Raw genomic sequence first — 56,944 nt, forward strand, 5'->3', positions numbered from 1 at the left:
GATCGGTTCCAAATTTTAGACCGCTTGGCCAATGAAAAGGTTTTAAAAGAAGCTGGACTTGGTTTGGATGTTCCCACTGACACTGCCACCTTGCGGAAAATAGGTGATGTTTTGAAACTCGATGTCATCATCACGGGAATTGTGACACCATACCAAGACGGAGTTTTTGTCAATACCAGACTGATCGAAATCAAATCCGGGCTCATCCTCAAAGCGGATGAAGTTTATGTCCGTATTGACGGCTAAAAAAGATACTGGTTCTCACAAGTGACCCAAATTTACTGATTTTACTACTTGTAGTTTAATTTTCGATTGATTCCCTTTTTTCCTGCGGTCTGATAGGTATAAGAGGTTCAGATGGCATTTGATATAGAAATGATTGCGGCGCGTTATTCCAAAATGGAAGCGGCCATCGCACAAGCCAGGAAGGTAGTGGGTCGACCCCTCACACTTACAGAAAAGATTTTATACAACCACCTTTGGGATGGAAATCCAACAAAGAGTTTTGGGCGCGGTGTTGATTATGTTGACTTCGCACCAGACCGAGTGGCAATGCAAGATGCAACAGCGCAGATGGCGCTTCTCCAATTTATGCAAGCTGGTCGTAAAAAAGTAGCGGTTCCTTCCACCGTTCACTGTGACCACTTAATCACGGCAAAAGACGAATCCGGTGTGGATCTTGGTATTGCTGTCAAAGAAAACAAAGAAGTTTATGATTTTTTATCCTCCGTTTCTAATAAGTATGGAATTGGTTTCTGGAAACCAGGTGCCGGTATCATCCACCAAGTGGTTTTAGAAAACTATGCTTTCCCAGGTGGGATGATGATCGGAACAGACTCCCATACAGTAAACGCTGGGGGACTTGGAATGGTTGCCATCGGTGTTGGTGGAGCTGACGCTTGTGATGTGATGGCGGGACTTGCTTGGGAACTCAAATGGCCAAAAGCCATTGGTGTCAAACTCACTGGAAAGTTAAATGGTTGGACATCCGCAAAAGACGTAATCTTAAAAGTAGCAGGTATCCTCACCGTGAAAGGTGGAACTGGTGCGATTGTAGAATACTTTGGTCCTGGTGCCGAAGCCCTATCTTGTACGGGAAAAGGTACAATCTGTAACATGGGGGCAGAAATTGGTGCCACCACTTCTACTTTTGGTTACGATGAATCCATGGAACGTTATTTAAGATCCACTAACAGAAGTGATGTGGCAGATCTTGCTAACAAATACAAAGCTCACTTAACAGCTGATCCAGAAGTATATGCAGATCCTTCCAAATACTTTGACCAAGTGATTGAAATTGACCTCAACACGTTAGAGCCTTATGTAAATGGTCCATTCACTCCAGACCTTGCGACTCCAATTTCCAAAATGAAAGAAGAAGCTGCAAAAAATGGTTGGCCACTCAAAGTAGAAGTAGGCCTCATCGGATCTTGTACAAACTCTTCTTACGAAGATATCTCAAGAGCTGCTTCCCTTGCCAAACAAGTGGCTGCTAAAGGTTTAAAAACCAAAGCAGAGTTTACCATCACTCCTGGATCGGAATTGGTTCGATACACCATCCAAAGAGACGGGTTCATTGATTCCTTCCATAAAATTGGAGCCAAAGTTTTCTCTAATGCTTGTGGGCCTTGTATTGGAATGTGGTCTCGTGTGGGTGCAGAAAAAAAGGAAAAGAACACAATTGTTCACTCCTTCAATCGTAACTTCCAAGCCCGCCAAGACGGAAACCCAAACACATACGCATTTGTGGCTTCCCCTGAAATCACAACGGCTCTTGCCATTGCTGGAGACTTAGGATTCAATCCACTTACTGATACCTTGACTAACGAAAAAGGAGAACAAGTAAAACTGGATCCACCTACTGGGGAAGAACTCCCTAACAAAGGTTTTGCGGTCGAAGATGCTGGTTTTATTGCACCGGCGGCAGATGGATCAGGGGTCCAAGTCATTGTAGATCCAACATCCACAAGATTACAACTTCTTGCTCCATTCAAAGCTTGGGAAGGAACAGACCTCAAAGGTCTAAAACTACTCATCAAAGCCAAAGGAAAGTGTACAACAGATCATATCTCAATGGCAGGTCCTTGGCTCAAGTTCCGTGGTCACTTGGATAATATCTCCAATAACCTTCTCATTGGGGCTACGAACATCTTCAATAGTAAAACCAATGAAGTAAAAAACCAACTCAGTGGAAACTACGAACCAGTTCCGCAAACCCAAAGAGCTTACAAAGCACAAGGGATTGGATCCATTGTGGTAGGTGACGAAAACTATGGGGAAGGTTCTTCACGGGAACATGCAGCGATGGAACCAAGACACTTAGGTGTGAGAGCGGTTCTTGTAAAATCGTTTGCTCGGATTCACGAAACCAACTTGAAAAAACAAGGGATGTTGGCTTTGACTTTTGCAAACAAAGATGACTACGATAAAATCCAAGAAGATGATGTGATTGATATTGTAGGACTCACAAGTTTTGCAGAAGGGAAACCTCTCACTCTTGTTCTCAATCATAAAGATGGGAAAAAAGATGAAATTTCTGTGAACCATACCTACAATGCGCAACAAATCGAATGGTTCAAAGCAGGTGCTGCTTTGAATTTGATGAAAGCGTAGTAACGAATCTTTCGAATGGTCGCCAGGTGGAACTCATCTGGCGATTTCCCACCTTGGAATGCCAAAACAAAAGTCTAAATCCACTACAGCCAATCCAGAAGAAACTTTGATTTGGACGGGTTCTTCTTCTAACCAAACCAAAGCGCAAAAAGAGTTTAATGATGCTTTAAAAAAACATAAAGAAACATTGGAGCGTTCCAAAGAAATCGAACCATTGTTTCAACTAGTCAACGAAACCTATCTGAAAGATGTTTTACCCCAATTGGAAAAACAAAAAAAATTAGAAAAAGAACGTTTCGATCTCATGTGTGCCATCCTTCTTGAGGAAAGGCTTTCTTTTGGAAAGATGCAAAGAGAATTCCTGCGGCGTTATCTTTTAGATATTTGTAACGATTCCATGATGGAAGATTCTTCTTTTTACGGGAATTACAGGGACCAGTTAGAAACTAAATTTGAACGAATGGAAAGACTTAGACATAAAAGTCAAATGGAATCAAAAATCAAACAAAAGTTTGGTGTAGAAATTGATTTGGACGATTTGAACCGGACTGAGTTTGATTCCGAAGAGGAAAGAGAATCACACGAAGAAAAGTATAGAGAATTTCGAGAAAAATATGAAGAATATCGCGCTGAATACTTTAGAGGTTCCCGTTCTCATTCCGGGGAACGTAAAAAATCAAAAGCACAGAGTGAAAAAGAAAAAAAGCAATTAGAAGCTGAACGATTGCTTAGCACAGACATTAACACCTTGTTTAAAAACTTAGCAAAACTCATTCACCCTGACAAAGAACAAGATCCAATTCTACGGGAACGTAAATCAAAACTAATGACTAAACTCTCTGGTGCAAGAGACAATATGAACATTGCGGAGATTTTAGAAATCAAACTGCAAGTGGATGAACTTTTGCCTAACCAACAAACAGATATTTCGTTTCATGATTCATCCATCAAACGATTTGTTGGAATCATCAAATCCAAAATTCGAGAATTAGAAGATTCTATCAGACAAAGATTTTTTTCTCATCCTCTGATGGCAGATTTTCCTGAGAAAAAAATCACAAAAGAAACTCTTGAGGTTTATTTAAACAGAGTGAAAAAAGATAACATTATGGTAACTAAGGCTTTTGAAAAGGAAGTGGACCAACTTACAAGGGAACCAAAATACATCAAAGAAATGATCCGAGAGCTCCAAAGTTTAGGAGTTCAGTTTTAATGAAGAGTTTTTTAAAAAAACAAAACTTCGGCTTTGGTAAAAATGGGAAAGAGTTTGATGGTACCTATTGGTCTGACATTTACGGGAATGGGTTAGACGTAGATGGATCTTACAACGCCAAACAACATGCAGAATACTTAAAAGCACTCTTTCTGTTAATGGAGATTCCGGTTTACAAAATGGCCGACTTCGGTTTCGGAAAAGCCATTTTACTCCGAGAGATGGTAAAAACATTTTCTCCGGTGAAAGTGTATGCAGTGGATGCTTCCAAAGATGCCTATGAAGATCTAAAGAAAAAGGACTGGGTCAAACGTTCTGATAAATTCCATCTTTACCATGAATCCTTAGAAACTTTTAAACTTCCTAAGTTAGAAAAGGAACCGGTGGAACTTGGAATTTGTAATTCTGTGATCCAATACCTTCCCGATTCTATGATTCCAGATGTTTTGGAAAAAATGGCTAAGTATTGTAATTATCTATATTTTACAGTTCCAACGAATGAAGATTATGCGGTAATGAAAGAAGAAATGAATTTCACTGATCCTTATGCTTTTTCTCGTTCGAAAAAAAAATATAGGAAATGGATTTCTCGTGATTTTGAAATTGTAGGGTATAATCTGTTACAAAGTAAGTGGCTAGGGGAAAAGGGTTTTAAGGAAGATTTCTTTAGGATTTAGACAAAACAAGTTTAGCTTATCAAAGTTTGTTTTTGTTGTACCTTTGTAAATGAATGTATGAATGATCTGGTTTTGGTTAAGGAAAGGTTCCAAAAGAAGATACAATTTGTTTATCAATCGGAATTTGTGGGATAAAAGAGTAAGAACCTTCTTTTAGTGTCTTAATATGTTTGATTTGTCCTTATTCTTTTCAAAAGAACTTCAGATTTTCTCTTTATTCGGTAACCCGATGAGTCTGATCGAACTTCTAGGCACAACCACCGGCCTTCTTTGTGTTTACTTAGCATCTAAAAATCATACCCTTACTTGGCCTTTTGGGATTTTAACTTCTATTTGTTTTTTCTTTTTATTTTTCCAAATCCAACTCTATTCCGATATGTTGTTACAAATCTATTTTTTTGGATCAAGTGTTTATGGTTGGATGGTTTGGCGTAAAAGAACTGGTGTTTATGTAAAAATCCAATCTTTAGGCAGATCAAAAAACTTAGTTCTTATTGTTGTGATTCTTTTGGGGACTTATGTTTTGGGGCAAATCACAAGCCGATTGCCATTATGGTTACCCAGGATTTTTGTAAAACCACCTGAGTTTTTGTATTGGGATGCATTTACCACTGTGGGAAGTATTGTTGCTAACTTTTTACTTGCTCAAAGAAAGTTGGAGTCTTGGTTTTTATGGGTGTTTGTAGATGTGGTTTGTATTACCATTTATTCTTTAAAGGAAATTCCTTTTGTGACTCTGGAATACATTGTGTTTTTGCTCATTGCTTTTTATGGATGCCACCATTGGTATAAGGAGTATAAACAAAATCAAAATTTTATTTAGTAGTGGGCATAAAAATACAAAAATAGAAAAAACTTTGTTTTTTGGTCCAATCCAGATTTTTAACAGGAGAGGACCAAAAAAGATACGGAAAAGTGTTTCAAAATAAATCGACTTTATGTTCGGCGATTGGCAGGTCGCAAATACCAAGAAACAAATGTTAGTGTTAAAAGTAGAAGGGAAGGAAATATTTCTCCGAATGGGTGACCACAGGCGATATGGGAAATGGCAGCTCCAGACATCGCAAAGAAAAATCCCGCATAAGCCCATTCTTTCAACAAAACAAATTTTGGTGATAAGACTGCCACAACACCTAGCAATTTCCAAACCCCAAGAAGCGTAAGAAAATAAGTAGGGTAACCTAACTGGTTGATTTTTTCTACTTCTTCGGGAAGTTTGATTAGTTGTACAATCGCAGTGGATACCATCCCGAGTGACAACCATAGGGTAAAGAACCAATAAGCTATTTTTTTTGTTTTTTCTGACATTTGATTTCTCCTAAATTAATATATAATCCTTGTTTGCTTGTTTTCCTTTGTAAGCCATGTGATAAGGAAAAAGTATTTTGCAATTTAAGTTTAACTTTAATCGTTTAAACCTTTTCCTTTTAGAATATTTGGTATTTGTTTTTCGATTCTCTCTTTTCTGGTTTCAGATTTTTTTGCACCTGAAAAATGGAGTAGGTAGGCTCTTTGCCTTCCAGGAGTTAAAGATTCAAAAGCAGTCTGTAACTTTGGGTCTTCTTCTAATTGTTTTAAAAATTCTTCTGGAACCTCAAACTCCGAAGTTTTTTTCATAACTACTTTTTTCCCAGATTGTTCCAGTTGTATGGCTTCTTTGATATAAGATTTGATGATGGTTTTTAGCTTTGTGATTTCAGAAACACTTTGGAATCGGATTTGTCTTGCTGATTGGACATTTTTAGTTTGTTGGATCAGTATTTTTTTCGGATCTTTGAGTAAGGCACCTTTGAAGAATAAAATCGCAAAATATTCTTTGAATCCGTGTATTAGGAATATGTTTTGTCCATTTAAAGTATAACAAGGTTGCCCCCATTTGATTTCTTCTTGTAATTCAATTTCTAATGCAATTGATCTTAAGATTTGAAATTCCTGTTTCCAGTTTTTGATTTTTTGGAAATATAAATCGATTTGATTTTTTTTTGGATTTGTTTGTTTCATGTCTGATAGTCCTAATTCACTTCATTTCTTTTTCGCGGAAGTTACGGATCAAACTTTTTCACTAAGTACTTGTTCCAACTGATTGTGTGCCATGTTGATTCCCATTGCAAATGGCATCTTTAAAATTTGGTCCCTTTGTTCTACCGATTTGTAGAGGATGTGCATTTTGAGTTTTGATTGGTTCTCCGAAATATTTTGAAACTCAAAAAACTCAAGTTGGACGGGGAAACCTGTGTTTTCCATTTCAAAGGTTCGAACAAAACTTTCATTTTCGATCATATTAAGGAAAACTCCATTGGCTCGGAACAAAACGATCCCTTCGGGATTTTTGGTTTCAAAGATCCAACTACCATGGTTTTTTGCTTCAAACTGAAGGACCTTGTTTCCCATCCATTCTTCTATGAGTTCTGGTACTGTGTGAGCTTTATAAACTAAGGAGGCAGGTAAATCGAAGTTTCGTTCAATTTTTAACTCTTGTTTTCCATCTTCTGCATATATTTTTGTTTTGAGTTCCATATTCTTATCCTTTCGTTTTATAGTTTTTCATTACCGATTCCAATTTGTTAAAACGGTCATCCCATAGTTTTTGGAAAGGTTCAATGAAGTTTGCTATTTCTTTCATTTTGTTTGGGTTTAAGTGATAATACATCTCACGACCGTTAGGTTCTTTTTTTAACAATTCACATTCAGTTAAAATTTGTAAGTGTTTGGAAACGGTAGGTCTTTTGGTATCAAATTGGGAGGCAATGGCTCCTGCCGTCATGGACTGGGTGGCCACAAGGAGGAGGATGCCCCGCCTTGTGGGATCTGCAATTGCCTGAAAAACATCTCTTCGTAAATCCATTGTGTAGCCATTTGACTAATCAATGATATGTAGTCATTTGGCAACACTTTTTTTGATCGGGAGAGAGGTAGTTTTGGATTTGAATTAAGGGGGAATCCCGCGCCAGGGCAACGAAGGGCTTGGTCAGAGGAGGCGGGAGGCCGACGAGAGGACGGGAGCGAATGCGGACCCCGCAGTACGCCCGGTCGTTTCTTCAAAAGGAAGGTTGGTCTTACCAAAAGGATTCGAGGCGCCCACTCACAAAAAGAAAAAGTAGGCACTTGTCCCTTCAGAAGGATTGGTTGATTGTGAATTAAGTTTGAATTTAGGTTCTAACTATTTTTTTTGATTTTTTCTTCGACAAATGCTTTATAGGCGGGGCTTCCAAAACTTACGTCCATACGAATGATTTCTGGAGCAATGTAAGGATGACGTTTCATAATGTATTCTTCGATCGCATTGTACTTGTCAGCTTTTGCTTTGAGAAGGATTTTGTTTTCGGTATCGACCGTGATTTTTCCTTCCCATAAATAAACAAGTTCCACTTCTGGGAAGATGGTTCCGGAAATGATGATTCCTTGTTCTAACATTTCGGAGATATGTTCTTCGGCCATATCGCGATCGCCCATTGTGGTAAATACTAAGATTTCATCTGAAGCCATGAGGAGTCCTTCTTTGTTTTTACAAAGATCGGCTTTGAGTGGTGAAACCCTTATTCTTTGGGAGTTTTATTTTGTAAGTAAGATTGGATTCCTTCTTTCATTTGGTCGACCATTCCTGATTCACGAATAGAGCGGACCACTCGTTGCCAGAATTTGATTTTGCCTTCAAATTCATTCCAACCCAATTGTAAGTCCATCCGTTTGATTTTGAGTAACATCCGAAGTTCGGTCAGTGACATGTCCTTGGGATCTTTGTCTAAATAACGTTCATGGTCTTTTAGTGGATTGAATCGCATGGGATTATTTTTTCTTTAGAACAAGTGATAAAAAGAAAATTGCAAAAATTAAAAATCCAAACCCTGTTCCAAAACTGGCAAGGATGGGATCCCCAGCTGCTAGAAACTTTTGGATGCTTAAAAAAAGTCCGTACGAAACGTACGAGAGTCCCAAAAAAATAAGAAAGATAGAAGTGAAAACCCAAACAGAAGAAAGCACCAAATTTTTAATATAAATTTGGAGATTCTTCTGGATGTAGATCACCATCACTTCGCCATAGGCAAAAACCTTAGCGACTAAATCTTCGAAGGCGGATTTGATTCCGCCTTTTTTACGATGTTTTGTATGTTTCTCGTCCAATTATTTCTTCTTAAAAATTAGGCCAAGAGCAAGTCCAAGTCCAAGACCCACACCAAAACCAATGACGGCAGCTTTTTGTGGATGTTCCTTTACATAAGACCCTACGTTGTCGATGACTTCTTTTGCTTTGATAGAAGCCTCTTCACTTGCTTTACCTAACTTTTGTTTGATGTCGCTTACTTGTTCCATATACTTCTCCTTGGCTCTTTGTTCAATTTCTTTGGCTTTTTTCTCATACAACTTAATTTCGTCGATGAGGGATTTATCTCTTTTCACTTCTTCCATATTCTATAGTTCATTCAGGAACGACTATGTTCTCAAAGTTGTCAGTGAAACGGTATCCAATTCCCCAAATGGTTTCGATCCATTCTGGTTGTGCAGAGTTTTTTTCTAGTTTAGAACGAATGCGTTTGATATGACTGTCGATCATCCTTTCGAATCCATCCCATTCCACTCCCCAAACTGATTCTAAAATCATTTCGCGAGAAAAAACTTTTCCCGGTGATCCAGCTAATAGTTGTAAGATGTCAAATTCCTTTCTAGAAATATTGATGATGTTTTCGTTCAGAGTGACACGACGACGGATGGAATCAATTTTAAGTGCACCACGAATGATTTCTCCTGCTTGGCCCACATTTGGTTTGATCCCTATTTTTTTATCCCATCTACGAAAGAAAACATCCACTCGGGTTTTAAGTTCACGAACCGAAAAAGGTTTTGTGATGTAGTCATCAGCACCTAACTCAAGTCCCATGATGCGATCAATTTCTTCTGTCCTTGCGGAAAGGATAAAAATTGGAGTGCTTTCATCGGATTTTCGGATGCTACGGCAAATTTCCATACCATCAATATCCGGTAGAGAGAGATCCAGAATCACTAAATCAGGATGATTGGATTTGTAAAATTTCAAACCGTCTTCGCCATTTTCAAAAACGGAGGTTGTGTAGTGAGCAGAATCGAGAGATTTCCGGATTAGGTTCCCGATGTCCGGATCGTCCTCAATTACCAAAATATTTTTCATGTTTTTCCCTTGAGTTCTTTCTCAATTTGGTTCTTGTAGTAGAAAAAAAAAGTAAAAAATGGAATCAGGAACGCAAAGAGAAGCAAAATCGTGGGCAATGTTCGCCCTCTCTGGGCCAAAGTTACGCCCATTGGAAGTCACTGAGAAATTGGGCATCCAACCGGACTATTACCACGGAGCCGATGTAAAAGACATAGAAAATATGACAATTCCAAGTCATTGGCAGCTCAATTCTAAGTTAGGGCCTGAATTTCCTGTCCTCGATCATATTTGGAATTTGCTTAAAACCTTAGCACCTGTTCGTAAGAACCTAAAAGAATTCACTGAAAGTTACGAGTCGACCATTTACGTTTCGGTTGAGTTTGCATCTGAATTCACAAAAGGTGTGGTGCTCGACAAAAGGACTATGCTTTTGTTAGGTGAAATGGGCGTGAATTTAGAAATTATCCCCTGGGAACTCGATGGGACTCCCTAAAAATGGCCTCACTCGGAAAAACAAGTCGGATTAGGCCAAATCGTTTTAAGTAAATATAACCGGACAAAGGTAACCCAAGTAGGACAAGGACTCGTTTTTTCAAACGAAGGTCACGGGCAATATTTAAGAGTTTAGTAAGGAGTGTTAGGGGAAGGTAGGGCAGGTTCGAAAGGTCCATCTGGATATGTGATCTAGTTTGGAAGAACAACATGTGCATGACCGAATCCAATTCTTCTTCCAATTCGGGATGTACGTTCTTAGACAAAATGACAATTTCATACGCATTCTGAACTTCACGTACAGTGAGGTATTTCGTTTTTTTTGCCATTGGAGGTAATGGTATGGTTTCACTCTCAAAAGATACACTCATTTTTCGATCCCAAGTATTACGAAAGGTTCGTGAGATTTTATGGAGAGATGGTTTTTTGGAAGTGGATACTCCTACTTTAAAACCTGTTGTGGGGATGGAACCATATCTCGATCCATTTGAAGTACGTTCTCCCAGTGGACGAGAAAAAGGATATCTCATCACTTCTCCTGAATACTGTTTGAAACAAATGATGGCCAAAGGGATGACTCGTATCTTTGAATTGGCACATACTTACCGTTCTGGCGAGATGGGTAGCGGGTTTCATTCCAAAGAATTTTTGATGTTAGAACTTTATGCCAAAGGTATGGATGATTCTTCTTTGAGACAATTTATCGAAACGTTTTTAAGAGAATTGATTTTTGTTTTTGGAAAAGAAGAAGACCAAAAAAAATCATCTAGTCCCGAATGGATTCGCCATTTATCTGTGGAAGAGGTTTTTCTCCAAAATGTTGGTCATGGTTTTTTAAAAGAAGATTTATTACAAACGATAGAGGCAAAAAAACTCTCTTCTTCACCTATTTCGGAAATCATCCAATGGCCGTATGAAGATCTCTTTTTTTTGGTATTTCTCAATTTAGTTGAACCGAAGTTAGGGGAGGGAATTGTATTTTTATATGATTATCCCCCAGAATGTGCAGCACTTGCTAAAGTTGTGGATGGGGTGGCAAAACGATTTGAAATATATTGGGACGGCCTAGAGCTTGCAAACGCTTTTTATGAACTCAGTGATGTAAAAGAACAAAGGAAAAGATTTGCCGAAGAACAAGAGTTACGTTCTAAATTAGGGAAGGAAGTATTCCCGATGGATGAGGATTTTCTTAGATCTTTGGAGAATGGATTCCCTGATTGCGCCGGGATTTCTATTGGAATGGATCGATTGATATTGCGACTTTCCGGTAAACACGGGCTAGGTGATATTAGCCCGTATTGGATAGAAGTTTAAGTTTAATCTTCTTCTTGAAATTTTTCACAAGATTCTGGGACTTTTCCATCTTCTAAATCAGCACAAGAAAACGCAGCCATGTCTTTGGCACATTTTTTCATATCTTCCAAATCTTGTTTAGTGAGTTTTTTTGTGGGTTGGTTGTTTGCCGGTTTTTGGCCTTCTACCACGTAGTTTTTGTATCTAGATTCGCAGACGTTCCCATTCACAAATTGAGATTCGACCATCTTTCTTTGGTCGGCAGGAAGATCTTTTAACTTTTCTTTCATACACTCAGAAGTTTTTGCACACATTTTTTTAGAGAGTGCTTGGAATTCTTTCGCATCTTTTAATGTTTGTGCGGTGAGTAGGAGAGGGGTAAGTATTAGTAAAAAAATGGAAATTTTTTTCATACGAAAACCTTCCTTTAACAAAAGGCTTTCGTAAAGTTTTTTTTAACTAATTTTTAAAGTTGGACACCATTATCAACATCACAATCAAAAGTTACTTCTGAAAGTAAGCTGGTATCGTAGTAATTTCTGGTGACCATGCCGTTCCCGTAAGTTGAACCACGAATGACTCCTTTTGTACATCTACCAATTAAAGTTTTTGCTGCATTTTGAACTGCGCATGAATTAGCACTGGTGACTCCAGTTCCCAAATAAGTTGTGCAATAAGTATTAAGAAGTAAGCTGTTCACTGCATAATCATCACAGCGATTTTTGCCACTATAAGTATATGTGCAGCTTCCACCGCCTGAAGCTACAGCATTGTTTGCTGCGAAAAGGCGAATTCCGCCGCCAAATGATCCAGAATAATAGTAAGTTGATATTCTTACCCTGTAAGTACCTGGAGTTGAAAAATTGTATGCGTTAATTTGATGGTTATTGCTAAAATTTCTAGTTGCTTGTAGAAGTGCCGTTCTACCTGACTGAGGGTAGACACTTATTTCAGGTTTGACAACAGAAGATGAAATATCGGTTGAAGTTACAGAAAAAGTGTATTTTCCTGGGGTGTTGATGGTCACAGAAAAATCAGCAACAGGTGAAGAGGATGTGAGTGTAGCCGATAATCCAGTCCCGTTACCTGAAATGGTTCCTGAAACTGCTGGTACTGCAGTACAAAGATTGTAAATATAAGGAGTATTAATATTATATGCGTTGGCACAAAATAAGTTTGCCGCACATTCTGTATCTACAATGCATCTTTCTCCTGCCGCTTTCCCGCCACTACCACCGGAAGAACCTAAAGCTAATAAAGGGATTAGTGCAGTTGATTGGTCTTCTTTTTTTTCTGTTCCACAATTGAATGTAGAGCTGAAAGTTAATAATAACCAGATGATTGGAATGGTTTTAAATTTTAAATTTCTCATTTAACCCTTTGTTAGTTTATAATCTGCTAACGCATATTTATTGGTAATTAATCCCTGTCTTCTTTTTTTTAAAAAGCCAATCGAAAATAAATTGATTAATATCGGTAAATTCCCTACATTCTACGATTATGAAAAAACTTCCTATTTTGGTATTTCTCCTTTTCTTTCTAACAGGTCAGGTCTTTGCCCAAAACTTAACTTCCAGGAACCCAGTTGTTTTCCCATCTGAACCGACATCGTTAGAAGAATTCAAATCCCTTCAAACATCGGTTGCCACCACACCCGAAGGGGGAGCGGCCCTCCTTGTCCTTGCGATTTCTCTTTATGGGAAAAACCAAGAACTTGGAACGAAAGCTGTGACTCTTTCCGTTCTTTCTAAAAATAGACAAAAGTCTACGAAACCAACAGCAGTGGATGGAATGGAATTAGGGAATGGTGATAAATATCTTCTTGGTCAATTGGATAAATACAAAATGTTATCCAATGGTTATTGGAAAGGAGCAGAACCATCCAATGGATACACAGCAAGTTTGCCATTCACTGTAGATACATATACAAACCCTTATTCTGGTGAGGAATCCTCAGGCAAAATTAAACTTTTTGTGGCCACTCGCGGTGCTTCTAGTTTTCGGCCAGTGACTATGGAAAAAGATTCCGATGGGCTTTGGCGTGCAAAAGAAATGAGTTCTTTATTTGTCGGAATGATGCCAGCCAAATAGATGTTAGATTCTCTATTATCATTTCATCCAGTGGTTTTGGCATTACTTGCCACTGGGTTTACCTGGTTTTGTACAGCCTTTGGTGCTGGATTTGTTTTTTTCTTCCGCACAGTCCCAAGACCCGTTTTTAATGCTATGCTCGGTTTTGCTTCAGGCATTATGATTGCGGCGAGTTTTTGGTCTCTTCTATTACCATCAATTGAACTTTCAGAACGTGCCGGAAACCCTGCATGGCTCCATGTAAGTTTTGGTTTTCTATCAGGTGGTTTGTCTTTATATTTATTACATAAACTTCTTCCTCACCTTCATGTTGGATTGGAAGAAAATCGTCTGGAAGGTGGGAAGTCCTCTTTTCAAAGGAGTTTACTTCTAATTTTAGCAATCACACTTCATAATATCCCTGAAGGTTTGGCCGTTGGAGTCGCCTTTGGTGCGCTAGGTGATGGATTCACATATGAGGCATTGATGGCAGCAGTAGTGGTTGCTTTTGGAATTGGGATTCAAAATATTCCAGAGGGTGCTGCTGTTTCCATCCCATTGTTACGTGAAGGTTTTTCGGCCCGTAAAAGTTTTTGGTATGGGCAACTTTCTGGATTTGTAGAACCAATTGGTGGCTTACTTGGGGCAGCCCTTGTTTTTTATGTAGAAAGTATTTTGCCGTTTGCTTTATCGTTTGCTGCGGGGGCGATGATTTTTGTAGTGGTAGAGGAACTCATCCCAGAATCTCATACCGGAAAAGAAACGGAAATGTCAACTCTTGGTGCTATGTTTGGATTTGTTCTTATGATGGCTCTCGATGTTGGGCTTGGTTAAACTTCTGAAGTAACATGAATCCAAATACCTTTCTGACAAGTAGCAACTTATACGATTGGATCCCTACATGGGAACGAAATTTCTATGATTTTAAATAAACTTTCTCACTTCACGGGAGTTCATTGTGAAACAACAACTACAGGAACACTTCTAAAACATATTGGGATCGAACTTTCGGAGCCACTGTTATTTGGGATTGGAGAAGGTCTTAGTTTTATCTTTTGGAGTATGAAGTCGATGGATTTTCCCTTTATTGGTGGGCGAATCAAACCGGACGGGCTTACAGAAAATATAACTAAAAATCTAAATCTAAAATTAGAGATTAGGGAAACAACATCGAAACAAAAGGCCTGGTCATCGGTTCGGGATCTTGTAGATTCGGGAATACCTGTTGGTTTAAAATTGGATTGTTTTCATTTGGAATATTTTTCGAAACCCTTTCATTTTGCAGGTCATTATGCTGCTCTTTATGGGTATGATGAGATAAACGCTTATTTGGTGGATACAAAACAACAAGGGACCAAGGTACAAACTTCTTTAAAAAGTTTAGAATTGGCAAGAAGCGAAAAAGGACCAATGGCATCCAAAAATCTTTTTTATACCATTGGTCTGGGGAAAAAACAGGCTAACTTGGAGAAGGTTGTGGTCCTTGCGGCAAAAAATAATGCTCGTGAATACTTAAGTCCTCCTATTACGAACGTATCCTACAAAGGGATTAGAAAACTAGCATCCTATTTGGAGAAATGGTTTCTTACTTCCAAAGACATCCAAAGAGATTTTGAAACCACTGCTTTGATGATGGAAAAAGCAGGAACGGGCGGTGCTATTTTTCGCAATTTGTATCGGGACTTTCTTTTAGAAGCGTATGAGTTAACAAAAGATCCTATTTTTAAAAATTCTTTTCTTCAATTCAAAGAGATCGCAGACCACTGGACAAAAATTGCCTTTTTGTTTGATTCTTTAGGAAAAAAAGGGGAGGAGCGTTTGCTCAGTGAAATCAAGGTTCTTCTCCATTCGGTTGCTGATTTAGAATATAATACAATGAAGGAATTATCGAAATTAAAATAGGATCGAACAAACTCTTTCGCCAGCGATTGCAGCGGAAATCCTTTCGCAATTGCGAAAGATTGGAGCGTAAAGCGCGGTCGCATCTAACAAAAAATTATCCTTCCGGATAACAATGGCGAGGCGCCAAAAAAAGAGAAAAACAATCTATCTTTGGAGCCCGAAAAATTGACTCTTCTTTTTGGAACCTTTTTTTAAAACTGGGCAGTAACCATAAGATAAGCAAACTGTGCCGTTTTTGCAAATTGGTTTGTATAAGCTTGGGATTGAATCGTGCGGTCATTCACTTTGTTTTGGATGGCATCCCCCGCATAAATCATACTATACCCACATTCTAAAATTAAGTTTTGATATGGGACATTGTATTTAAAATCGAGTTCACGAAACAAACTTTTCCCAAGCATAGAAACGGGGCGATTGTTCCCAGTTCCATTTTCAGTAAGGACTTGGCTTGTATCGTATTGATTGTTTGTTATGGATTCTGTACTGGCACCTGATTTGGCTACACCAGCGATGTCATACCAACTGTCTTGGAGTTTGTGTTTTTCTATGGCAAAATAATCGATACGGAAAGATCCATAAGTTCCTAGGTTATAACTAGCGTTTACCGACTTTGATTTCATATTGACCCAACTCACTTGGTCAGCCATTCCATAAAACAAGTGATTGGTGTGAAATAGGTTTTGGAAACTGGCGATGGATCCATCTGTTCTGTTGGGATCACCGCTTCCCACATCATAGGCAACACCAACTCTCATTTTGCCAACCGTATAACCAAAGTCGGCACCAAAAGCATAGGTTTTGTATCTTTCCTTTTCTGAGTAGATACTTCGGTTGTAGTTTGTGTTTGTCAGTGGATCAAATAATGTAACTTCTGTTATATTGTAGTCCCATCTAGGTCTGATGGATTTCCCCGTGGTTCCTGTTTGCACTGCATATTCAAAGGAATAATCAAAAGCTTGTAGGGATTTTTTACCAGTTTGGGTTTTGTTGGTAAGCCTGATTCCATAGGTATGGAGGACGTCCCATCTACCAGCTCGTGATTCAGGTGTCCCCGTTTCGCCTGTGGTGAGGATGAGAGACTGGTTGGTTCGTAAATATTCTTTTTGTAATCCTAAATAATACAAATCAATGTGTAGATAGTCAGAGGGTTTGAGTGTATTATAAAAACCGGTGAAATAAGAATCACCTAACTCCTGTCTTTGGGCATCTAGTTTTGCCGTACAAGGTTTTGTACCATTGTAGGGACAATCCATATAAGTATTGTATTGGTTTTTGACGCCAAAGGAAGTTGTGTTCCCTGTTATATCGGAATGACGTTCGCTGACCGAGGTAACAAATATATGGGAAGATATATACTTGTCCTCCCATTTGATTCGGAGACCATCAAAACTCCTACCAACGTTTGTCCAATCGAGTGATCCCACCAAACGTTCGTCACCATATCGCAAAATTTGACGACCTGCTTGGATATGGAGAGGGAGGCCCAAATTATTTTTAACTTCTATATAGGCTTCGCGCACATCAGTGCTTTGCCTGGTCCCGTCGTTGGCAGTTGATAACCCTGTGAGGGAACCTTTTTCTGCACCCCATAACCTTGCATCTTGAAATGTGATTTTTGCAATTACATCTTTTGTGAATTCCTTTTGAACCCAAAATTGGATTTTCTGACCAGTGAAGTCTACATTGTCATTGGTGTTACGATTGAAATCAAAGTTATACTTCATTTCTGGACGAACACGGACAAGGGCACCAGCCGTGAATCCATCGGACCAAGATGGTGGAGGAGTCGGTTTTGTTTCTTCTTTGGGAGAAACTTCCAAGTTTGCTTTTTGCAATTGGTTTTGACTTGTGGGAGCTTCTGGGACTGGAGCCACCACGGTTTGGCCAAAGAGTTTGAAACTAATGAATAGATAAAAAGAGAATAGGGCAATTGGTAATCTTCGCTTCTGCATTTTCTTAAAGACCAGATTTACGGTCTTCTCCTATGAGAAGCGGGAATGCAAGAATCGTACGTTTTGAATCAAAAGTAGTAAAAAATGTGAAGAGTGCCTAGAATATTGGACAAATTGTATCTTTTCCTGGAGCACAGGAAAGATACAAGATTTGCCTTTCTAGAACAATCAGCTTATAGAATAAGGGATTTGATTGTTATTTTGAAAAATTGCGTAAGGCATGTACGAAAATTCGTAATGGCACAAAGTTTTCTATTTTGTAAAAGAAGGTCCCCTTGTTTTAAACTTTCCCTCTTCCTTTATTCCCAACTCACCACAACTTTTCCAAAATGTTTCCCTGTTTGTAAATACTCCAATGCTTGTGGGACTTCCTCCCAACCGAACACTTTGTCCACAACTGGTTTCATTTTATTTTGTTCGATGGCTCGGTTCATTTTTTCAAAATCAGCCCGACTCCCCACAATCACACCTTGGACTTTGACCCCTTGCATTAAAATGGGGTAGAGAGAGAGGCTCGATTCTCCACCAGCAAGGACACCGATAAGAGCAATGGTTCCGTACGGTTTGACACTCATCATGGATTTTTGCATGGTCCCAGCTCCTCCCACTTCAATGATGAGGTCAGCTCCCGCCATTTTTGTTGCTTTTCGGACATCTCTTTCCCAATTGGATTTGGTTGCATAGTTGATGGTTGCGTCAGCACCAAGAGTTTTGGCACGGGCCAATTTTTCATCACTAGATGAGGTGATGATGACTCTTGCTCCCATCATTTTTGCAAATTGTAGAGCAAATAAAGAAACACCGCCTGTTCCCAAACAAAGGACATCGGATCCAGGTTCAATCCCACCAAAATTAACAACGGCATTGTATGCTGTGAGACCAGCACAACCTAAGGTAGCAGCTTCTTTGTCTGTTAAATGACTTGGGGTAGCAACAAGTCCCTCTTCTTGGAATTTCCCATAGTTCGCTAAACAGCCGTCATGTGGACCGCCGAGGGTCGAACGAAGGTTGTCCATATTCGGTGCCCCATCCATCCACTTCTGTGCAAAGATGGGAAGGACTCGGTCTCCTTTTTTCCAAAGACTGACCTCTGATCCCACAGCTTCCACAACACCGGCTCCATCAGAACAGGGGACGAGGGGGAGTTTTTGTCTGGGGTTGTAAGTTCCAATCACCATTAAATAATCACGATAGTTGAGTGAAGTCGCTGTTAGGCGAACAAGTACTTCTTTGGGAGCCAGTGATTCAGAAAGATCTCTTGTTGTTTGTTTTAGGTTTTCTAATCCGAATGATCCTTGGATTTCCCATACTTTGTTTAACATATTCCCTCGTTCGATTTAGAATCAAAATTCACTCGTCAGATCCTCCTGTGTCCTTATCCTTTGTCGAGTGGGAATCAGAGGAAAGAGGCGTTATGAAAAAAGATTTTTGGAACGATAGGGTGGTAGTGATCACTGGAGCGACAAGTGGAATTGGGAAAGCATTGTATGAAGAATTGGCTAAAGTTCCCTGTGAATTGGTCCTTGTGGCAAGGCGAGCTACCGAAATCACCGAACCCAAAAACAAACACGAAGGTGCCATCATTCACCGAGTGGCTTGCGATCTTGCAGATCCCACTTCTGTATTGGATGCCACCGAGTGGATCCAAAAGAAAGTATCGAAAGTTGATGTATTATTCAACAACGCAGGGATTACGGCTCACGGTCGTTTTGATTCCCTTTCGATGGACGTGTATCGAAAAACGTTTGCTACAAATTTTTTTGGCCCCATCCAATTCATTCGAGGCCTTCTTTCCCTTCTTTTAGCTGCCAAAGGAAATATTGTCACCACATCCACTGTCTCCGCACTTTATGGAGTGCCGGGTCGTGCCGCTTATTCGGCCTCCAAGTCGGCTCTCCATGCAGCACTTGAATCCCTTCGGATCGAAAATCTAGAGTCGGGACTTGGTGTGTCTCTTGTTTGTGTACCTTATACGGACACAGCTTTAAGAACTTCCGGTCTTGATGCGAGTGGAGGAGTTTTATCAGAAGCTCCTGCCAAAGGAAAACGAAAAAGCGCAAAAGAGGTGGCTCATGTTTTGATGTCTGTGGCCAAAGACAAAGAAGCAAGACTTGTGACATTCAATCTGTCCGGTAAATTTTTGGAATGGATGCGATTTTTCTCTCCGAAATTTTTAGAAAAAATTCTTTATAAAAAACTTTATGAGGACTTCAAACCACATTGAACTCTGTCTAAACCAAGGTATAGGGAGAGGATCTATCCTTTGGAAAATTTATTATTTTCGTATTTAGCAGCTGTTATATTTGCATTTTTCTTTATGAGTCTCATGTGGTTTTGGGGAAAGTCGAGAGACAACTACGCAGTCATTGATGTGGGTTGGGGACTTGTCATCGCAGGGATTGCCAGTGTCCTTGTCTTTTTTGGGACGGGAACTGTGTTTGCAAAATGGGCAGTGCTTGTCCCCGTTTGGATTTGGGCTCTTCGTTTATCAGGTTTTCTTTACTTCACTCGCATTCGTACAAACCATCCAGAAGACAAACGATACGCCGGATTCCGAAAGGAATACGGTGACAAAGTCCACCAAAAGATGTTTACCAATGTATTTATGTTACAAGGGTTTTTGGCACTGCTACTTTCGTTCCCTTTTTACTTTGCCGCCAAGTGGAACCTATTTCCAAACTCTGGGATGATGGGACCTAACGGATATTTAATGGTATTCATTGGTTGGGTTTTATTTTTTGTAGGAGTGATTGGGGAAGGAATTGCTGATCGTGATCTTCATCAGTTTGTGGCCGATCCAAAGAACAAAGGTAAGGTTTGTAACCTTGGCCTTTGGAAATACACAAGACATCCCAATTATTTTTTTGAATGGGTGATTTGGATGGGGATTGGGATCATTCCGATTCTTTCTGCGCCAGAAGCCCTAATATCACTCTTTACTCCAATTTTTATGTTTGTATTGTTACGATTTGTTTCCGGTGTCCCATTTGCAGAAAAATATTCGCTTCTTTCTAAAGGTGAAGTTTTTCGCGAATACATGCGCACCACAAATGCATTTTTCCCTTGGTTTCCAAAACAAAAATAATAAAGGATAAAACATGAATTTTACTGATTCTTCAAAGAAAGAAGAGGGTTCTTCTTTTAATATCAACTCACTATTGGAAAAGGATATTTTCCCTGATTGGCTCATTCGGTTTCGCATCCGACAACTTTTGAACCTGCGAATCAAACAAGAGCGAAAAGAAAATGCCACATCCCAACTCCAACATAAAATGAATTATGTAAACGAGTTAAAAAAATCTCCCATTGCTGTACATACAGATGCAGCTAACGAACAACACTATGAAGTCCCTAGTGATTTTTTTACCTATGTGATGGGTCCAAGGATGAAATACTCTTCTGGATATTGGCCAACTCTCGATACAAGTTTTGCTGAATCAGAAGAAGAAATGTTGCGAATCACTGTGGAGCGGGCAGAGATTAAAAACGGAATGCGAGTTCTCGACTTAGGTTGTGGTTGGGGGAGTATCTCCCTCTACATTGCAGAAAAATTTCCAAAATCTAAGGTCACAGGTGTTTCCAATTCTCGTACACAAAAAGAGTTTATCGACAAACGAGCCAAAGAGCGGGGTTTAAAAAATCTTACCATCATCACAAAAGACATGAATGATTTTACCACCAAAGACAAGTTTGATCGGATTGTTTCTGTAGAGATGTTAGAACATATGAAAAACTATGAGAAACTATTTGAAAAACTATCTAAGTTTCTTGTGGCCGATGGAAAGTTTTTTGTACATATCTTCACTCATAAAGAGTTTGCCTATCCATTCGAAGTGATCGATGAAACCGATTGGATGGCAAAGTACTTCTTTACTGGTGGGCAGATGCCTTCGGATGATTTGTTTTTATACTTCCAAAAAGATTTTCTAATCGAAAACCATTGGGTGGTAAATGGAACTCATTATGCGAGAACGAGTGAAGCTTGGTATGACAATATGATAGATAACAAGGATAAACTATTGCCTATCCTTGCGAGTACTTACGGCGAAAAAGAAAAAACCAAATGGTTTGTGTATTGGAAAGTTTTCTTTCTCGCCTGTGCAGAGTTATGGGGTTATCGAAACGGGGAAGAGTGGTTTGTCAGCCACTACTTGTTTCGAAAACGCTGAGTTTTTTTCCCAGCTGCCTTAACGTAAACGCCACCTTCTTTTTTAGAAGAGGGTGAGCTAGAACGGCGGGAATCCCCACTTCGTTCACTACGTTCTTTTCGCTCTCCGCGTTCACTCCTCTCTCCTCTTTCGCTTCTGTCACTATTGGACCTTCCGCCACGGTAACCACCGCGACCGCCACCAGATCCGCCTGCATCATCGCGACGTCGTCTTCCACCAGATCCACCGCCAGGAGGAGTTTCACTCCATTCTCCAGGTGTTTTCCCGATTTTTTCCGGGCCACTGATTTTGGTTTTATCCAACATATTGGAAAGTAGTTTCAAAGCCACAGAACGTTTGTCGTCTAACTTTAAAAGTTTTTCTAAAACTTCTTCTGCATCGGCATGGACATCTGATTCGACTACTTTGTTTAAGAAATCTTCTTCTCTTCTTGCGAGTACTTCCTTTTTGGTAGGAAGAGCAGCAATGGTAAGATTGGTTCCAGAAGTTCCTTTGAGTCGGAGAAGGGCACGAGATTCTCTTGTTGTCACAAGAGTCACAGCCTTTCCTGATTTCCCAGCGCGACCTGTACGACCAATTCGGTGCGTATAACTTTCGCTATCGAAAGGGAGGTGGTAGTTGATCACAAGAGATAAATCTTTTACATCAAGACCACGTGCAGCCACATCTGTTGCCACAAGGATCTTAACTCGGCCATCGTGGAGGCTTTTTAAAACTTGTTCTCTTTGTTTTTGGTTTAGATCTCCGTGGAGTGCTTCCACAGGATACCCTTTGAAACCAAGAGTTGCTTTTAAATCATCTGCTTCTTTTTTTGTTTTTGTGAAGATGATTGCCTTATATGGATTTTCATAATCCAAAATTCGGACAACAGCAATTTCTCGTTCTGCTTCATCAATCACGTAGTACACTTGTTCGATGTTCTTAGAAGATTTTTCAGTAGGAGCAATCTTTACATGAGCAGGGTGCGTTTGGTATTTACTTGCCAACTTTTTAATCGGCTCCGGCATAGTTGCGGAGAAAAGTAAAGTTTGTCTTTGGGTTGGCAGTAGATTAAAGATGGATTCAATATCGTCCATAAAACCCATGTCGAGCATTTCATCTGCTTCATCCAAAATCACCATAGAAGGTTTGAAGTTTTTAAGTTCTTTTCCTTTGAGAAGGTCGAGAAGTCTTCCTGGTGTTGCAACAGCAACTTGGGCACCTTTGGCCACTTGTGTGATTTGTTTAGAATAGGAACTTCCACCGTAAATGGTAGTGGTTTTGATTCCTAAATGTTTTCCCAGTTTATACAATTCATCAGATACTTGTAACGCGAGTTCACGAGTGGGTGTGAGGACAAGCACTTGCATGCCATCATTCACATTGATTCGGTTCAAACAGGGGAGTCCGTAAGCTGCAGTTTTCCCGGTACCGGTCTGCGCTTGTGCGATTAAATCTTTTCCTTCCAATACGAGCGGAATCGCTTGTTTTTGGATAGGGCTTGGTGATTCGAAGCCTGCTTCAGTGATTCCTTGTAGTATTTCAGGACGTAATCCGAAGGATTGGAAGTCATTTCCAACTTCGGTGTCATTCTTAGTCATGGAAATAGGATACAATAAAAAAATGGTCTAAAAAAGAAAGGGAAAAATATCTAAAAGGTCAAGGTCTCTTTCCTGCTATTTCTCCCAGATGGAGGTACAATTCTTCCTTCAGGTAGGGTTTAGGCATAAAATAGTCAAATCCCGAAGCTAAAATCAGGTTTTTTTCTTCCGGCATACAAAGTCCAGTGCAAGCAAAAAGAACAGGGCGATTGGATTTCCCGGAGAGGGATTTTGCAATTTCAGTTCCATGTTTTCCGGGCATCTCAATGTCCAAAAAAGCAATGTCAAATTGGGAATGGTCGAGTTCCCTTTGTGTATCAATTCCGTTATTTGTTTCGATGATTTCTGTTGGAAGGGATTTGAGATAACTTCTGAGGACTTTTCGATTCAGTTCATTGTCATCGGCAATCAAAACTCTTAGAGTTTTATGAAACTCTGGTTCTGTGGATTCCAGTTTTCTTTTCTTTTCGGTGTTGAGATTTGGGTTTTCTTCTTTTTTCCAAACAACAGGAATTTGCACTTTGAAACGGGAACCTTTGCCTAGTTCGGATTCTACTTCTATACTCCCACCTAACTCTTCTAAGGAGAGTTTTACGATCGATAATCCAAGACCCGATCCAGAGATTTCGCAACCTTCTGGTAGAAATTCGTTGTACTTTTGAAAGAGTTTGTTTTTTACTTCAGGAGAAATTCCAGGTCCTGTGTCTTTGATATGGATATGCAGAATGGCGTTTGATTCTGTTTTGTTTTCTAAATCAACAAAACATTGGACGCCTCCCTTTGCAGTAAATTTAACCGCATTTGCAGTTAAATTCCAAATGATCTTTTCTAATTTTCGTTTGTCAGATAAAAGAAAAGTTTGCTCTGAAACATTGTTATTTAATTTAAATTCAATTTTTTTTCGTTTTGTTTCTTGGATAAAAAATAAATCAAAAACCGATAAACATTGACCCAAATGGAACCACTCATTGTTTAAAGAACTGGCACTTTCCTCTAATCTTGACAGTTCAATGGTATCATTGACTAAATGTAAAATTACTTCTCCGGCATTTTTGATATGATCCACATAACCAAGAACCGTAGGATTGATTTCTGTATCTCGAATCATTTCAGACATACCAAGGAGAGAGTTTAAAGGGTTTCGGATGTCATGGCTGATGGCTGCGATAAAATCTCGTTTTGCTGCAGTGGCCCTTTCGGCTGAATGTTTTTCAATTTCTAATCTGTCCCTGTCTTTCCGCATTTGTAGCAAACGAACTGTTTGTTTCCCAAGTAACTTTAACATTTGGATTTGTTCTGGATTCAGTTCTCTCGGTTTGTTATCAATGACACAAAGAGTTCCAAGTTTGATTTGGTCATCTAAAGCTAAAGGAATCCCTGCATAAAAAATGACATTTGGATCTTCGTCAACCAGAGGGTTGTTTTGAAAACGTAGGTCTTCCTTTGCATTCGGTATTAAAAAAAGATCATTCTCTAAAATAGCATGGGAACAAAAGGCAAGGGACCTAGGTGTTTCCCGTGAGTTCAATCCATGATGAGATTTGAACCACTGTCTTGTTTCATCGATTAGGCTAACAAGCGAAATAGGAACATTACAAATTAGGGATGCAAGTTTTGTGATTTCATCAAACATCTCTTCTTCTGGAGTATCGAGGATTTCGAGCCCTTTTAATGCCAAAAGGCGAGCTGCCTCATTCTTTGGTAAAGGAGCAATCAACATACGAAGTTTAGACGAAATTATTTTTGCATAGAAGAAAGCTAAATTTTGTTTTTTATTTTTAGTCTAATTTCTATGAATCTCTCCATATTGCGCGGTTTCTTTTTTTTCCCTTTGGCATTTGGTTTGTTGTTCTTTTCTTTTTGTATGGAAACTTCCTCTCACTCTCCCAAAAAACCTGATGACCCAGCACTACGAAAAAAATTGACCGATTTACAATACCGAGTTACCCAAGAGGACGAAACAGAACCCCCCTTCCAGAATGAATATTGGGACAACCACAGACAGGGAATCTATGTGGACATTGTTTCCAAAGAGCCACTTTTTAGTTCCAAAGATAAATTTGAATCCGGGACGGGGTGGCCTAGTTTTACAAAACCACTCGTAAAAGAAAACGTTATCGAAATACAAGACAATTCTTATGGGATGATCCGAACGGAAGTGCGATCTAAAAAGGCAAATTCTCATTTGGGCCATGTATTTGACGATGGACCAGCACCAACAAACAAACGCTATTGTATGAATTCGGCCTCTATGGAGTTTATTCCCAAAGACAAACTGAAAGAAAGAGGATACGATTCTTTTCTTTCAGAGTTTACGGAATTAGAAAAAAACAAATAGCGGATGTTAGAATCACTTAGATGTGGTTTGCCAAAAACAAATTAGCTTGGTTGGTCTTAACAAATCACCTTAGTTTTTTATGCCCAAAGATTCATCATAAACTCTTCGTCTTTGCGTAAGGAAATGAGTTTGTATTTGGTTTCATGGATGTCTTCTCTGGATACATCTCGTTTCCAACGCACATCCACTTTCAATTTACGAACCTTAGTTTGTAATTCTAAAAGTTCCCAAATGGAATCCTCCATTTCCTTTCTATAAAGATTGGTGAATAAGGGAGCCACTTGGTCGGGAGTGTCCATTTTTAAAAGTTCAATATGAGTTAGGTCGTGGATATTCTGTAAAGCCCAAATGTGTAAGGTGAGAGTGGTGATTCTTTCTAATTGGGAGATTTCATCTTTGATATTTCTTGTGACTTGTTGTTTGAAAAATCGAATTCTTTTTTCTAAATAGGCAATGAGATCTGATTTGGGGATCTCTCTTTGTTTCCATTTTTCCCAATCGGTTTTTAAATCTTCGAATAGACCTTCTCCATAAAATACAGAAGAGGCTTCCATCAGTTGCAAACTTCCAGGTTCCGAAATTTTAATTCTATGGCGAAGAGAATCCGCATCTCCGGCAATCATATTCACTGGAGCCACATCTTCTAATTTCTGTAAGGCGCGTGAGATGGAATCAATGAACTGTGACTTCATTTGGTCTGTGGAATGGGCCACCAAATAAAAATTGAGATCAGAATCGGGATGGAAATCACCACGTTCCCTCGATCCATAAAATAGAATTTGGTAGGGTTTTGTTGACGGGATGATTTCTAATTCATCCAAAACTTGTGCATAGAGGTTGGGGTTTAGTGCTTCAAATTCCATAGTTCATTCAAAGTATAATTTCATTCGGGAAAGATTTTCTAAAATGGCTTTGAAGGCACGGTCACGTTCCTCTTTGCCAGGAAAAGGTAAGGATTTTACATTATTGAGATCTTGGTAAATGATTTCAATGGAAGGTTGGTTGGGATTTTTTTTGATGGAGGCAACGTAATCCAAATTGATAACTTCCGATTCACCTAATTTTAACCACATAAAACTTCTCCCCAAAGCCTAACGGCCACTGCCTATTTGCCTAATCTTTTTTTTGAAAAAAACAGGGCTTTGCCAAAAATAAAAGACCTAGTATAGTTCCAGAGATTGTTGCACCAACAGGTGGAGTTCTTTTGCCAGTTCTTTGGCGCTGATTTCACTTGGAGTGGTGGTCTCAAAAACGAGTAAAAATCCGTTGTGGATCCCCTCCCAACGAGCATACCGCTTTCCCTCGGGAAGAGAAAACACGAGAACACTACATTTTTTATTCCCCCAAACAAAATAGGAAACATCGGGATTTTGAACTTCGTCTTTGTAGAAGTAAGGAAATTGCGACTGGTTTTCTCTATCGGTGGAGGACAATCGAATCCATTGGATTGTCCCATCCGTCTCCAACCGAATTTCGTAACTATTTCCAGTTCCAAAAATAGATCCAGACTTGAGGAGTTCAAAATTTTCTTTTGCCACCCAAACGGCATGGTAGGTGAGGCGTAGTTCCTTTGTTAGGTTAGATTTTTTCGGTTCGAGTTTTTGTTTTATGGGTTCTTCTTTTTTTTCCAAAAGGATTTGTTTCTCCGATTGGCAGCCCACCATAACCATTAATGAAAAAATAAATATGATTTTAATGGCCGACTTCATATTCATCTCCTAAATAATTTTGGAAAAGATACCCATCTTTTGTTTTCTTTTGTAGATAGTCTGGAGAAAGAAGGACTTTGCCGCCACCACCAGTTAAGTCTTTTACATAACTAGGGATTGTGATTCCAGAATGGTAACCGCGTAGTTTTCGATAGATTTCAATCCCTCGTTCGATGGGTACAACAAAATCGGAACTTCCAAACACCTCATCACATTGGTGGAGGTAATAAGGTTTGATTCCGATGGAGATAAGTTTATAATTCAGTTCTGATAAAACCTTCTCATCATCGTTGATTCCAGATAACAAAACCGATTGGTTAAAAATAGAAATATGCCCCGTTTTTATCATTCGCATAACATACATTTTAGTTTCTTCTGTGATTTCATTCGGATGATTGAAATGAGTCACCATATAGAGAGGGAAATGTTTTGCAAACACAGCCGCCAGTTCCTCAGTCAATCTCATGGGCATGGTGACTGGGTGACGGGAGTGAATCCTCACTTGGTTGAGATGAGGGATGGATTTTAATTCCCCTAAAAGATAATCAAGAGAAGAATCAGAAAGAGTGAGGGGATCACCGCCGGACAAAATGACCTCGCGAAGTTCCGTGTTTTTGCGGAAGTATTCGAGAGCCTTTTCCCATTCGTTCCGATTGGGAGTTTCTTCTGGGTCAGATACTTTTCTTTTTCTTGTACAAAATCGGCAATAAACGGCACATACATGCGAAATGTACCAAATGGCGCGGTCAGGATAACGGTGGGTCACCCCTTTGACCGGCATATACTTTTCTTCTGCGAGCGGGTCTTCCACTTCATTGGGATTTTTTTTCAGTTCTCCCGCACGGGGAAGAACCTGTTTGCGGATAGGACAATTGGGATTTGTTTGATCAATTCTATTTAAATAATAAGGAGTGACGGCAAAACTAAAATCGGCTAATGCCGGTGCAAAACTTTCCCTCTCTTCTTCAGTAAGAGTCAGTTTTTCTTCCAAATCAGCCAAAGTAGTGATTCGGTTTTGTAATTGCCATTTCCAATCTGACCAAGTCATCGCTTATGACCATACTTCGGTTGACACATGGCCAAGTCCCTCGGATTTTGTTTACGAGTAACGAAATTATGAACTTAGGCATTACAGAAGTAAAAAAAGGAATGATCCTCAAGATTGAAAACGAGCTTTATTCCGTCGTCAAAACCGAGTTTGTGAACCCAGGAAAGGGTTCTGCATTCATCCGTACCAAACTAAAAAACATTGTCCGTGATTCTTCCATTGAAAGAACCTTCAAAGCCGCTGAAAAATTAGAAAGTGTGGATTTGGAACGCCGTAAAATGCAGTATTGTTATGCTGACGGTGACCAAATCATTTTTATGGACGTCAACGATTACGAACAAATTCCTGTTTCTAAAGATTATGTGGAAGACATCCTTCCTTTTATGAAAGAAGAAACTCCAGTAGAAGTATCGTTTTATAATGACAAACCAATTGGGGTCACACCTCCTAATTTTGCTATATTGGAAGTAACTTATGCAGAGGATGGTCTCAAAGGAGATACTACTGGTCTTGCGCTCAAACGAGTGACAGTGGAAACCGGTGGTGAAGTCCAAGTTCCTATCTTTATCAAACAAGGGGACACTGTTAAAATTGACCTCAGAGATTTGACTTACGTGGAGCGCGTGAACAAATAGATTTGGATTCTCACCCTTCCTTAAAGGAACTGACCAAACTTTCCCATACCTATTATGAAAGGCAGTGGATGTATGCCACTGCTGGGAATCTCTCCGCTCGCGATGGAGATACATTTTGGATCACGGCTTCTGGAAAACATAAGGGAGAACTCACAGACAAAGATTTTGTTTGTGTTGCCGTCAAAGATGGATCTTTGGTTTCTGCAAATGAAGGACTCAAACCCTCAGCAGAAACTAGCATCCATCAGGTGGTATATTCTAAAATGGACGATGCGGGGGCTGCCCTCCATGTCCATACTTTGGATTCTAATTTGTTAGAATTTGGAATTGGGAAAGAAGAAGGTTTTCGAGACTTCCCTCTCCCTCCGATTGAAATCATCAAAGCCTTTGGGATTTGGGATGAAAAACCAAATCTCAAGTTTCCTGTTTTTTATAACCACACTCACGTTCCGACCATTGCTTCGGAAATCAAACGTTACTTTGAAACCAAAGGACAACCGCAAGTTCCCTTTCTCCTCATTGAAGGGCATGGCCCCACGGTTTGGGGAAAGTCTGTGGCAGAAGCGAACAAACATTTAGAAGCAGTTCATTTTCTTTTGCAAGTAATGGCTAGGCGTATATGAAGAGGGATGCCCATGTTTATATTTTTGGAATTGGTTCCGGAATTGGGCAAGGGCTTCACAAACGTTTTTTAGAAGACCCATCGGTTGCCCTCTTTGGTTTTTCTAGAAAGGGAAGTTCGGATCTTTCGCAATTCCCCGAGAAAGACCAGGGGACTTTTGTTTTGGATGCCAAAAATCCCAATGACTTAGAAAAATTTCAAGTATCCCTAACTTCTAAATATGGATCGCAAGCAAAGATAAAGTCATCCTCTTTGCAGAATACAGATCTCGTTGTTTATTTTGCCTTGGGTGATGGGGTCTTTGGCCCAATTTCAGGATTAGAAGAAAAGGCCTTGGCCTCGCATTTCCAATTGAATGTTCATTCTCTGATTTTACTTTCAAAGGCCTTTGCTTCCCATTTGCCTTTATTTCAAAATACTACCTTTGTATTTTTAGGATCCACTGCGGGAAAACAAGGATTCCCCGAATCCGTAGCCTATTGTGCTTCCAAACATGCGGTTCTTGGAATCACTCGTGCCCTCAGGGAAGAGTGGAAACCATTCGGAACGAAGGTAGTCCATGTGAGCCTTGGTGCTGTTGCCACGGAGATTTGGGACACAAGACCCCAGTTTGACAAGAATGATATGGTTTCAATTTCGGACATTTCCGAGTATTTGTGGAGTATTTCCCACTTGCCTAAATCTGTCTTTGTAGATGACTTATCCATTACCCCAAGAAAAGGAATCTTATAGTTCCCATGGAATTTAAGGAATCGATTGTACTCGTGACCGGTGGCAGTGGAGGGATTGGAAGAGAAATCGTTCGAACCCTTGTCCTTGCGGGGTTTTCTGTCTGGAATCTGGACAAGGTCAGACCAAAATCTCCCATCCTCCAAGAGACCTACCGTGAAGTGGATTTAGCAGAAACTCCCTTTGTGGTGGAAAGAAGTCTCAAAAAAATCATAGAAGAGAGTTCTGGTGCTGGCGAACTTTATGGGCTTGTGCACAATGCAGGATTTGGTGGACCCTACCACCCCATCACAGATGTCTCCATCGAAGAATGGGAGTCTATTTTTCGAATCAATTTAAACAGTTTTTTTCTTTTATCCAAATTTCTTTTGCCCATCTTTCAAAAACAAAATTTTGGAAGGATTGTTGCGATTGCTTCTTCCTTATCCATAGTGGGTTCGGCCAATTCGGTTGCTTATTCTTCCTCCAAACACGGATTAGTTGGGTTTATCCGTTCGGTTGCTGATGAGTGGGGAAAGTTTGGAATCACTGCCAATGCACTAAGCCCTGGTTTTGTAGATACAAATATGGGAATCCAAGAAGACCAAGTCAGCGATCATCGGACTAAAATTATTGACAAAACGCCTGTTAGGAGAATTGCGGAACCTTCGGAAATTGCACGTGTGGTCAATTTCCTTCTTCAAAAAGAATCCGGTTATATTTCTGGATCCAACTGGACTGTCGACGGCGGACTCACCGCCATTTAACAAAAATATGAGAATATCAATTCCGCATGATCATTTTTTACAGCTGACGACTAAGGAAACCTTAGGAAGGTCTTCCGGGATCATCTTACAAAAAGAAGCTCTGTCGATTATGAAGACGGTAGAAATCCAGAGTTCTAGAGAAAATATTGAAGCCGGACATTTATTCCGACCCACTGACTCCAATTTTGAAAAACTAAAAATGGATCGTGAGACGGCACTTGATGCTATGTGGCAACTCATTGACTATGGCCTTACCACTCAACTTTTTGAAATCAAATATGATTCTGATGTGGGTGAATTACGATTTGTAAATTTTCTTGTAGGACTTCCTGGCGGAATGCCTTTGGAAGAACCATACAAACTTCTCATTGCAAGGTCTACGGAACATTTATACCAATACATCCAAGCAAAAAGAATTCTAACAGAAGATACATGGCGTAATGTTTTAAACAAATTGGCAGACATCGACTATAAAGAAGAAGATGGGTCTGGTGATGAATTGGATCGAATCTTAGAACCAAAACAGTTCCCCTTACAACCGTCAGCTGAAATGTTGAAACGCTCTCGTGGCCTCATCATTGACGAATTAGAAGCAGATCCAAAAACCATAGTTCTTCCTCATGTAGGTTTTTATTCAGTCCCTGAAGTAGAAGCTGCCAATTTTCTACATATTGCAAATGAGTATTTAATGACCAAAGTGGAACCTTTGGCAAAAGCTTTTGATACAGAAATCAGATTGGCCTTTGATCGAATCCTGATTGCAACACCAGTGAGTGGGAATGTAGAACCCAACGAAATTGATTTAATCCGATCCAAAATTGAAATGTTGTATGGGTTTAAGGAAATTCTAAAAGAGAATGGATTTTATCCATTGGTTCACAACTTACGAAAAGTTGCCGATATGGCAGCGAAGTACGCTGAAATAGAAAAAAAACGAGAAGTGGACCGACTCCTGAAAGTGTATATGAAGATGTTGGATAGCCAATTCGATTTTGATTCAAGGTTACTCCGCATCAATTTAGAAAAAGATAACGAACATGATACCATTATCATAGATTTACTTCGAAAAAATCCCAAAGTCCTCTCAGCGGAATGGCATGACCAAGATGCAAAAATCGCTGTTTTTGTGAATAATAACCAAAATAATATCAAAGACATCAATCAACTGATTTTTCAAAACTATCGTTTTACGACCGAACATATTTTATATCTCAAGGCTATCATTGAGTTAAACGAAAAAGAGTTAAAACCGCTATTTAAGGATGATGATTTTGTAAAAACTTACGGGAAAAATTTACAATCCGTGTATTTTAAATACATTCCTTGGTTCTATAAACTTTTTTACTTTTTAGGTGTGTCGCCAATCGTTAATTCTGGTTATGCGAAAGCAAAATCAATTCTTACTTACTCTCAAATGGATCGTCAGTTTTTGTACCAAAAACGTAGAGAAAACTTTTTTAAAAAGAAACTTCGAGAACGAGAAGAACGAATTGAAAAGGAAAGAAAACAACAACTCAAACGAGCGTTAGTTTCTGCACTCAGCGATGCTTATTTCGAAAAAAATTGTTTACCTTCAGTGGATTGGTTGGGATCCAATTATCCTGCATTTTCTGCAGAGATCTTGGAGAAAATGATCCCGGATTTTGCTTTTGTTTCTACTACTGGGAAATCGGTAAAATCAAACTCCATCATTCTATTTCCAAATTCACCAGAATTTGATTCGCTTAACAAACGTTTGAAAGAACTATTCAATCAGTGGACAAGAGGTGAGTTAGAACCACCATCAGAAGATCCGGAAATCCTTGTCCAAATTCGTGGATTGATTTGAAAGTTAATACCAACGTTTGATTCGAAAATATAGTAACATCAGAATTCCTAAAAACCCCATAGCCCCAAGGGCAGTAATAAATCCATATTCCCATTCGAGAGTGGGCATGTGGCGGAAATTCATTCCGTAAATTCCTGCGACCAAAGACATCGGTAACATGATGGCAGTCATGATGGTGAGTATCTTCATGATCTCATTGGTTTTACGAGTAGAAATAGCAATATGTGCTTCAAGTGCAGAAGAAATAGATTCAATATTACTATCTACAAGTTCTAAAATGCGTAAAGAGTGGTCTCGCACATCCCGGAAAAAAGCATCGGCTTCATCGCTAAAAAAACTATTTTTGATTTTTTCTAAGTCTTCTAATACTTCTTTGTTTTGTAACATCCCTTTTTTGATCGAAAGAAGACTTGCCCTCAAACTATAAACATTGCTGATATCTAATGATTTTGAATTCCCAAAGATTTGATCTTCAAAATGTTCGATTCGTTCTTCGATTTTTTGAGTGATGGCCAAGGTATGGTCAGTTTCAATATCTAAAATTTTGTGTACGACAAATTCATACCCACGAGCCAAAATTTTGTTATTCACTTTCCATTGGTCAATGATATCGCCGATGCTATCTCGATAATCTAGGGTCAAAGATATGATTTGATTTGGGGTTAATATAAAGTTAAAATTCTTTTGGGTGAGTTGGTTCCTCTCAAAATGGAATCCACGAAATACAAAAAAAATATAGTTGGGAAAAATCTCCAGTTTGATCCGACTTGATGGATTTAAAATATCTTCAATGGTCAATTGATGGATATCATGTTTCTGAAAGAGAAACATAAGTTTTTCTTCATTTTCTGCTGTGATATGAATCCAATGTTTGGGATGTCTATGGGAGAGAGGAAGAGGCCTATCGAGGAGCACTTCTTCTTTACTGGAAGGAGTTAAAATATAATTAAAAAGAGCAGGCATTTAAACAATATTCCTTAAGAAAAATTCTCTTAGTTCTTTTCTGTCATCAGTGCAGTCTTCTGCGAACACAAATTTTCTGGTTTTATAATATCCGGAAGCAGTGATCATAGATTCTTTGATTTTTCCTGCGCGGGACAGGATGACGTGAAATTTTTCTCCTGGCCTTAGATTTTTTTCCAAGTTTTGTAGGGTGGTTTGTGTTGCCCGTTTCCCATTGATAGCAAGGATTTCATCATCTAACATTAGATTCAGTGAATCCATATCTGATTTGTGGAGGAGTTTCTGAATGTATAAATTCCCGTTTTTATCTTTGGTTTTGAATCCTGTTTCTCCAACAAGATCAGTCTGAATTCTCCGTATTCCAATGATGTCCAAATACAGGTCGACTGGAATTGGTTTTGGATATTCTAAATATTCGTTAAATTCTGTTTTTAAATCCACTCCAGTTACATCTTTTACAGTGTCAAAAAACTCTTGTTTGGTGAAACCTCTCTGTTTCGTTTTGACAAATACTTCATTGAGTTTATGGAAAACATGACGGATTGTTTTCTTTTCTTTGGATTCTTGTAATAAAAAAAGATTCATACATAAGGCAAGGACACCACCTTTAGTGTAATAAGAGACTGTGATGTTATGGCTATTCCCATTTCGTTTGTAATACTTTGTCCATGCTGTGAAAGATGATTCTTCTAAACTCATCCAAGAATCTGCTTCATTGTCTTCCAAAGCAAAAATATCCGATTGGAGTTTGGAAATATATTCTTCCTTAGAAAGAAATCCTGAATGAAAAAGAAAATAAACGTCATAAAAACTTGTAAACCCTTCGGCAATCCACAACTCACGAGTGAGGTTGGGTTTTTGATAATCAAAGGGGCCAAGGGCAATGGGCCGAATTCGTTTGATATTCCAAAGATGAAAGTATTCGTGAGATAAAAGTTCAAGTAGCCTTTTATACTCTTCCTCATCGGAGATCAGTTCGGGATTAAAATAATTGATGCTGGATGCTCTATGTTCCAGACCTCCATAAGCAGGCAAACTTAAGTTTAATACAAAAAGATAATAAGGATTTGGGCTCTCCATCATCCATTCAATTTGTGTTTCTGTAATTCGTTTTAAGTCATCGGCTAATTTGGCTTTGAAATCGAAACTGACATCCCCCTCGACCAATAATTCGTGTTTGGTGGTACCTGCTGCGAAGAATACAGAATTTTTTTTGCTCAGGTGGAAAGGCGAATCAAACAATTCATCAAAATTTTCTGACCGAAATCGAAAAGGATCTTCAGGATCACGAGTTAAACTAGAATACACATAAGGGAAAAATTCGGAAACTTGGAACAGTACGGAACTAGGTTTTTCTAAACTTCCTTCTGGGTATAAAAACAAAGCTGGTGGGTTGATGAACCCAAATTCGGTTTCTAAATAGTTGGTCCTTACGGTAAAATCCTCAAAGGCATAGATGATGTATGTGATTTCGAATTCTTGCGGGAGGTTTTTTAATTTCCATCTATGGAGATCCACCATCTCCCAAAGGACGGGTTCATTTGTTCTTGAATTCCTAACTTCAAATTTATGGAGGTGTGTCCCATAGTCGCGAATCATATAAGAACCGGGGGTCCAACTTGGCAAACAAAAGTTTAATTCCGATTGGTCCGTTTTGACTCGGAGCCGAACTTGAAAGTAGTGTTTGAAGAGATCAAAAATGGAAACTTCAAAATCCAACTGAAGGGAGTTAGACTGGTCGGTTTTGTCTAAAGTTTTTTCTGGTTCTTCTTTTGCCATAGTTACACTATCTTCTTTTATTTTTAGTTTTGATCAAATGTTTTCTTGACGTTATTTCTTTATAGTACTAGAAAAGGCATAGCTAAGGTATAAGCAAAGGAGGTGGTCTTTTTGGAAAGTAGTTGTTACAACAAAAGATTTTTGACTCGCGAGGTGGCTGGGCAATAACGCCTCTAGCTTTGTTGCAAAACCGACCAGACACAGTCTTTCCAAGTTCCGAACGGGTGGTCTCCTTCGGGCAAAACGCAGTCGCTTGGAAAGATTCCTTTGTTCTCTTGTGGATTTTACCCGTCCTCCCTCTTTAGAGGTTAAATTTTAATAAAATTTCTGACAATTTAGAGCTAATTCCTGTCATGCGAATCGAATTGTTTGACATGGTTTCCGATTGTTCCGATAGAATTTGAGATCCGTTGGAAATATTGATGGTCATGTTGGAGAGTTCGAAGGTTGCCCTTTTTTGTTCTTCCGTAGACTGTTGGATCGATTCTACTAGAGAAGTGATCTCTTCGATTTCTGCATAAATTTGGTCTGTCCTGGATTTTTGGTCTTGAATGAGAGGAACAATATCCTTTGCTTTTTCGAAAATGACAGAAACTTCTTTGATGATCTCTCGCAACAGATCGATGAGGTTTGTGACCTGGGTCCCTCCGTTTTGAATGGAATCCAAAGCCTCTCCAGATAGAGTATTGATTTGTGAAACCGACTCTGCGGCCTGAGATGCAAGTTTTGAAATTTCTTCCGCCACCACAGCAAATCCTCGGCCTGATTCCCCAGCCCTGGCCGCTTCAATGGCAGCATTTAACGCAAGTAAGCTTGTTTTCTCGGATATATTGGAGATTACATCTGAAAATTCGGTGATGGCCAAAGATTTCTCTTGGATTTCTTCAATTGCTTTGGATGTGAGGCCGGCCATATTCCGTCCTTCTTCCGCCTTTTGATTTGCGACGACTGCAATTTCTCCAAATGATTCCACTTCTTTTGTGATATTTTGTACGAGAGTCTGGATGGCATGTAGTGAATTGTGAATGGATTTGGAATTGTTTACTGCTTGTACTACGTTCGTATTGATTGTTTCAGAAGATGCGTTTAATTCTTCAACTGTGGCACTTGCTTCTTCTGAAGAGGCAGCTTGGCTTTGTGCCAGATCAGATAGTTCAACGATAGTGTTTTCCATAAATTTGGAAGTTTCTGTTAGATCTGATCCTGAAGTTTGAGCTACACTTAAGATATGTCGAATGCTTTCAGTCATCGAACCGACTGCTTCCACTAAATGACCAATTTCGTCTTTATGATCGTCATTAATTTCTTTGGTTAGATTTCCGCTGGCAGCCTCTTTTGTGAAGGCGATCAAAGTTTGTAGTCGGCTATCAACCAGTTTGCGGAAGATAATGATATTTGCCAAAGTAGAAAATAAAATTCCAGTGATTCCAAGTACCAACGCAATCCAAAAAATAAATTGGATTTCATTTGTGATTTTTCCTTGTGGATAAGAAACACGCAAAGCCCAAGGCGCTGAATTTTCAACGAGTTGGATGGGTAAACTAATATGAAAATATTCTGAATCTGAATAACTTTGTTTCTGTTTGGAAGAAATCGCAAGGTTTACATAAACATCTTCTGAATCTTTCCATTGTACTTCTTTACCTTCTGGATGGAGTCCATTAAAAAGCACATATCCATTGCTTGCTACAAGAGTGATTTTTACAGTGCCTTCTAGAATTTTTAAATTTTGAAGATAAGTTCGTATGGTTTCTAAGGAAAGGTCCGCCCCTGCAATTCCTAAGAAGGTTTGGTTTCGTAACACTGGATATACAAGGGAGATCATCGTTACATCTTTTCCATCTACTTTATAATCAAAGGGAGGAATGAGTTCTACCTTCCGATTTTTTTTGGGGAGTTGGTAGAAGTCGGATTCAGGAAGGTCAAATCCCACTACAGGTTCAATGATGATTTTTCCATTGGATTTCACAGAATAGGGAATCATTCGACCTGAAGAATCATGATTTTTTGAATTTCGATAGTTTGTATCTTTGCCATCAAAAGCATTTGGTTCGAATACAACATATGTACCGAGAATGGATTCGTTTGAAGCCGTCATCACATTCAAAATTTTGAAAACACGTTCACGGTCTAAGATATTTGGTTCTTGTAGAATTTGTTTGAGTAAGTAAGCTTCACCCAGTGGTGCCGAGAGATAGTCACTGACATCGAGGGAAATTTTATCTGCAAGGATTGAAATATTCTCCAAAGCATCTTCTTTGGCATTTTTGTATATGACATAAGAGATTAAAGTGAGGATTACACCTAATGAAAATAGGGTAATGATGGATGAACCTAAGGCTAACTTTTGTTTGATGCTCATTCTCTTGGGTTTACTTTCCTAAGTGAATGTTACCTTAAGTTTGTGATCTCATTTCTCAACAAATTTCTAATCAAGATGGAGTTTTTCTGGATATTGGCTAACGCCTAATAGATTAGATTCATAATCCAAAAAGTATACAGTATAATCCGTTTGGTTCTGGATTTTGACTTGGTTAAAAAACTGAATCCACTCAGATCTTTTGGTTTCCTCCCATTGGAAAACAAGAGCACGAGGGGACTTTTTTTCACCTTCTTCTAACATCAAAATGATGGATCCAAAATGGATCCAAATGGAACGTACGGCTCCCGTTTCATAAAGGAATTCCTGTACTTTCTTTGCTCCTGGAATTTGGAGGTAAAACTCTGCTAAATTGGAAGGGTTCGGTGTTCCGATGGCAATGTGGTGGATCATTTTTTTGTTTTCAAATCCCTTTCTAAAAAAGAAGCTATCATGAAATCTATGTATCGGAGTTTTTCATGAAAAAATCCCTCATCCTGGCGCTCGCTCTCGGGCTTTTTTTGGCTAATTGTAAATCCAAAGTGTATACCCAAGAAGAGTGTGAGTCTGCTCTCGCTAGCACATTCGCTCAAATTGAAGAAGAAGCTAAAAAGAATCCAGCAGCAGCACCAGTCCTCGCAGGATTACAACAAGGTAAACAAAAAATGATCGACCAGTGTATGGAAGGAAAATTTGATCCTAACTGTTTGAAAAATGCACCAGGTTTTGCTGGCATTATGGGTTGTGTAAAAAAATAATTTTACAAGACCTACCGGGAGCGGTCGTTCCCGGTTTTTCCATCCTCTAAACTTTCAAACCCACCTGGTTCTGTATAACATCCATGAGATCTGTAGGGACCATCTTCAAAGAATCGAATTTCCTGCGCATATCGTTTCCCTTCACGTAAACATTGTTTGCAAATAAAAGGACGAATGGCCCAATCCTCACATTCTTCTGGTCGAAAGCTTGGAAACACTCGAAGGAAGGGTTTAGAAATTTCTTCTTCCGGTGTTGCGAAGAGAACAAAACAAAAAACAAAACTGACCCCGAGAACTAAACTTAGTTTCATTCAATAAAACTATCGGAAAATTCTTCGTTTTTCAGGATGGACTTTAGTGAAAGAAAATGTGAGTACAGAATGGAAAGGGGTGATGCTTGTTCTCATGGGAGCCCTTTTATTTAGCGCAAAAGCCGTAGTTGTTAAATTGACATACCGTTATGAAATTTCGGCAATTGGGTCTCTTTTTTTCCGAATGTTGTTTGCCTTTCCATTCCTTGTTTGGATCGCCTGGAGTGCGGAGAAAGAGGAGGGAAAAACAGCACTGACCAAAAAGGATGTGATTTACGTTCTTCTGATGGGAGTTGTCGGTTATTATTTAGCAAGCCTCTTTGATTTTCTCGGACTTAAATACATCAGTGCTGGCTTAGAACGAATCATACTATTTATCTATCCAACTCTTGTTGTGCTTCTTTCCTTTTTGTTTTTAAAAAAGAAAATCCATTTGCGAGAAATATTTTCTTTGGTTCTGACTTATACAGGTGTATTTTTGGCCTACGGTCAGGACGTTCAATTGGGTTCCGCCAAAGATGTGAGCCTTGGGGCTTTTTTCATTTTGCTTTCGGCTCTCACTTATGCGATTTATTTAATGGGCAGTGGCTCCATTATTCCAAAGTTAGGTGCCAAAAAATTTACAGCTTGGGCACTACTTATCTCTTCGTTTGCTGTGTTCGTTCATTTTGCAATTTTTGGAACAACGAAGGAACTAATCCAACCATTCTCATTTTATGCATTGGCATTTGTTATGGGCACTGTGAATACAGTGGTGCCAGCAATATTTGTTTCCGAAGGAATCAAACGTGTTGGTAGCAAAACAGCTGCTATAGTAGGTTCAGTTGGACCTATGTCGACTCTTTTCCTTGCGTATTGGTTACTTGATGAGCCCATCACTTTGCTACATGGTATTGGTACATTATTCGTACTCACTGGCGTTTTTTGGATCAGTACGGCAAAAAAAGCAAAAGAAGTGTCTGTTTAAGAGAGAATTTTTCTTTCCAATTGTTGAAAATAAGTAGAGAATACGGATCTATATGAAATTACGCAACCTACTGCTTCTATTAGTATTTGTCACAACAGTGTCGCAATCGGAACTGTATGCACAATTTACTTGTGAAGGTTCTGCCTGTAGTTTTTTGCCATCGGCATTGACAGAGGCTGGGAATGGTTCCCTGAAAAAATTTGAAACAGGTTACTTAAACGAAGTCCTTAAAACAAATTTAGAAGCTGGTTTTCTTGCCAATGTTGGCACAAGCAATATTGGTACTGGAACAGTTCGTAGAATTCAATTTGGTGTCAGTGCCTCCGCTGCTGGATATAAAAAAGATGACATCCAAATCCAAGACAACTTAATCAAATACCCGAAACTACCAAACGTGGGTGGTGCGGTCATCCCTTCTTTTCATTTGGATTTTAATCCGGGTTGGTTGCTCGGAACCTCGGAAGGTGGGTACATCCGTCGAATTGGAATTTTTCTTCATGGTATGAATGTCGCAGTCACGGAAGACCAAATCCAAGCTGCTTCTAATAATAAAAACTACGAGGGACGTATCGCCGTACGCTCGTATGGTGGAATGGTCCGTTACCAATTAGTTGAAAAAGAAGGTTTTTTAATGAACCTCATTACTTGGAATGGAATCAACGTAGGAGTGGGGCATCATGTCATGGAACAAAACATGAGCCTTAGTTATTTAGAAGGAAAAGCTTCTCAAATCGAATTCCAAGGTGTGAAAGGAAAATGGGGTGGGGACACAAACTTTGTTTTTAATACAAAGGTTCAAACAACAAATGTGGACTTGCGGACAGGCCTTGGTCTATTTTGGATCGCCAATGTGATTGTGGGTGGGGGTTACAGTTGGAACTCTGGGCATAACTCTGCTTCTCTCTCCAGACGTGGTCCATTTCTCATTACCCTGAACGATTCACTCCCTTTGGAACTTCCTAGAGAATACCAATCGGTACTCGACAAGGAACTCCTGGCACAAAGCCCGAATGCCACTTTGGGATTTCGAGCAGGTGGAGAATCCAATTCCAAACGTGGGATTGGTTACGGAATTGTTGGTTTAGAATTGGATCTTTATTTACTTAAGGTCATTGCGGAAGGATTGTATGGTGGGAAGGACCTGTATTCCGCCAATCTAGGAGTGAAACTCTCTTTTTAGGAAAACTTCGGGGAAATCCATAAAACCTTGCCGTACGGATTGCGAAATTTACCCTACGTCTTAGGTCTAAGTTTCAATGAAGTTATACAAACGCTACGCACGCGCTTTCACTCTCGCCTCCCAAGTTTTTTCCTTGGGAATTGTGGTTCCCATCGGAATTGCTCTCATTCTTTTCTATGTCGATTTAAGTCCCACTCAGATCAAAACATTCATTGGGGCAACCATTGCCGCAGCTCTAGTGAGTTTACTCCTTCCATCATTTATTTTTCCTAAAAAACTAAAAGCCATCAAACAAGGGCTCATGGAGCTGGAGTCACAAACAGAAAAAGATCCTAAAACCTATGTAGAAGTTTGGAATCTAATCGCAAAGATGCCAGTGATAGGTGCATCTGTCGGGAGTGCGCAGTGGATTTTGGCTCTTCCCATTGTCATAGGACCACTTTTATACCTTCCTGAAACCAGTAAGTCAGATTCGTTTTATATCGTTTGTGTTCTAATCTTAACTGCACTACTCAACGTTGTATTTTCTTTTATTCTTTTGGAGAAAGCCTCTCATTTGGTTTTGGAAGACGAAATTTTCCAAGCAGAGCTAAAAGAAAGAATATCTCCTTACTACAGGAATCTTCGTAACACAGTTCCCATCATGTTTTCAATGATGGTAATGGTTCTTTCTATTTTTCTTTTGATTTATGCGTTTAATGTCAATGCCAAGTCTTTGGAAAAAGCATTCTCCAACCAATTGTATAATTTCAACCAAAGTAATGAAGCTGGGATCAATGTATATTTTGAGTCAGTCGAAACCAATCTAAAAGAAATCAGTGGTTTGCCTGTTGTAAAAAATGCATTAGAAACTAAAAATTACAAACTGGCAGAACCTGTGCTTTCCAAAGTTCTAAGTGATTCCCAATTATTATTGGAAAATGTTTTTATCGCTTCCTTTGCGGAAGGGGTGCCCATCGTGGCCTCAGGACTTCCAAATGGAGCTAGTATCGGTTACTCTTTAGCTTCCAACGCTGATATTTTAGAAAATGTCAATGCAGCCAAAGAGGGAAAAAACCACGTTGGGGTAGCAGTTAAATCACCATTTAACGGGAATATTGTGATCATGGTGACAAGTCCTGTAAAAAGTGCAAATGGAACTGTGATTGGAATGGTTGGGATGCCGTTTCTTGTAGGAAAGGCTATGGAGTCTTTTCTAAAAAATGTAAAAATTGGAACTACTGGTTATTCCTTTCTTTTGGATAAACAATCCACTATGGTTTATCACCCCAATCCAAAATACCTAATGCATAGTTTTAAAAACACTGAGTTTGAAGAACTGGCTAAAAACGCAGGGGAATCTGATTCGTTTCGTAACCCTTGGGAGGGTTCTACCTTTTTACTGAGAAGAAAGGTAAGTCAAAAGTACGGTTTACAGTTTTTTTCTACTATCGATTTAAAAGAAATTGAGGTGGAGAGCCTTTCCTCTCTACGAGGACTAACAATCATTAGTATCGTTGGCGCTGTTTTTATTGCCGTTGCCATTTACCTTCTTTTTACGGCTCGGTTCAAACCGATGAAAACCATTGGGAAAATTTTACAAGATATTGAAGTGGGAGACCTTCGCCATAATGCAAAAATGGAATCTTCTGATGAGTTCGCTAGGCTTGCACGAGGTCTCAATGCCACTTTAAAGCAGATTTCTGAAGTTGTGGGATCGAATCAGGTTTTTTCAGAAGATTTGGCATCTTCCGCCGAACAAATGTCAGCTTCTCTTAATATGTTGTCTTCCAATGCACAAACACAAGCTGCCTCTGCGGAAGAAATATCTGCATCCATTGAAGAGATTTCCGCAGCAGTTCAAAATGTGGATGCACAGGCTGAGGATCAGTTCCGCAAAGTTGATTTTTTAAAATTAAAAATGGCAGAACTATCCACTTTGATTGAAGCAACAGGTAGGCAAGTAGGCAAAGCTTCCAAAGATGTGACACTGATTTCAGAAGAAGCAAAATCAGGACAGGCATCATTGGATTCGATGAGGAATTCCATTTCCAAAATCAGTAACAGTTCTCAAGAAATTGGAAGTGTGATTGAGATTATTAATAATATTTCGGAACAAATCAACTTACTTGCGTTAAATGCTGCGATTGAAGCTGCGAGAGCTGGTGTTTACGGAAGGGGATTTGCCGTTGTCGCTGATGAAATTGGGAAGTTGGCCGAAAAAACAGCCATTTCCATAAACGACATAGGGGAACTCATCCAAGCCAATGAAAAGGAAATCGAAAATGGTCGTGAGAACATCGAAACAACGATTTCTCTCATCCAAAGGATCATCCAGGGGGTTAGTTCTTTTAACGAAATGACAGATACCATCGAGGTAAGTACCCGAGACCAGCTCATCATCAACCAAAAGGTGGGAGAAGAGGTCGATAAGGTAAACCAAATCAGCCAGGCCATTCGTCTTTCCATGGAAGAACAAAAAAATGCCATTGGGGAAGTGGCCCAGGCCATTTTTAGCATCAACGATTTGACCCAAGGGACAGCCGCAGGACTGGAAGAAATGACAGCTACCTCCAATGGGATTGCCAATTTGGCAGAAACTTTGAAAAAGAAGATCAATTTCTTTAAAATCTCCTAACACTTGCCTTTTTTTAGCCTATTCCGAGAAAGATGGGCTAAAAATTCGCTTGCCGGGATCTACATATCAAGATTTCTTGATATGTAGATATCTTGGATATGGCAACCGAAACAATCTCACAGTCTAGGCCTTCTGGCCACTTGCTTTCTGCAACCAAAGCCATTTCCGATGAAACTCGGGTTCGAATCCTCCATATCCTCAGTTTTGGGGCTTTTTCTGTGAATGAGGTGGTGGAAATTCTTGGGATGGGCCAATCTCGGATCTCTCGCCATTTGAAAATCTTAACAGAAGCAGGGCTCATTGGTTCACGCAGGGAAGGAAGTCTTGTTTATAGTTTTCTCCTTTCGGAAGAGGATTCCGGGTTAAAATTTCCATTAGAACTCACCAAACTATTGTTATCATATAAAGAAGACCTACCTTCTAGAGAAAGAGACCAAAGAATGGTCCACCAAATCTTAGAAAATAGAGAAAGGAAATCGAAATCCTTCTTTGATGGGGTCGCAGAAAGTTGGGAAAAATTACAAGAAGAGACTCTGCATCCGAAACTCTATAGGTCTTGGATTTTACAAGAACTCCCTCTTTGCGAAAAGATTTTGGATTTGGGTTGTGGTCCGGGGGGACTCATCCCTTTTTTACTCAACAAATCCAAACATGTGATTGGAGTGGATAACTCTTCTAAAATGATTGAGAACGCATCATCCCATTACGGAAAAAATCCAAGTGTTAGCCTCATCCAAACTCCTATGGAACACCTGCCTCTAGCAGATAATTCTTGTGATGCGGTAGTTGCTTCTATGGTAATGCACCATATCTCTCATCCACCAACAGTTTTGGAAGAGATAGCAAGGGTTCTAAAACCAGGTGGGGTTTTGTGTATTGTTGATTTAGGAAAACACAATGTAGAGTTTATGAGGGATAACTTTGCGGATCTTTGGCTTGGATTTGAGCCAGAATTATTTGAGTCATGGCTATCGAATGCCGGTTTTAGAGTCGGGTCCATGAATGAGATCCAAACAGAATCAAGTTTTAAAATTTTAACTATCAAAGCAACAAAGGAAGAAGGAGGACACTATGTCCACAGCAACTGAAACAAAATCGGAAAGATTGCCATTTAAAGTGAAGGATATCTCTCTTGCAGAATGGGGAAGAGAAGAGATCATTTTGGCAGAAAAAGAAATGCCGGGCCTTATGGCTCTTCGTAAAGAATTCGGAACTACTAAGCCACTGAAAGGTGCTAGAATTTGCGGATCTCTTCACATGACAATTCAAACAGCGGTTTTAATTGAAACCTTGGCTGCATTAGGTGCTGACATTCGTTGGTCCTCTTGTAACATTTTTTCAACACAAGACCATGCAGCAGCGGCCATCGCAAAAGCAGGAATTCCTGTATTTGCTTGGAAAGGCGAATCAGAAGAAGAATACTGGTGGTGTATTGAACAAACTCTATTTTTTGACGGTGGAAAAGGACCAAACATGATCCTTGACGACGGTCACGATCTAACTCATTACATTCATGAAAAATACCCGCAACTTCTTGCAGACATCAAAGGTGTTTCTGAAGAAACAACTACAGGTGTGATTGCACTTCATAAAAAATTGAAAGCGGGAACTTTGAAAATCCCTGCAATCAACGTAAATGACTCTGTAACAAAATCTAAATTTGACAACCTTTACGGTTGCCGTGAATCACTTGCTGATGGAATCAAACGTGCAACAGACGTAATGCTTGCTGGTAAAGTAGCACTCGTTTGTGGATACGGTGACGTTGGAAAAGGTTCTGCTGCATCACTTCGTAACTTTGGTGCACGAGTCATTGTAACTGAAATTGATCCAATTTGTGCTCTTCAAGCAGTTATGGAAGGATACCAAGTTCTTCGTGTAGAAGATGTAATTGAAAACGCAGACATCATTGTGACTGCAACTGGAAATGATGATATCATTTCACTTGAACACATGAAAGCGATGAAAGACGGTGCGATCCTTTGTAACATTGGTCACTTTGATACAGAAATTCAAATGTCTCGTTTGAACTCTGAAAAAGGTGTCATCAAAAAAGAAATCAAACCACAGGTTGATAAATACACTTTCCCTAATGGAAGATCGATCATCGTTCTTGCAGAAGGTCGTTTAGTGAACCTTGGTTGTGCAACTGGTCACCCATCTTTTGTAATGTCTAGTTCTTTCACAAACCAAGTATTGGCTCAAATCGAACTTTATACAACTAAATATGAGTTAGGTGTTTACCGCCTTCCAAAACATTTAGATGAAAAAGTGGCAGCACTACATTTGGAGCAGTTGGGTGTTCGTTTGACAAAACTCACTCAAAAACAAGCTGATTATATCAGTGTTCCACTCGAAGGTCCGTACAAACCAGACCACTACCGATACTAAAAAAATCGCCCTTTTTGATAAAATTCAAGAAGGGCAATGGAGTTTCTCATGGCTTATGTTGTAACTGAAATTTGCGTTGATTGTAAATACACTAGTTGTGCAGCAGTTTGCCCGGTGGAGGCTTTTCATGAAGCCCCGGACACTCTGTACATTGATCCAGACACTTGTATTGATTGTAATGCTTGTCAATATGAATGTCCGATTGATGCGATTTTTCCTGACTATGATGTCCCGGAAAAACACAAACCTTCGATTGAAGTGAATGCAAAAGAAGCAAGCAAATTCCCGGTCATTGTTACCACTAAACCACCTCTCAAAGGTGCAAAGTGTTCTGATCCGAGTAAATAAATGATTTTTGGGTGTGTGGCTTTTTTTAAGCCACACACCCTTTCCCTATATACTGATATAATAATATGAAATTTGAATATACCAATCCTTCTGCAAAATCCCTTTTGAAATTAATAAACGAGAGAATCCTCGTTTTAGATGGTGCTATGGGTACTATGATCCAAAGACATTCTTTGGAGGAGGACGATTTCCGTGGAGATCGTTTTAAGGATTGGCCTTGTTCCATTAAAGGAAACAACGACGTCCTTGCCATCACTCGTCCCGATATCATTGAATCTGTCCACTTGGAATATTTGGAAGCAGGGGCCGATATCATTGAAACCAATACCTTTAGTTCGAACATTGTCTCCCAAGCGGACTACAAAATGGAATCGGCAGTTCGTGAATTAAACTTAGCTGCTGTTTCTTGTGCCAAAAATGCTGTAGCCAAATTCAAAGAAAAAACAGGGAAAACAGATGTGTTCATTGCGGGTTCGATTGGACCAACTGTAAAAACGGCTTCCCTTTCACCGGATGTCAATAATCCTGCATTTCGCGCTGTCACCTTTGATGAGTTAGTCGATTGTTTTTATGAACAAGTTTCGGCACTTCTCGATGGTGGTGTGGATTTACTTCTACCAGAAACTAATATTGATACTTTAAATCTAAAAGCATGTATTTATGCGATTGAGAAAGTTTTTGAAGAACGAAAGATTCGAATCCCTGTTGTTCTTTCTGTCACCATTACCGATGCTTCGGGGCGTACTCTTTCTGGCCAAACAGGAGAAGCTTTTTATATTTCGATCAAACACGCAAAAGCACTAGCTGTGGGAATCAACTGCGCGCTCGGTGCAGGCGAGATGCGTCCTTATATCGAAGAACTTTCACGAGTGGCAGATTGTTATGTGTCTTGTTACCCGAATGCAGGTCTTCCCAACGCTTTTGGTGGGTATGACCAAACTCCAGAAGAGTTTGGCAGTTGGATGAAAAACTTTGCCGAAGCAGGGTTTTTAAATATTGTTGGTGGATGTTGCGGAACCACCCCAGCGCATATCCGAGCAGCGAAAGAAGCAGTGTCTACAATCGCTCCACGTCCTTTAAAGGAACAACCGAAACTCAGTACGTTTGCAGGTCTCGAACCTTTGAAACTGACCAAAGACCAAGGGTTCATCAATGTGGGAGAAAGAAACAACGTCACCGGATCTCCTAAATTCAAAAAACTCATCCTAGATGGGAATTTTGAAGAAGCGGTGCAAGTGGCCTTACAACAAGTGCAAGCTGGTGCCAACGTCATTGATATCAACTTTGATGAAGCTCTCCTTGACGGCGAAGCCTCTATGACTAAGTTTTTGAACTTAATTGCAGGGGAACCAGACATTGCAAGGGTTCCGTTTATGGTGGATTCTTCCAAGTGGTCTGTATTACTGGCGGGTCTCAAATGCATCCAAGGAAAACCCATTGTCAACTCCATCTCTTTGAAAGAAGGAGAGGAGGCATTTTTGGATCATGCTCGCACCATCCAAAGATTTGGGGCTGCAGCGATTGTAATGGCTTTCGACGAACAAGGGCAGGCGGCAACCAAAGATGATAAAGTCCGGATATGTAAACGTGCTTATGACTTACTTGTCGAAAAATTAGATTTTGATCCAACAGACATTATCTTTGATCCAAACATTCTAACCGTTGCCACAGGAATCGAAGAACATAATAACTATGCGATGGATTTTATTGAAGCCACTCGCGAGATAAAAAAAATCTGTCCAGGTGCGAAAGTATCAGGTGGACTCAGTAATATTTCATTTTCTTTTCGTGGGAATAACCCGGTAAGAGAAGCAATGCACTCTGTATTTTTATACCATGCCATCCAAGCAGGAATGGACATGGCCATTGTCAATGCAGGGATGTTAGAAGTTTATGAACAGATCCCAAAAGATCTTTTGGAACTTGTGGAAGATGTCATTCTCAACCGTCGTCCTGATGCGACGGAACGGATGATTGAGGCTGCGGCAAGTTTTCATGGGGAAGCCAAGATCCAAAAGAAAGACGATGCTTGGAGGAGTGGATCTGTAGAAGAACGTCTAACGCACGCTCTTGTAAAAGGGATTGATGAATTTGTCACTCAAGATACAGAAGAAGCACGCACTAGTTTTGCTAGACCTCTCGAAGTGATCGAAGGGCCACTGATGAATGGAATGAAGGTGGTAGGGGAACTATTTGGTGCCGGAAAGATGTTTCTTCCGCAAGTAGTAAAAAGTGCACGGGTAATGAAAAAAGCCGTGGCTTACTTACTTCCTTTTATGGAAGAAGAAAAACGAAATCAAAAAGACGAAAGTACACAGGCCAAATTCCTGATTGCAACAGTAAAAGGGGATGTCCATGATATTGGGAAAAATATTGTGGGAGTGGTGCTTGCATGTAACAACTATGAGGTGATCGACCTTGGAGTGATGGTTCCTTGTGAGAAAATTTTAGAAACTGCCAAAAAAGAAAAAGTGGCGGCCATTGGTCTATCGGGTCTCATCACACCTTCTCTGGATGAAATGGTTTATGTTGCCAAAGAGATGGAACGACAAGGATTCCAAGTTCCACTTCTGATTGGTGGGGCAACCACTTCGCCAGCCCATACGGCTGTAAAAATTGCAGAACAATATTCGAAACCTGTCCTTCATGTGATGGATGCTTCTCGTGTTGTGAATGTGATGAACAGTGCTCTCAATCCGCAGACTGCTGTGGATTATGCAAAACAAGTCATTGAAGAACAATCGAAAATTCGTGAAGAATTTTATTCCAGAGAGAATGAAAGAAACATCCTACCAATTCAGGATGCGATACAAAACAAATTTAAAGCGGACTGGGATTCTTATACTCCACCAAAACCAAGTTTTACGGGAGTACAAAAAATTGAGGATGTGACCTTACAAGACCTCCTTTCTTATATTGACTGGTCTCCTTTCTTTTTGGCTTGGGAATTAAAGGGTCGATACCCTCAAATCCTCAAAGATCCAGTGATTGGAAAAGAAGCCACATCCCTTTTTAATGATGCACAAATCATCTTAAAAGAAATGTTGGAGAATCCAAATCTCAAACCAAGAGCGGTTGTCGGAATGTTCCCTGCTGTTTCTCATGGGGAAGTGGTGGAAATTTTTGAAAATGATGACAAAACTAAATCTTTGGGAACATACCCGATGTTACGCCAACAAACAGTCAAAATGACAAATCAACCAAACTATAGTTTGGCGGACTTCATTGCACCTGAAGACAAAAAGAAAAATGACTATATTGGATATTTTGCGGTAACGGCAGGTCATGGAATTGAAGAATTGGCAAGAACCTATGAAGCCAAACAAGATGATTACAATGCCATTTTAGTTAAGGCACTGGCTGACCGATTTGCAGAAGCCTTTGCTGAATACATGCACCATCGTATGCGAGAAGAATGGGGATTTGGAAGGACTGAAAATCTTTCGAGAGAAGATATGATTCGCGAAAAGTATCGTGGAATTCGTCCAGCGCCTGGTTACCCTGCTTGTCCTGACCATACGGAGAAAAAGAAAATTTGGAAACTCCTTGATGTGGAAAAAAATGCAGGCATCCAACTCACCGAATCCTGTGCGATGTGGCCGGCAAGCAGTGTGAGTGGGTATTATTTCTCACACCCTGAATCTCGTTATTTTGCGATCGGTAAAATCAATGAAGACCAAGTGGTAAACTATGCGAAAGACAAAGAAATGGAAATTTCTGAAGTGGAACGTTGGTTGTCACCAATTCTGAACTATGACCCTTCGCGTAAGTCTAAATCCTAAAGAGTAAGTTTTAGACTAAAGAGAAAGGGGGATTCTGTGGGTTTCATTCAAAACAACCATAATCACGGCTGGAAATCTGTCGCCAAAGGGACGCTTGGTGATGGATTCCCCTTCCATTCCAAACTGGCGACTTGGTTACAAGAATATACAAATATTCCCAAAGAAGCCGAGTTAGAAATTCTAGAAGTGAGTTGTGGGGAAGCCAGTTGTCCAACTGAAGAAACCATGATTGTTTGGAAGAATCACGAATTTCGGATCTCTAGGAAAAAAGAAAACATTTCGAAGATGGATGTGGATTTGTCCTGGAAACGATTTGTGAGTAAAGGATAACCCCAAGAGAATTCTTTTTTTGTTTGGATTTTACCTTCCCAATCATACGTTTCTTCCGTAGTCAAATTTTTTTATCTCTTAGGGAGAATATACGAAATTCGCATAAATCACCTAAATTTGTGTGATAATAGAATGTTTTATATTCGCAAAAGTATAAAATTAAGATGAATCAATTTAACAACTTTTTAAATCACTTAGTGAATACAATCCAAGGGGATTCCCAAGTCCTTGCTGTTTGTGTGGCTGGTTCATTTATACAAAATGAATTAGATGAGTATTCCGACCTTGATATCGTTTTAGTTGTTGAAGAGAACTCTTTCCAAATGTTCGAAGAAATGAACCAACTAGCAAACTCTCTCGGAAATTTACTCAGCTCATTTACAGGTGAACACGTTGGTGAAAAAAAGTTACTAATCTGTTTGTTTGATTCTCCTTTACTCCACGTTGATTTGAAATTCGTTAGTTTGGCTGATTTTCATTTCAGAGTAGAGAATCCTGTGATAATCTATGATAGATCTAATCTAATCCCAGATGTTTATAAAAATTCGTTACCGCAATGGCCAAAATTTGATTTTCAATGGGTTGAGGATAGATTTTGGGTCTGGATCCATTATGCTGGAACAAAAATTGGACGTGGTGAATTGTTTGAAGCTATCGATTTTCTTTCTTTTTTACGCACTAGTGTAATAGGGCCTATGTTTCATATTAAATACGATCAAAATCCGAGAGGTGTTAGAAAACTCGAGTTCATACTTTCTTCTCAGGAACTTGCCGATCTAAAAAAAACTTATCCTTCCTTTGAAAAACATTCAATCATTCAAGCCTTGCAGGATGTGTCCAATATTTATGTTTATTTGAGAAATTTATTAATCAGCGATTTGAAACTGAGAAATGAAACAAAAGAAAGAAGCCTCGATTTTTTGTTTTCGTTAAGTAAAGAGATCATTAATGAATAAAATATTATTAGAGGTAATCCCAAGAGATGTTCCAACATTACTTAGTGAAGTAAGTTATGTTAAAAATAATTTTAGTCAAATCTCTGGGATTAATATTCCGGACTTACTAAGATTTGAAACTAGAAGTTGGGTTGCCGCGTCAAAGATTCAAAATATTTTTCCAAATGTAATTCCTCACCTACGAGCAATTGACTTTGATTTAGATCATTGTGATCATATCATTGAATTTCTTCAAAAACATAATATATCTTCTGTAGTGGTCATCAAGGGAGATCCACCTACGGATATGTCCAGGAAGGTTTACCAGACAACTTCGACCAAACTGATCAAAAAATTAAAAAAAGAAATGAGTTCTCTAAAAGTCTATGCGGCTGTTGACCAATACCGTAGTGGGATCAAAGATGAGTTTGATTACATCGAAATGAAAATAGATGCAGGGGCAGATGGATTTTTAACACAGCCATTTTTTGATTTACGATTGATTGATATTTTTACTGAGAAACTTCGCGGAAAGGAGGTTTACATTGGAATCAGTCCAGTGACTAACGAAAAATCGCAAAGTTATTGGGAATCAAGGAATCGGGCTTATTTTCCAAAGGATTTTCAACTGACAATGGATTGGAATGTAAAATTTGCAAAAGAAGTAATTGGTTATTGTTCTCAAAATGATTTTAATACGTATTTGATGCCCATTAGAATTAATCTTGAAGTTTATTTAAGCGGTATATTTAAGTGAAAAAGGAATGAAGCTTAATCATAATTATTATGGTTTTTAGGATTTTTTCCTGCACAAGGGATCGTAGCGGAAATCCTTTCCTATATAGAAAGGTGGTTGATACAAAAATGTTATTGGAAAGATTGCAGCGGAGAGCCCGGTCGGTGATCAGTCCAAATTTTGGTATGTAAAAAAAATTCGATGTGCCCAAAGAAGAAGATAGAAGAATAAGCCTATGATAAACCAAATTCAATTTTTAAAAAACAATCCCAAATATATTTTTTTAATGGATGGTCTGGGAGCCATCCTTTCTTGCCTATTGTTGTCTCTCGTTTTACCTTTGTTTGTGGATTTACTCGGGATGCCAATCAGCACCCTTTATATTCTTGCGATTTTGCCTTTTATCTATTCCGTTTATTCTTTGTTATGTTATTTTTTAAATCCTTTTCAATGGAAATTTTATTTACGTGTGATTGCCAGCGCAAATTTTTTATACTGTGCCTTCACGATGTTTTATCTAGTTTGGAATTTGGAACAAACAACTCTTTTATGTGAAATTTATTTTGTTTTGGAAATGATAGTGGTCGTTAGTTTGGCTTCCTTGGAATGGAAGTTGGCCAAGAACTAATTAGTGTTAGAGTGTGAAGATGGTGCCACCGGCATATAGTATTTGAGACCTAAGTTCCCTTGGATTTCTGGAGCCCAAAGTTCATCCAAAGTGCGACCTGCTTCCCTTGCGTTGATGGGAACTCGCACCATACCTTCAAAGGTTAAGTTACTATTGGAAATACTAATCCCTGGTGTAATGTAAACTTGTCTTCCTACGAAATTAGTTCTCGAAGGTTCTTGGGCACGGATGGATGTATTGAGACGACTGTTGATATCGTTATCAAAACGGTGGAGTTCAGAAAGTTGTAGAAAAAGTTCCCAACGAGAGTTTTTGATAAATGAAAACAAATTCCGATTGAGTCTATATTTGATTCTAACCTTTGACTCAGCAACGTCTACATATCCAGAAGCTCCTTGGTTCATCGACATTCCCATACTGAGCCCTAAATCAAAAGTAAATCCATTGCGGTAATACACATAAGTGACATTGGGTTGGTAAGAAAGGAGAGCAGAGTTCATTCTCTCTGGTCTGACATCAAAGTTCCCTTCTGGATTGCGGTAAGGATTGATTGTGGAAAAAGGGATAACGGATGAAAAAATTTGGATCCCAGCCATGGGATCATCTGATTTGGGAAGTTTTCCATCAAAACCGAGTTCCAATTCTTTAGGGAAACGAAAAGGGATAAGAATCGCCAAATTACCGTTACGTGACCCTCCCACTTGGAACAAAGCAGCTCTTGGATCGGAAAAAGAATAACTAGAAAAGAAAGGTAGGCCTTGTGCAAAAATAGTAAAGCTCGTCATACTAACGAGAATGGTTGGTAGTACTATCTTTTTAAGCATCTAAAAGCATTTATGCCTGCTTTTCCTTAGTTTGGCAATGAAATTTGCTTTCCTCTCTCTCTTTTTTTGTTATAAGTTTTATCAATGAATGAAAATGATACCAAGGTTGAACAATTTGGTCCCTGCACCATTCCAAACCCAGCAGGGTATGACTACTGGACGGAAGACAACTCCGTCGTTCTATTCCAAACGATATTTTCAGGCCCAGAGGACGCTAAAAAAACCGTAGAAACAAGTCCTGTATTTTTTGAACAAGCCGGTCCCAAAGAGAAAATTTACTTTCGCCCGGAAGAAGTCACAGCGGGGATTGTGACTTGCGGTGGACTTTGCCCTGGGATCAACGATGTCATTCGTGCTCTTGTGATGGAACTGCATTACCGGTACAAAGTGCCCCGTATTTTAGGTTTTCCTTTTGGTTATGAAGGTCTTGTGAAAAAATTTGGGCATAGACCGGTGGAACTCACTCCAGACAAAGTGGCCCATATTATGAACTTCGGTGGTTCCATTTTGGGATCTTCTCGCGGAAACCAAAATATTGGTGATATGGTGGACACGTTGTTTCTCTACGGAGTGAAGATGTTATTTTGTATTGGTGGGGACGGAACTCTTCGTGGTGCCCAAGCCATCCAAGAGGAAGTGCGCAAACGAAAGGAAGACATCGCCATCGTGGGGATTCCCAAAACCATCGATAACGATATTAACTATGTCCAAAAGACTTTTGGATTTTCGACTGCTTTTAGTAAGGCGGTAGAGGCTGTGAATTGTGCTCATGAAGAGGCGAAGGGTGCACCCAATGGGATTGGTCTTGTGAAACTCATGGGTCGTCACTCTGGATTTATCGCCGTCAATTCAGCCCTTGCTTCTAAAAATGTAAACTTTGTCCTCATTCCAGAACTTGATTTTGATTTAGAAGGAGAGGGAGCCTTTCTTACCGTTCTGAAAGAACGGGTGCAAAAACGAGGTCATGCAGTTGTGATTTTGGCCGAAGGGGCGGGCCAAAAATTCTTTGAGGACAAAGGAGAAAAGGATCTATCAGGTAACAAGAAGTTGGCGGATATTGGAATTTTTATCAAAGATAAAATTACCGAGTATTTTAAAAAAGAAGGTGTGAATCTCAATTTAAAATATATTGATCCCAGTTATATCATTCGATCTGTTCCTGCCAATGCAGAAGACTCTGTGTTCTGTGGTTTCCTTGCTCAAAATGCAGTCCATGCAGCCTTTGCAGGTAGGACAGGGTGTGTGGTGGGGATTTGGAACAATGTGTTTACGGTCATGCCAATCTCTCTTGCCATTGCCGAGAGAAAAGTATTACGTCCTGAAAGAAGTACTTTGTGGCGGGCGCTTCTCGCATCGACGGGGCAACCGAATTCAATGAAGGCGAAAGGCTGATCTTTATGATCAGCTATTCTCTACTTTTTTTTGAAACTTGAGGATATTGTCTCGGATCTCTTCTTCTTTTTTATGGAGCTCTTTTAAGAATTCCGTGTCGAGGATCATTTCTGGTTTTTTGATAAACTTACTTTCATCATAGTTGTCAATTTCGTATAACAGATCTTCGATGTTGGATTCTACTTTGACCAGACTTTGGATGGATTCTACTACCTTTTTGTTTACAAATAAAATTTCTTTGAATCGTAAAATATAATGTTGGAATCTGTTTTCGCGAATCATGGCCTGGCGTTGCATTTCTTTTACGATTTCGCGTTCTTTGAGAACTTCTTTTTTTTCTACGAGGATTTGGTTTTTGAAGATTCGAATTAAATTTTCTGTTTCTAGTTTATAATTTTCAAAACTACTGTTGTGGTTGTTTTGTAAGTCTTCCATTTGTTTGCGGAATTCTTTTTCTCGCAAACGATCTTGTTCTTTTCGAAGTTTGTCAGATGTTTGTAACGCGTTTTTGACACGTGTTTCGATAACAGCATCTAACATGGCTTTGTGCAGTTTATCCAGTCGTAAGGTCACTGCCATTGCATATAAAATGCGTTTCATAAAAACTCCTTTATTATTAGTTTAGACGAATAATAAAGAGAGAAAGGTCATCGTGTGGCTCTGCTTCTCCCACAAATTCACTGACTTTTTGTAAAATCGCCTGCCTGATCACTTCTGGGGGATCGTTGATATGAGATAAGATTACAGATTCTAGTCGTTCTTCTGAAAAAAGTTCTTCTTTCATGTTCATTGCTTCTGTCACACCATCGGTATACAATACCAACAAATCACCGGGTAAATAACTTACTGTATGTTCAGAAAACTCACAATTTCCAATACCCATTGGTTGTCCTTTGCCTGAAAGGTGTTGGATTTTATGGTGTTTTTTGCGATAGATGATTTGTAAATTATGACCTGCAGAAGAATAAGTTAATTCTTTTTTTGTCATATTGATTCGCACAAGCATTGCTGTGACAAACATCAGAAAACCAGATTTATCTTGTAAGATTTGATTGGCATTGAAGAGAGCTTCACTTGTGGAAGTTGTTTTTGAAACTTCTTGTTGTAAAACCGTTTTGGAAAATTCCATAAATAGTGCAGCCGGTGTTCCTTTCCCAGACACGTCTGCAATGATTACAGAAACTTCGTCTTTCCCATGAACAACCATATCATAAAAGTCTCCACCAATTTCCCTGGATGCTTGATAGTAGGTATCAAATTCAAGTAATGAATATTGTTTTGGGATGATGGGCAGGGAATGTTTTTGGATCATTGCCGCTACTTGCATATCACGATCAATGTTTTTCAAACGTTCACTTTGTATCTTAACTTGTAAGGCAGTATATGCTTCCCCAACCTGGTTGGTAAGAGTTCTTAAAATTCGAATGTCCATCTCATCGAACCTGGTGCGAGATGTTTTATCGGAAACAACAAGAGAACCTAACCATTCTTTATTTTTTAAGATAGGGAATAGGATCATACTATGTTGGAATAAACCTTTGTGAGTGAGTTGGATTCCTTGTGGTGAGTTTGCAGTAATGATTTTATACCCTTTGAACATCCAATCGGCTTTATCAGCAAATAATAAGGTCTCTACATCTTCATCATGGATTTGATCGGAAAACCCTTTGGATTTAGAACGAGGTAGTCCTTTTTTTTCGATTTTTTCGAAGTTGAGGCAAACCCTATCGACTTGCAAAACTTCCGAAATGGTTTTCACTGCAAGGTCCATAAATTCGTCAGAACTTTGGATATTGGCAAGGGCTTGGGATATTTGGAATAAACCATTCAGTTCGTTTGCACGTAAATTGAGGCTATCAATCAGAAGGCGATTTTTGACGGCTATTGCTGCTAAGTTAGAAAG

60 protein-coding genes (2 of these 60 running past the window's edge) are annotated in these 56,944 nt (G+C 39.4%); 32 read left to right on the top strand and 28 right to left on the bottom strand.

What is annotated here, in order from left to right; all coding sequences use genetic code 11:
• The 5 genes from EHR01_RS08685 to pnuC form a co-directional block, all read left to right on the top strand.
• Nucleotides 1-246, top strand: partial view of a FlgO family outer membrane protein gene (locus tag EHR01_RS08685; RefSeq protein WP_135694327.1) — the final stretch only. The gene continues 285 nt to the left of window position 1, outside the view; 246 of the gene's 531 nt are visible here — the last part of the coding sequence; its start codon lies beyond the left edge, outside the window; the stop codon is at nt 244-246.
• Between the two features lie 111 nt (nt 247-357).
• Nucleotides 358-2,613 (top strand): aconitate hydratase, encoded by a 2,256-nt coding sequence (locus EHR01_RS08690; RefSeq protein ID WP_135694330.1) that lies wholly within the window; start codon nt 358-360, stop codon nt 2,611-2,613.
• 58 nt (nt 2,614-2,671) lie between these two features.
• Nucleotides 2,672-3,826, top strand: coding sequence for a hypothetical protein (locus EHR01_RS08695; protein WP_135694332.1), 1,155 nt, complete (start codon nt 2,672-2,674; stop codon nt 3,824-3,826).
• A complete protein-coding gene (locus EHR01_RS08700; RefSeq protein WP_135694334.1) occupies nt 3,826-4,503 on the top strand; it encodes a class I SAM-dependent methyltransferase in 678 nt (225 codons plus the stop codon). The genes EHR01_RS08695 and EHR01_RS08700 overlap by 1 nt, the downstream gene beginning before the upstream one ends.
• 166 nt (nt 4,504-4,669) lie before the next feature.
• Nucleotides 4,670-5,326, top strand: a complete 657-nt coding sequence (gene pnuC, locus EHR01_RS08705; RefSeq protein ID WP_135694335.1) for a nicotinamide riboside transporter PnuC — start codon at nt 4,670-4,672, stop codon at nt 5,324-5,326.
• Between the two features lie 113 nt (nt 5,327-5,439).
• On the opposite strand, the gene EHR01_RS08710 is transcribed toward pnuC, so the two are convergent.
• The 9 genes from EHR01_RS08710 to EHR01_RS08750 all read right to left on the bottom strand — a co-directional run bounded on the left by EHR01_RS08710 (nt 5,440) and on the right by EHR01_RS08750 (nt 9,646).
• A complete protein-coding gene (locus EHR01_RS08710; protein ID WP_135694336.1) occupies nt 5,440-5,811 on the bottom strand; it encodes a DoxX family protein in 372 nt (123 codons plus the stop codon).
• Between the two features lie 96 nt (nt 5,812-5,907).
• On the bottom strand, nt 5,908-6,504 hold the full coding sequence (locus tag EHR01_RS08715; RefSeq protein WP_135694338.1) for a YdeI/OmpD-associated family protein: 597 nt from the start codon (nt 6,502-6,504) through the stop codon (nt 5,908-5,910).
• A gap of 48 nt (nt 6,505-6,552) precedes the next feature.
• Nucleotides 6,553-7,020 carry an SRPBCC family protein gene (locus EHR01_RS08720; RefSeq protein ID WP_135694340.1) on the bottom strand — a complete coding sequence of 156 codons (468 nt, stop codon included), beginning with the start codon at nt 7,018-7,020 and terminating at the stop codon, nt 6,553-6,555.
• 4 nt (nt 7,021-7,024) lie between these two features.
• A complete protein-coding gene (locus EHR01_RS08725) occupies nt 7,025-7,348 on the bottom strand; it encodes an ArsR/SmtB family transcription factor (protein ID WP_135694342.1) in 324 nt (107 codons plus the stop codon).
• A 311-nt stretch (nt 7,349-7,659) separates the two neighbouring features.
• Nucleotides 7,660-7,989 carry a divalent-cation tolerance protein CutA gene (gene cutA, locus EHR01_RS08730; protein WP_135694344.1) on the bottom strand — a complete coding sequence of 110 codons (330 nt, stop codon included), beginning with the start codon at nt 7,987-7,989 and terminating at the stop codon, nt 7,660-7,662.
• Nucleotides 7,990-8,039: 50 nt separating this feature from the next.
• Nucleotides 8,040-8,285 (bottom strand): hypothetical protein, encoded by a 246-nt coding sequence (locus tag EHR01_RS08735; RefSeq protein ID WP_135694346.1) that lies wholly within the window; start codon nt 8,283-8,285, stop codon nt 8,040-8,042.
• A 4-nt stretch (nt 8,286-8,289) separates the two neighbouring features.
• Entirely contained in the window at nt 8,290-8,625 is a 336-nt protein-coding gene (locus EHR01_RS08740; protein WP_135694348.1) for an LBF_4227 family protein, read from the bottom strand.
• Complete coding sequence (locus tag EHR01_RS08745) at nt 8,626-8,910, bottom strand: DUF883 family protein (protein WP_135694350.1); 285 nt, start codon at nt 8,908-8,910, stop codon at nt 8,626-8,628. It lies immediately after the preceding gene.
• Nucleotides 8,911-8,920: 10 nt separating this feature from the next.
• Nucleotides 8,921-9,646, bottom strand: a complete 726-nt coding sequence (locus EHR01_RS08750) for a response regulator transcription factor (protein WP_004788085.1) — start codon at nt 9,644-9,646, stop codon at nt 8,921-8,923.
• 58 nt (nt 9,647-9,704) lie between these two features.
• Here EHR01_RS08750 and EHR01_RS08755 point away from each other — a divergent pair, with 58 nt between their 5' ends.
• A complete protein-coding gene (locus tag EHR01_RS08755) occupies nt 9,705-10,121 on the top strand; it encodes a DUF4279 domain-containing protein (protein WP_135694352.1) in 417 nt (138 codons plus the stop codon).
• Here EHR01_RS08755 and EHR01_RS08760 read toward each other — a convergent pair.
• A complete protein-coding gene (locus EHR01_RS08760) occupies nt 10,090-10,491 on the bottom strand; it encodes a hypothetical protein (RefSeq protein WP_244310036.1) in 402 nt (133 codons plus the stop codon). The two genes, EHR01_RS08755 and EHR01_RS08760, sit on opposite strands and share 32 nt — an antisense overlap.
• On the opposite strand from EHR01_RS08760, the gene EHR01_RS08765 reads away from it, so the two are divergent.
• A complete protein-coding gene (locus EHR01_RS08765) occupies nt 10,463-11,434 on the top strand; it encodes an amino acid--tRNA ligase-related protein (RefSeq protein ID WP_135694354.1) in 972 nt (323 codons plus the stop codon). The two genes, EHR01_RS08760 and EHR01_RS08765, sit on opposite strands and share 29 nt — an antisense overlap.
• 2 nt (nt 11,435-11,436) lie before the next feature.
• Here the strand turns inward: EHR01_RS08765 and EHR01_RS08770 are convergent, their stop codons facing one another.
• Nucleotides 11,437-11,826: an LA_2478/LA_2722/LA_4182 family protein gene (locus EHR01_RS08770; protein ID WP_135694356.1), complete on the bottom strand. Its 390-nt coding sequence runs from the start codon at nt 11,824-11,826 to the stop codon at nt 11,437-11,439.
• 53 nt (nt 11,827-11,879) lie between these two features.
• Nucleotides 11,880-12,785 carry a hypothetical protein gene (locus EHR01_RS08775; RefSeq protein WP_135694357.1) on the bottom strand — a complete coding sequence of 302 codons (906 nt, stop codon included), beginning with the start codon at nt 12,783-12,785 and terminating at the stop codon, nt 11,880-11,882.
• 128 nt (nt 12,786-12,913) lie between these two features.
• Here EHR01_RS08775 and EHR01_RS08780 point away from each other — a divergent pair, with 128 nt between their 5' ends.
• From EHR01_RS08780 to EHR01_RS08790, 3 genes are all read left to right on the top strand, one after another.
• A complete protein-coding gene (locus EHR01_RS08780) occupies nt 12,914-13,504 on the top strand; it encodes a DUF6935 domain-containing protein (protein ID WP_135694359.1) in 591 nt (196 codons plus the stop codon).
• Nucleotides 13,505-14,317, top strand: coding sequence for a ZIP family metal transporter (locus tag EHR01_RS08785; RefSeq protein ID WP_135694360.1), 813 nt, complete (start codon nt 13,505-13,507; stop codon nt 14,315-14,317).
• 84 nt (nt 14,318-14,401) lie between these two features.
• Nucleotides 14,402-15,385, top strand: coding sequence for a BtrH N-terminal domain-containing protein (locus EHR01_RS08790; protein ID WP_135694362.1), 984 nt, complete (start codon nt 14,402-14,404; stop codon nt 15,383-15,385).
• Between the two features lie 191 nt (nt 15,386-15,576).
• Here the strand turns inward: EHR01_RS08790 and EHR01_RS08795 are convergent, their stop codons facing one another.
• Nucleotides 15,577-17,337, bottom strand: a complete 1,761-nt coding sequence (locus tag EHR01_RS08795; protein WP_135694364.1) for an alginate export family protein — start codon at nt 17,335-17,337, stop codon at nt 15,577-15,579.
• Nucleotides 17,338-17,636: 299 nt separating this feature from the next.
• On the bottom strand, nt 17,637-18,659 hold the full coding sequence (locus EHR01_RS08800; RefSeq protein WP_135694365.1) for a zinc-dependent alcohol dehydrogenase family protein: 1,023 nt from the start codon (nt 18,657-18,659) through the stop codon (nt 17,637-17,639).
• A gap of 92 nt (nt 18,660-18,751) precedes the next feature.
• On the opposite strand from EHR01_RS08800, the gene EHR01_RS08805 reads away from it, so the two are divergent.
• Genes EHR01_RS08805 through EHR01_RS08815 form a run of 3 tightly spaced genes read left to right on the top strand, consistent with a single transcriptional unit; the run spans nt 18,752 to nt 21,506 of the window.
• Nucleotides 18,752-19,561, top strand: coding sequence for an SDR family NAD(P)-dependent oxidoreductase (locus EHR01_RS08805; RefSeq protein ID WP_135694367.1), 810 nt, complete (start codon nt 18,752-18,754; stop codon nt 19,559-19,561).
• A gap of 39 nt (nt 19,562-19,600) precedes the next feature.
• The gene (locus EHR01_RS08810) at nt 19,601-20,422 is read left to right on the top strand and encodes a DUF1295 domain-containing protein (RefSeq protein WP_135694369.1); all 822 of its coding nucleotides are present in this window, start codon (nt 19,601-19,603) and stop codon (nt 20,420-20,422) included.
• Between the two features lie 13 nt (nt 20,423-20,435).
• Entirely contained in the window at nt 20,436-21,506 is a 1,071-nt protein-coding gene (locus EHR01_RS08815; protein ID WP_135694371.1) for an SAM-dependent methyltransferase, read from the top strand.
• Here EHR01_RS08815 and EHR01_RS08820 read toward each other — a convergent pair.
• Together EHR01_RS08820 and EHR01_RS08825 are read right to left on the bottom strand one after the other, a co-directional pair.
• On the bottom strand, nt 21,485-23,086 hold the full coding sequence (locus EHR01_RS08820; protein WP_135694373.1) for a DEAD/DEAH box helicase: 1,602 nt from the start codon (nt 23,084-23,086) through the stop codon (nt 21,485-21,487). The genes EHR01_RS08815 and EHR01_RS08820 overlap by 22 nt on opposite strands.
• Nucleotides 23,087-23,144: 58 nt before the next feature.
• Complete coding sequence (locus EHR01_RS08825) at nt 23,145-24,806, bottom strand: ATP-binding response regulator (RefSeq protein ID WP_135694375.1); 1,662 nt, start codon at nt 24,804-24,806, stop codon at nt 23,145-23,147.
• A gap of 72 nt (nt 24,807-24,878) precedes the next feature.
• Here EHR01_RS08825 and msrB point away from each other — a divergent pair, with 72 nt between their 5' ends.
• On the top strand, nt 24,879-25,424 hold the full coding sequence (gene msrB, locus EHR01_RS08830; protein WP_135694377.1) for a peptide-methionine (R)-S-oxide reductase MsrB: 546 nt from the start codon (nt 24,879-24,881) through the stop codon (nt 25,422-25,424).
• 77 nt (nt 25,425-25,501) lie between these two features.
• On the opposite strand, the gene EHR01_RS08835 is transcribed toward msrB, so the two are convergent.
• The 4 genes from EHR01_RS08835 to EHR01_RS08850 form a co-directional block, all read right to left on the bottom strand.
• Nucleotides 25,502-26,287, bottom strand: coding sequence for a hypothetical protein (locus tag EHR01_RS08835; protein ID WP_135694378.1), 786 nt, complete (start codon nt 26,285-26,287; stop codon nt 25,502-25,504).
• Between the two features lie 3 nt (nt 26,288-26,290).
• Entirely contained in the window at nt 26,291-26,497 is a 207-nt protein-coding gene (locus EHR01_RS08840) for a hypothetical protein (RefSeq protein WP_004787999.1), read from the bottom strand.
• 87 nt (nt 26,498-26,584) lie between these two features.
• Nucleotides 26,585-27,133, bottom strand: a complete 549-nt coding sequence (locus tag EHR01_RS08845; RefSeq protein ID WP_135694379.1) for a hypothetical protein — start codon at nt 27,131-27,133, stop codon at nt 26,585-26,587.
• On the bottom strand, nt 27,117-28,181 hold the full coding sequence (locus tag EHR01_RS08850) for a KamA family radical SAM protein (RefSeq protein ID WP_135694381.1): 1,065 nt from the start codon (nt 28,179-28,181) through the stop codon (nt 27,117-27,119). The genes EHR01_RS08845 and EHR01_RS08850 overlap by 17 nt, the downstream gene beginning before the upstream one ends.
• A gap of 68 nt (nt 28,182-28,249) precedes the next feature.
• Here EHR01_RS08850 and efp point away from each other — a divergent pair, with 68 nt between their 5' ends.
• From efp to EHR01_RS08875, 5 genes are read left to right on the top strand one after another with little or no spacing between them, the layout of a single operon-like run.
• On the top strand, nt 28,250-28,816 hold the full coding sequence (gene efp, locus EHR01_RS08855) for an elongation factor P (protein WP_135694383.1): 567 nt from the start codon (nt 28,250-28,252) through the stop codon (nt 28,814-28,816).
• A 2-nt stretch (nt 28,817-28,818) separates the two neighbouring features.
• Nucleotides 28,819-29,439 (top strand): methylthioribulose 1-phosphate dehydratase, encoded by a 621-nt coding sequence (gene mtnB, locus EHR01_RS08860; protein WP_135694385.1) that lies wholly within the window; start codon nt 28,819-28,821, stop codon nt 29,437-29,439.
• Nucleotides 29,436-30,170, top strand: a complete 735-nt coding sequence (locus EHR01_RS08865) for an SDR family oxidoreductase (protein WP_135694387.1) — start codon at nt 29,436-29,438, stop codon at nt 30,168-30,170. The genes mtnB and EHR01_RS08865 overlap by 4 nt, the downstream gene beginning before the upstream one ends.
• Before the next feature lie 5 nt (nt 30,171-30,175).
• Complete coding sequence (locus EHR01_RS08870) at nt 30,176-30,913, top strand: SDR family NAD(P)-dependent oxidoreductase (RefSeq protein ID WP_135694389.1); 738 nt, start codon at nt 30,176-30,178, stop codon at nt 30,911-30,913.
• Between the two features lie 7 nt (nt 30,914-30,920).
• The gene (locus EHR01_RS08875) at nt 30,921-32,741 is read left to right on the top strand and encodes a hypothetical protein (protein WP_135694391.1); all 1,821 of its coding nucleotides are present in this window, start codon (nt 30,921-30,923) and stop codon (nt 32,739-32,741) included.
• Nucleotides 32,742-32,744: 3 nt separating this feature from the next.
• Here the strand turns inward: EHR01_RS08875 and EHR01_RS08880 are convergent, their stop codons facing one another.
• From EHR01_RS08880 to EHR01_RS08895, 4 genes are all read right to left on the bottom strand, one after another.
• Nucleotides 32,745-33,704 (bottom strand): magnesium transporter CorA family protein, encoded by a 960-nt coding sequence (locus EHR01_RS08880; RefSeq protein WP_135694393.1) that lies wholly within the window; start codon nt 33,702-33,704, stop codon nt 32,745-32,747.
• Entirely contained in the window at nt 33,705-35,483 is a 1,779-nt protein-coding gene (locus EHR01_RS08885; protein ID WP_135694394.1) for a M61 family metallopeptidase, read from the bottom strand.
• A 301-nt stretch (nt 35,484-35,784) separates the two neighbouring features.
• Complete coding sequence (locus tag EHR01_RS08890) at nt 35,785-37,845, bottom strand: methyl-accepting chemotaxis protein (RefSeq protein WP_135694396.1); 2,061 nt, start codon at nt 37,843-37,845, stop codon at nt 35,785-35,787.
• Between the two features lie 66 nt (nt 37,846-37,911).
• Nucleotides 37,912-38,256 (bottom strand): VOC family protein, encoded by a 345-nt coding sequence (locus EHR01_RS08895; RefSeq protein WP_135694398.1) that lies wholly within the window; start codon nt 38,254-38,256, stop codon nt 37,912-37,914.
• 65 nt (nt 38,257-38,321) lie between these two features.
• Here EHR01_RS08895 and EHR01_RS08900 point away from each other — a divergent pair, with 65 nt between their 5' ends.
• Nucleotides 38,322-38,600, top strand: coding sequence for a TIGR04454 family lipoprotein (locus EHR01_RS08900; RefSeq protein WP_100744950.1), 279 nt, complete (start codon nt 38,322-38,324; stop codon nt 38,598-38,600).
• 11 nt (nt 38,601-38,611) lie between these two features.
• Here the strand turns inward: EHR01_RS08900 and EHR01_RS08905 are convergent, their stop codons facing one another.
• Complete coding sequence (locus tag EHR01_RS08905; RefSeq protein WP_135694399.1) at nt 38,612-38,911, bottom strand: hypothetical protein; 300 nt, start codon at nt 38,909-38,911, stop codon at nt 38,612-38,614.
• Between the two features lie 46 nt (nt 38,912-38,957).
• Here EHR01_RS08905 and EHR01_RS08910 point away from each other — a divergent pair, with 46 nt between their 5' ends.
• From EHR01_RS08910 to EHR01_RS08960, 11 genes are all read left to right on the top strand, one after another.
• Nucleotides 38,958-39,878, top strand: a complete 921-nt coding sequence (locus EHR01_RS08910) for a DMT family transporter (protein ID WP_135694401.1) — start codon at nt 38,958-38,960, stop codon at nt 39,876-39,878.
• A 52-nt stretch (nt 39,879-39,930) separates the two neighbouring features.
• Complete coding sequence (locus EHR01_RS08915; protein WP_135694403.1) at nt 39,931-41,058, top strand: Lsa36 family surface (lipo)protein; 1,128 nt, start codon at nt 39,931-39,933, stop codon at nt 41,056-41,058.
• A 76-nt stretch (nt 41,059-41,134) separates the two neighbouring features.
• Nucleotides 41,135-43,675: a methyl-accepting chemotaxis protein gene (locus EHR01_RS08920; protein WP_135694405.1), complete on the top strand. Its 2,541-nt coding sequence runs from the start codon at nt 41,135-41,137 to the stop codon at nt 43,673-43,675.
• A gap of 98 nt (nt 43,676-43,773) precedes the next feature.
• Nucleotides 43,774-44,763, top strand: coding sequence for an ArsR/SmtB family transcription factor (locus EHR01_RS08925; protein WP_135694407.1), 990 nt, complete (start codon nt 43,774-43,776; stop codon nt 44,761-44,763).
• Entirely contained in the window at nt 44,747-46,066 is a 1,320-nt protein-coding gene (gene ahcY / locus EHR01_RS08930; RefSeq protein WP_135694409.1) for an adenosylhomocysteinase, read from the top strand. The genes EHR01_RS08925 and ahcY overlap by 17 nt, the downstream gene beginning before the upstream one ends.
• 48 nt (nt 46,067-46,114) lie before the next feature.
• On the top strand, nt 46,115-46,414 hold the full coding sequence (locus EHR01_RS08935; RefSeq protein ID WP_135694410.1) for a ferredoxin family protein: 300 nt from the start codon (nt 46,115-46,117) through the stop codon (nt 46,412-46,414).
• A gap of 65 nt (nt 46,415-46,479) precedes the next feature.
• Nucleotides 46,480-50,196: a methionine synthase gene (gene metH / locus EHR01_RS08940; protein ID WP_135694412.1), complete on the top strand. Its 3,717-nt coding sequence runs from the start codon at nt 46,480-46,482 to the stop codon at nt 50,194-50,196.
• Nucleotides 50,197-50,232: 36 nt separating this feature from the next.
• A complete protein-coding gene (locus EHR01_RS08945) occupies nt 50,233-50,526 on the top strand; it encodes a hypothetical protein (RefSeq protein ID WP_135694414.1) in 294 nt (97 codons plus the stop codon).
• A 164-nt stretch (nt 50,527-50,690) separates the two neighbouring features.
• Nucleotides 50,691-51,482 carry an aminoglycoside 6-adenylyltransferase gene (locus tag EHR01_RS08950; protein WP_135694417.1) on the top strand — a complete coding sequence of 264 codons (792 nt, stop codon included), beginning with the start codon at nt 50,691-50,693 and terminating at the stop codon, nt 51,480-51,482.
• Nucleotides 51,475-52,218 carry a methylenetetrahydrofolate reductase gene (locus EHR01_RS08955; protein ID WP_135694419.1) on the top strand — a complete coding sequence of 248 codons (744 nt, stop codon included), beginning with the start codon at nt 51,475-51,477 and terminating at the stop codon, nt 52,216-52,218. The genes EHR01_RS08950 and EHR01_RS08955 overlap by 8 nt, the downstream gene beginning before the upstream one ends.
• A gap of 214 nt (nt 52,219-52,432) precedes the next feature.
• Nucleotides 52,433-52,825, top strand: a complete 393-nt coding sequence (locus EHR01_RS08960; protein ID WP_135694421.1) for a hypothetical protein — start codon at nt 52,433-52,435, stop codon at nt 52,823-52,825.
• On the opposite strand, the gene EHR01_RS08965 is transcribed toward EHR01_RS08960, so the two are convergent.
• Entirely contained in the window at nt 52,822-53,649 is an 828-nt protein-coding gene (locus EHR01_RS08965; protein ID WP_135694423.1) for a hypothetical protein, read from the bottom strand. The two genes, EHR01_RS08960 and EHR01_RS08965, sit on opposite strands and share 4 nt — an antisense overlap.
• An 84-nt stretch (nt 53,650-53,733) precedes the next feature.
• On the opposite strand from EHR01_RS08965, the gene EHR01_RS08970 reads away from it, so the two are divergent.
• On the top strand, nt 53,734-55,041 hold the full coding sequence (locus EHR01_RS08970) for an ATP-dependent 6-phosphofructokinase (protein WP_135694424.1): 1,308 nt from the start codon (nt 53,734-53,736) through the stop codon (nt 55,039-55,041).
• 9 nt (nt 55,042-55,050) lie between these two features.
• On the opposite strand, the gene EHR01_RS08975 is transcribed toward EHR01_RS08970, so the two are convergent.
• Nucleotides 55,051-55,641, bottom strand: coding sequence for a hypothetical protein (locus tag EHR01_RS08975; RefSeq protein ID WP_135694426.1), 591 nt, complete (start codon nt 55,639-55,641; stop codon nt 55,051-55,053).
• A gap of 16 nt (nt 55,642-55,657) precedes the next feature.
• Nucleotides 55,658-56,944, bottom strand: the 3' portion of a protein-coding gene (locus EHR01_RS08980) for a SpoIIE family protein phosphatase (RefSeq protein ID WP_135694427.1). Its footprint extends 459 nt past the window's final position; 1,287 of the gene's 1,746 nt are visible here — the last part of the coding sequence; its start codon lies beyond the right edge, outside the window; the stop codon is at nt 55,658-55,660.

It is taken from the genome of Leptospira mtsangambouensis, from assembly GCF_004770475.1.
Lineage (GTDB): Bacteria > Spirochaetota > Leptospiria > Leptospirales > Leptospiraceae > Leptospira_A > Leptospira_A mtsangambouensis.

Bases quoted from the DNA above. Each gene is read 5' to 3' on its own strand.
- EHR01_RS08935 (WP_135694410.1), top strand. From the start codon at position 46,115: ATGGCTTATGTTGTAACTGAAATTTGCGTTGATTGTAAATACACTAGT.
- EHR01_RS08735 (WP_135694346.1), bottom strand. From the start codon at position 8,285: ATGCGATTCAATCCACTAAAAGACCATGAACGTTATTTAGACAAAGAT.
- EHR01_RS08785 (WP_135694360.1), top strand. From the start codon at position 13,505: ATGTTAGATTCTCTATTATCATTTCATCCAGTGGTTTTGGCATTACTT.
- EHR01_RS08770 (WP_135694356.1), bottom strand. From the start codon at position 11,826: ATGAAAAAAATTTCCATTTTTTTACTAATACTTACCCCTCTCCTACTC.
- EHR01_RS08695 (WP_135694332.1), top strand. From the start codon at position 2,672: ATGCCAAAACAAAAGTCTAAATCCACTACAGCCAATCCAGAAGAAACT.
- EHR01_RS08870 (WP_135694389.1), top strand. From the start codon at position 30,176: ATGGAATTTAAGGAATCGATTGTACTCGTGACCGGTGGCAGTGGAGGG.
- EHR01_RS08850 (WP_135694381.1), bottom strand. From the start codon at position 28,181: ATGACTTGGTCAGATTGGAAATGGCAATTACAAAACCGAATCACTACT.
- EHR01_RS08700 (WP_135694334.1), top strand. From the start codon at position 3,826: ATGAAGAGTTTTTTAAAAAAACAAAACTTCGGCTTTGGTAAAAATGGG.
- EHR01_RS08880 (WP_135694393.1), bottom strand. From the start codon at position 33,704: ATGCCTGCTCTTTTTAATTATATTTTAACTCCTTCCAGTAAAGAAGAA.
- EHR01_RS08955 (WP_135694419.1), top strand. From the start codon at position 51,475: ATGAATAAAATATTATTAGAGGTAATCCCAAGAGATGTTCCAACATTA.
- msrB (WP_135694377.1), top strand. From the start codon at position 24,879: ATGAATCTCTCCATATTGCGCGGTTTCTTTTTTTTCCCTTTGGCATTT.
- EHR01_RS08875 (WP_135694391.1), top strand. From the start codon at position 30,921: ATGAGAATATCAATTCCGCATGATCATTTTTTACAGCTGACGACTAAG.
- EHR01_RS08900 (WP_100744950.1), top strand. From the start codon at position 38,322: ATGAAAAAATCCCTCATCCTGGCGCTCGCTCTCGGGCTTTTTTTGGCT.
- EHR01_RS08815 (WP_135694371.1), top strand. From the start codon at position 20,436: ATGAATTTTACTGATTCTTCAAAGAAAGAAGAGGGTTCTTCTTTTAAT.
- EHR01_RS08840 (WP_004787999.1), bottom strand. From the start codon at position 26,497: ATGTGGTTAAAATTAGGTGAATCGGAAGTTATCAATTTGGATTACGTT.
- EHR01_RS08725 (WP_135694342.1), bottom strand. From the start codon at position 7,348: ATGGATTTACGAAGAGATGTTTTTCAGGCAATTGCAGATCCCACAAGG.
- EHR01_RS08710 (WP_135694336.1), bottom strand. From the start codon at position 5,811: ATGTCAGAAAAAACAAAAAAAATAGCTTATTGGTTCTTTACCCTATGG.
- EHR01_RS08965 (WP_135694423.1), bottom strand. From the start codon at position 53,649: ATGCTTAAAAAGATAGTACTACCAACCATTCTCGTTAGTATGACGAGC.
- EHR01_RS08765 (WP_135694354.1), top strand. From the start codon at position 10,463: ATGGTTTCACTCTCAAAAGATACACTCATTTTTCGATCCCAAGTATTA.
- EHR01_RS08890 (WP_135694396.1), bottom strand. From the start codon at position 37,845: ATGAGCATCAAACAAAAGTTAGCCTTAGGTTCATCCATCATTACCCTA.
- efp (WP_135694383.1), top strand. From the start codon at position 28,250: ATGAACTTAGGCATTACAGAAGTAAAAAAAGGAATGATCCTCAAGATT.
- EHR01_RS08920 (WP_135694405.1), top strand. From the start codon at position 41,135: ATGAAGTTATACAAACGCTACGCACGCGCTTTCACTCTCGCCTCCCAA.
- EHR01_RS08805 (WP_135694367.1), top strand. From the start codon at position 18,752: ATGAAAAAAGATTTTTGGAACGATAGGGTGGTAGTGATCACTGGAGCG.
- EHR01_RS08795 (WP_135694364.1), bottom strand. From the start codon at position 17,337: ATGCAGAAGCGAAGATTACCAATTGCCCTATTCTCTTTTTATCTATTC.
- EHR01_RS08915 (WP_135694403.1), top strand. From the start codon at position 39,931: ATGAAATTACGCAACCTACTGCTTCTATTAGTATTTGTCACAACAGTG.
- cutA (WP_135694344.1), bottom strand. From the start codon at position 7,989: ATGGCTTCAGATGAAATCTTAGTATTTACCACAATGGGCGATCGCGAT.
- EHR01_RS08745 (WP_135694350.1), bottom strand. From the start codon at position 8,910: ATGGAAGAAGTGAAAAGAGATAAATCCCTCATCGACGAAATTAAGTTG.
- EHR01_RS08690 (WP_135694330.1), top strand. From the start codon at position 358: ATGGCATTTGATATAGAAATGATTGCGGCGCGTTATTCCAAAATGGAA.
- EHR01_RS08780 (WP_135694359.1), top strand. From the start codon at position 12,914: ATGAAAAAACTTCCTATTTTGGTATTTCTCCTTTTCTTTCTAACAGGT.
- EHR01_RS08750 (WP_004788085.1), bottom strand. From the start codon at position 9,646: ATGAAAAATATTTTGGTAATTGAGGACGATCCGGACATCGGGAACCTA.
- ahcY (WP_135694409.1), top strand. From the start codon at position 44,747: ATGTCCACAGCAACTGAAACAAAATCGGAAAGATTGCCATTTAAAGTG.
- EHR01_RS08790 (WP_135694362.1), top strand. From the start codon at position 14,402: ATGATTTTAAATAAACTTTCTCACTTCACGGGAGTTCATTGTGAAACA.
- EHR01_RS08755 (WP_135694352.1), top strand. From the start codon at position 9,705: ATGGAATCAGGAACGCAAAGAGAAGCAAAATCGTGGGCAATGTTCGCC.
- EHR01_RS08835 (WP_135694378.1), bottom strand. From the start codon at position 26,287: ATGGAATTTGAAGCACTAAACCCCAACCTCTATGCACAAGTTTTGGAT.
- EHR01_RS08905 (WP_135694399.1), bottom strand. From the start codon at position 38,911: ATGAAACTAAGTTTAGTTCTCGGGGTCAGTTTTGTTTTTTGTTTTGTT.
- EHR01_RS08925 (WP_135694407.1), top strand. From the start codon at position 43,774: ATGGCAACCGAAACAATCTCACAGTCTAGGCCTTCTGGCCACTTGCTT.
- metH (WP_135694412.1), top strand. From the start codon at position 46,480: ATGAAATTTGAATATACCAATCCTTCTGCAAAATCCCTTTTGAAATTA.
- EHR01_RS08760 (WP_244310036.1), bottom strand. From the start codon at position 10,491: ATGAGTGTATCTTTTGAGAGTGAAACCATACCATTACCTCCAATGGCA.
- EHR01_RS08825 (WP_135694375.1), bottom strand. From the start codon at position 24,806: ATGTTGATTGCTCCTTTACCAAAGAATGAGGCAGCTCGCCTTTTGGCA.
- EHR01_RS08800 (WP_135694365.1), bottom strand. From the start codon at position 18,659: ATGTTAAACAAAGTATGGGAAATCCAAGGATCATTCGGATTAGAAAAC.
- EHR01_RS08845 (WP_135694379.1), bottom strand. From the start codon at position 27,133: ATGAAGTCGGCCATTAAAATCATATTTATTTTTTCATTAATGGTTATG.
- EHR01_RS08715 (WP_135694338.1), bottom strand. From the start codon at position 6,504: ATGAAACAAACAAATCCAAAAAAAAATCAAATCGATTTATATTTCCAA.
- EHR01_RS08970 (WP_135694424.1), top strand. From the start codon at position 53,734: ATGAATGAAAATGATACCAAGGTTGAACAATTTGGTCCCTGCACCATT.
- EHR01_RS08720 (WP_135694340.1), bottom strand. From the start codon at position 7,020: ATGGAACTCAAAACAAAAATATATGCAGAAGATGGAAAACAAGAGTTA.
- EHR01_RS08950 (WP_135694417.1), top strand. From the start codon at position 50,691: ATGAATCAATTTAACAACTTTTTAAATCACTTAGTGAATACAATCCAA.
- pnuC (WP_135694335.1), top strand. From the start codon at position 4,670: ATGTTTGATTTGTCCTTATTCTTTTCAAAAGAACTTCAGATTTTCTCT.
- EHR01_RS08775 (WP_135694357.1), bottom strand. From the start codon at position 12,785: ATGAGAAATTTAAAATTTAAAACCATTCCAATCATCTGGTTATTATTA.
- EHR01_RS08975 (WP_135694426.1), bottom strand. From the start codon at position 55,641: ATGAAACGCATTTTATATGCAATGGCAGTGACCTTACGACTGGATAAA.
- EHR01_RS08895 (WP_135694398.1), bottom strand. From the start codon at position 38,256: ATGATCCACCACATTGCCATCGGAACACCGAACCCTTCCAATTTAGCA.
- EHR01_RS08960 (WP_135694421.1), top strand. From the start codon at position 52,433: ATGATAAACCAAATTCAATTTTTAAAAAACAATCCCAAATATATTTTT.
- EHR01_RS08865 (WP_135694387.1), top strand. From the start codon at position 29,436: ATGAAGAGGGATGCCCATGTTTATATTTTTGGAATTGGTTCCGGAATT.
- EHR01_RS08885 (WP_135694394.1), bottom strand. From the start codon at position 35,483: ATGGCAAAAGAAGAACCAGAAAAAACTTTAGACAAAACCGACCAGTCT.
- EHR01_RS08820 (WP_135694373.1), bottom strand. From the start codon at position 23,086: ATGACTAAGAATGACACCGAAGTTGGAAATGACTTCCAATCCTTCGGA.